At 58.9% G+C, this 57,671-nt stretch carries 49 protein-coding genes, 1 CRISPR repeat array and 1 riboswitch (1 of these 51 running past the window's edge); of the genes, 21 read left to right on the top strand and 28 right to left on the bottom strand.

The features are described from left to right. From VH599_06130 to VH599_06115, 4 genes are all read left to right on the top strand, one after another. On the top strand, positions 1–868 hold the 3' portion of the coding sequence (locus VH599_06130) for an ATP-binding protein (GenBank protein HEY7347880.1). Its footprint begins 854 nt before the window's first position; only the last 868 of its 1,722 coding nucleotides appear in the window; the start codon falls outside the window, past its left edge; its stop codon occupies positions 866–868. Beyond that, on the top strand, positions 865–1,659 hold the full coding sequence (locus tag VH599_06125) for a response regulator transcription factor (GenBank protein HEY7347879.1): 795 nt from the start codon (positions 865–867) through the stop codon (positions 1,657–1,659). The genes VH599_06130 and VH599_06125 overlap by 4 nt, the downstream gene beginning before the upstream one ends. Positions 1,660–1,831: 172 nt before the next feature. Further along, positions 1,832–3,772, top strand: coding sequence for an APC family permease (locus VH599_06120; GenBank protein HEY7347878.1), 1,941 nt, complete (start codon positions 1,832–1,834; stop codon positions 3,770–3,772). Positions 3,773–3,820: 48 nt separating this feature from the next. Beyond that, a complete protein-coding gene (locus VH599_06115) occupies positions 3,821–4,324 on the top strand; it encodes a hypothetical protein (GenBank protein HEY7347877.1) in 504 nt (167 codons plus the stop codon). An 84-nt stretch (positions 4,325–4,408) separates the two neighbouring features. Here the strand turns inward: VH599_06115 and VH599_06110 are convergent, their stop codons facing one another. The 5 genes from VH599_06110 to VH599_06090 form a co-directional block, all read right to left on the bottom strand. Then, positions 4,409–7,204 carry a GAF domain-containing sensor histidine kinase gene (locus VH599_06110; protein HEY7347876.1) on the bottom strand — a complete coding sequence of 932 codons (2,796 nt, stop codon included), beginning with the start codon at positions 7,202–7,204 and terminating at the stop codon, positions 4,409–4,411. A 35-nt stretch (positions 7,205–7,239) separates the two neighbouring features. Beyond that, a complete protein-coding gene (locus VH599_06105) occupies positions 7,240–8,298 on the bottom strand; it encodes a polyprenyl synthetase family protein (protein HEY7347875.1) in 1,059 nt (352 codons plus the stop codon). 119 nt (positions 8,299–8,417) lie between these two features. Next, positions 8,418–8,645, bottom strand: coding sequence for a hypothetical protein (locus VH599_06100; GenBank protein HEY7347874.1), 228 nt, complete (start codon positions 8,643–8,645; stop codon positions 8,418–8,420). Between the two features lie 185 nt (positions 8,646–8,830). Further along, positions 8,831–9,235: a hypothetical protein gene (locus VH599_06095; GenBank protein ID HEY7347873.1), complete on the bottom strand. Its 405-nt coding sequence runs from the start codon at positions 9,233–9,235 to the stop codon at positions 8,831–8,833. 20 nt (positions 9,236–9,255) lie between these two features. Beyond that, the gene (locus VH599_06090) at positions 9,256–10,506 is read right to left on the bottom strand and encodes a serine hydrolase (protein ID HEY7347872.1); all 1,251 of its coding nucleotides are present in this window, start codon (positions 10,504–10,506) and stop codon (positions 9,256–9,258) included. Positions 10,507–10,703: 197 nt separating this feature from the next. Here VH599_06090 and VH599_06085 point away from each other — a divergent pair, with 197 nt between their 5' ends. From VH599_06085 to VH599_06075, 3 genes are all read left to right on the top strand, one after another. Further along, complete coding sequence (locus tag VH599_06085) at positions 10,704–11,891, top strand: ISAs1 family transposase (GenBank protein ID HEY7347871.1); 1,188 nt, start codon at positions 10,704–10,706, stop codon at positions 11,889–11,891. A 428-nt stretch (positions 11,892–12,319) separates the two neighbouring features. Beyond that, entirely contained in the window at positions 12,320–13,468 is a 1,149-nt protein-coding gene (locus tag VH599_06080; GenBank protein HEY7347870.1) for an acetyl-CoA acetyltransferase, read from the top strand. A gap of 1 nt (position 13,469) precedes the next feature. Next, the gene (locus VH599_06075) at positions 13,470–13,871 is read left to right on the top strand and encodes a Zn-ribbon domain-containing OB-fold protein (GenBank protein ID HEY7347869.1); all 402 of its coding nucleotides are present in this window, start codon (positions 13,470–13,472) and stop codon (positions 13,869–13,871) included. Positions 13,872–13,874: 3 nt separating this feature from the next. Here VH599_06075 and VH599_06070 read toward each other — a convergent pair whose 3' ends face one another. From VH599_06070 to VH599_06055, 4 genes are all read right to left on the bottom strand, one after another. Next, positions 13,875–14,600 carry an MgtC/SapB family protein gene (locus VH599_06070; GenBank protein ID HEY7347868.1) on the bottom strand — a complete coding sequence of 242 codons (726 nt, stop codon included), beginning with the start codon at positions 14,598–14,600 and terminating at the stop codon, positions 13,875–13,877. An 80-nt stretch (positions 14,601–14,680) separates the two neighbouring features. Beyond that, positions 14,681–15,604 (bottom strand): nucleoside hydrolase, encoded by a 924-nt coding sequence (locus tag VH599_06065; GenBank protein HEY7347867.1) that lies wholly within the window; start codon positions 15,602–15,604, stop codon positions 14,681–14,683. Between the two features lie 38 nt (positions 15,605–15,642). After that, the gene (locus VH599_06060) at positions 15,643–16,974 is read right to left on the bottom strand and encodes an FAD-binding oxidoreductase (GenBank protein HEY7347866.1); all 1,332 of its coding nucleotides are present in this window, start codon (positions 16,972–16,974) and stop codon (positions 15,643–15,645) included. 86 nt (positions 16,975–17,060) lie between these two features. After that, positions 17,061–18,179, bottom strand: a complete 1,119-nt coding sequence (locus VH599_06055; GenBank protein ID HEY7347865.1) for a pyridoxal phosphate-dependent aminotransferase — start codon at positions 18,177–18,179, stop codon at positions 17,061–17,063. A gap of 438 nt (positions 18,180–18,617) precedes the next feature. Here VH599_06055 and VH599_06050 point away from each other — a divergent pair, with 438 nt between their 5' ends. Both VH599_06050 and VH599_06045 read left to right on the top strand, forming a co-directional pair. Further along, positions 18,618–20,114, top strand: coding sequence for a tetratricopeptide repeat protein (locus VH599_06050; GenBank protein ID HEY7347864.1), 1,497 nt, complete (start codon positions 18,618–18,620; stop codon positions 20,112–20,114). Positions 20,115–20,258: 144 nt separating this feature from the next. Further along, positions 20,259–21,854: an MFS transporter gene (locus tag VH599_06045; protein ID HEY7347863.1), complete on the top strand. Its 1,596-nt coding sequence runs from the start codon at positions 20,259–20,261 to the stop codon at positions 21,852–21,854. A gap of 105 nt (positions 21,855–21,959) precedes the next feature. Here the strand turns inward: VH599_06045 and VH599_06040 are convergent, their stop codons facing one another. Continuing rightward, complete coding sequence (locus VH599_06040; GenBank protein HEY7347862.1) at positions 21,960–23,009, bottom strand: class I SAM-dependent methyltransferase; 1,050 nt, start codon at positions 23,007–23,009, stop codon at positions 21,960–21,962. 423 nt (positions 23,010–23,432) lie between these two features. Continuing rightward, positions 23,433–23,581: riboswitch (FMN riboswitch) on the top strand. Between the two features lie 130 nt (positions 23,582–23,711). Here VH599_06040 and VH599_06035 point away from each other — a divergent pair. The 3 genes from VH599_06035 to VH599_06025 all read left to right on the top strand — a co-directional run bounded on the left by VH599_06035 (position 23,712) and on the right by VH599_06025 (position 27,072). Further along, complete coding sequence (locus tag VH599_06035; protein ID HEY7347861.1) at positions 23,712–24,626, top strand: ABC transporter permease; 915 nt, start codon at positions 23,712–23,714, stop codon at positions 24,624–24,626. A gap of 9 nt (positions 24,627–24,635) precedes the next feature. Next, positions 24,636–25,661, top strand: coding sequence for an ABC transporter substrate-binding protein (locus VH599_06030; GenBank protein ID HEY7347860.1), 1,026 nt, complete (start codon positions 24,636–24,638; stop codon positions 25,659–25,661). Positions 25,662–25,959: 298 nt separating this feature from the next. Then, positions 25,960–27,072, top strand: a complete 1,113-nt coding sequence (locus tag VH599_06025; protein HEY7347859.1) for a hypothetical protein — start codon at positions 25,960–25,962, stop codon at positions 27,070–27,072. A 57-nt stretch (positions 27,073–27,129) separates the two neighbouring features. Here the strand turns inward: VH599_06025 and VH599_06020 are convergent, their stop codons facing one another. The 16 genes from VH599_06020 to ade form a co-directional block, all read right to left on the bottom strand. After that, a complete protein-coding gene (locus VH599_06020) occupies positions 27,130–28,524 on the bottom strand; it encodes a S53 family peptidase (GenBank protein ID HEY7347858.1) in 1,395 nt (464 codons plus the stop codon). A 238-nt stretch (positions 28,525–28,762) separates the two neighbouring features. Beyond that, a complete protein-coding gene (gene thrC / locus VH599_06015) occupies positions 28,763–30,010 on the bottom strand; it encodes a threonine synthase (GenBank protein ID HEY7347857.1) in 1,248 nt (415 codons plus the stop codon). Between the two features lie 15 nt (positions 30,011–30,025). Further along, complete coding sequence (gene hydA, locus VH599_06010) at positions 30,026–31,408, bottom strand: dihydropyrimidinase (GenBank protein HEY7347856.1); 1,383 nt, start codon at positions 31,406–31,408, stop codon at positions 30,026–30,028. A gap of 42 nt (positions 31,409–31,450) precedes the next feature. Beyond that, a complete protein-coding gene (locus VH599_06005) occupies positions 31,451–32,833 on the bottom strand; it encodes an amidohydrolase (protein ID HEY7347855.1) in 1,383 nt (460 codons plus the stop codon). A 39-nt stretch (positions 32,834–32,872) separates the two neighbouring features. Continuing rightward, a complete protein-coding gene (locus VH599_06000) occupies positions 32,873–33,082 on the bottom strand; it encodes a hypothetical protein (GenBank protein HEY7347854.1) in 210 nt (69 codons plus the stop codon). 63 nt (positions 33,083–33,145) lie between these two features. Continuing rightward, a complete protein-coding gene (locus VH599_05995) occupies positions 33,146–34,132 on the bottom strand; it encodes an ornithine carbamoyltransferase (GenBank protein ID HEY7347853.1) in 987 nt (328 codons plus the stop codon). Between the two features lie 26 nt (positions 34,133–34,158). Next, positions 34,159–35,151 (bottom strand): carbamate kinase, encoded by a 993-nt coding sequence (gene arcC / locus VH599_05990; protein ID HEY7347852.1) that lies wholly within the window; start codon positions 35,149–35,151, stop codon positions 34,159–34,161. A gap of 32 nt (positions 35,152–35,183) precedes the next feature. Continuing rightward, on the bottom strand, positions 35,184–36,398 hold the full coding sequence (locus tag VH599_05985; GenBank protein HEY7347851.1) for a YgeY family selenium metabolism-linked hydrolase: 1,215 nt from the start codon (positions 36,396–36,398) through the stop codon (positions 35,184–35,186). Positions 36,399–36,438: 40 nt separating this feature from the next. Then, positions 36,439–36,921 carry a hypothetical protein gene (locus tag VH599_05980; protein ID HEY7347850.1) on the bottom strand — a complete coding sequence of 161 codons (483 nt, stop codon included), beginning with the start codon at positions 36,919–36,921 and terminating at the stop codon, positions 36,439–36,441. Positions 36,922–36,935: 14 nt separating this feature from the next. Then, the gene (gene ssnA / locus VH599_05975; protein HEY7347849.1) at positions 36,936–38,306 is read right to left on the bottom strand and encodes a putative aminohydrolase SsnA; all 1,371 of its coding nucleotides are present in this window, start codon (positions 38,304–38,306) and stop codon (positions 36,936–36,938) included. A gap of 25 nt (positions 38,307–38,331) precedes the next feature. Next, complete coding sequence (locus VH599_05970) at positions 38,332–38,835, bottom strand: GNAT family N-acetyltransferase (GenBank protein HEY7347848.1); 504 nt, start codon at positions 38,833–38,835, stop codon at positions 38,332–38,334. Beyond that, positions 38,832–41,786, bottom strand: a complete 2,955-nt coding sequence (locus VH599_05965) for a molybdopterin cofactor-binding domain-containing protein (GenBank protein ID HEY7347847.1) — start codon at positions 41,784–41,786, stop codon at positions 38,832–38,834. The genes VH599_05970 and VH599_05965 overlap by 4 nt, the downstream gene beginning before the upstream one ends. A gap of 27 nt (positions 41,787–41,813) precedes the next feature. Further along, positions 41,814–42,359: a GNAT family N-acetyltransferase gene (locus VH599_05960; protein ID HEY7347846.1), complete on the bottom strand. Its 546-nt coding sequence runs from the start codon at positions 42,357–42,359 to the stop codon at positions 41,814–41,816. Next, positions 42,356–42,739, bottom strand: coding sequence for an ester cyclase (locus tag VH599_05955; protein ID HEY7347845.1), 384 nt, complete (start codon positions 42,737–42,739; stop codon positions 42,356–42,358). Before VH599_05955 ends, VH599_05960 begins: the two co-directional genes overlap by 4 nt. A gap of 17 nt (positions 42,740–42,756) precedes the next feature. Beyond that, entirely contained in the window at positions 42,757–43,698 is a 942-nt protein-coding gene (locus tag VH599_05950) for an FAD binding domain-containing protein (GenBank protein ID HEY7347844.1), read from the bottom strand. A 13-nt stretch (positions 43,699–43,711) separates the two neighbouring features. Beyond that, positions 43,712–45,430 (bottom strand): adenine deaminase, encoded by a 1,719-nt coding sequence (gene ade / locus VH599_05945; protein HEY7347843.1) that lies wholly within the window; start codon positions 45,428–45,430, stop codon positions 43,712–43,714. Between the two features lie 112 nt (positions 45,431–45,542). On the opposite strand from ade, the gene VH599_05940 reads away from it, so the two are divergent. The 9 genes from VH599_05940 (at position 45,543) to VH599_05900 (ending at position 55,188) form a co-directional block, all read left to right on the top strand. Continuing rightward, the gene (locus VH599_05940) at positions 45,543–46,319 is read left to right on the top strand and encodes an IclR family transcriptional regulator (GenBank protein ID HEY7347842.1); all 777 of its coding nucleotides are present in this window, start codon (positions 45,543–45,545) and stop codon (positions 46,317–46,319) included. Further along, positions 46,316–47,125 (top strand): selenium-dependent molybdenum cofactor biosynthesis protein YqeB, encoded by an 810-nt coding sequence (gene yqeB, locus VH599_05935; GenBank protein ID HEY7347841.1) that lies wholly within the window; start codon positions 46,316–46,318, stop codon positions 47,123–47,125. Before VH599_05940 ends, yqeB begins: the two co-directional genes overlap by 4 nt. Before the next feature lie 22 nt (positions 47,126–47,147). Next, complete coding sequence (locus VH599_05930; protein HEY7347840.1) at positions 47,148–48,044, top strand: FAD binding domain-containing protein; 897 nt, start codon at positions 47,148–47,150, stop codon at positions 48,042–48,044. After that, positions 48,037–48,543 carry a (2Fe-2S)-binding protein gene (locus VH599_05925; GenBank protein HEY7347839.1) on the top strand — a complete coding sequence of 169 codons (507 nt, stop codon included), beginning with the start codon at positions 48,037–48,039 and terminating at the stop codon, positions 48,541–48,543. The genes VH599_05930 and VH599_05925 overlap by 8 nt, the downstream gene beginning before the upstream one ends. After that, positions 48,540–49,067, top strand: coding sequence for an 8-oxo-dGTP diphosphatase (locus VH599_05920; protein HEY7347838.1), 528 nt, complete (start codon positions 48,540–48,542; stop codon positions 49,065–49,067). The genes VH599_05925 and VH599_05920 overlap by 4 nt, the downstream gene beginning before the upstream one ends. 27 nt (positions 49,068–49,094) lie before the next feature. Next, positions 49,095–49,580 (top strand): DinB family protein, encoded by a 486-nt coding sequence (locus VH599_05915; GenBank protein HEY7347837.1) that lies wholly within the window; start codon positions 49,095–49,097, stop codon positions 49,578–49,580. A gap of 79 nt (positions 49,581–49,659) precedes the next feature. After that, positions 49,660–52,038 carry a molybdopterin cofactor-binding domain-containing protein gene (locus VH599_05910; GenBank protein HEY7347836.1) on the top strand — a complete coding sequence of 793 codons (2,379 nt, stop codon included), beginning with the start codon at positions 49,660–49,662 and terminating at the stop codon, positions 52,036–52,038. A 276-nt stretch (positions 52,039–52,314) separates the two neighbouring features. Beyond that, the gene (locus tag VH599_05905) at positions 52,315–53,505 is read left to right on the top strand and encodes an XdhC family protein (GenBank protein HEY7347835.1); all 1,191 of its coding nucleotides are present in this window, start codon (positions 52,315–52,317) and stop codon (positions 53,503–53,505) included. Positions 53,506–54,114: 609 nt separating this feature from the next. Continuing rightward, complete coding sequence (locus VH599_05900) at positions 54,115–55,188, top strand: GAF domain-containing protein (GenBank protein ID HEY7347834.1); 1,074 nt, start codon at positions 54,115–54,117, stop codon at positions 55,186–55,188. On the opposite strand, the gene yqeC is transcribed toward VH599_05900, so the two are convergent. After that, a complete protein-coding gene (yqeC, locus tag VH599_05895) occupies positions 55,169–55,921 on the bottom strand; it encodes a selenium cofactor biosynthesis protein YqeC (protein ID HEY7347833.1) in 753 nt (250 codons plus the stop codon). The genes VH599_05900 and yqeC overlap by 20 nt on opposite strands. A gap of 390 nt (positions 55,922–56,311) precedes the next feature. Continuing rightward, positions 56,312–56,714: direct repeats of the CRISPR family, unit length 28 nt; unit sequence TTCAAATCCATCTCTGGAATAGAGGCCA. A 264-nt stretch (positions 56,715–56,978) separates the two neighbouring features. Continuing rightward, positions 56,979–57,671, bottom strand: a 693-nt coding sequence (locus tag VH599_05890; GenBank protein ID HEY7347832.1) for a hypothetical protein, incomplete at its 5' end; no start/stop codon positions are given.

Below are 57,671 nucleotides of genomic sequence, written 5' to 3'. Positions count from 1 at the left end.
CGCGGCTTTTTGCGGGCAAATCGCGCTGGCTCTGGAACAGGTTGCGCTGCGCCAGGCGGCGATTCATACGGAGGCGCTGCGCGAGAGTGACCGATTGAAACAGGCGCTGCTTGATGCGGTGACGCATGACCTGCGCACGCCTCTGGCGGCTATCAAGGCCGCAACCAGCAGCTTGCTGGAGCCAGGCATGATCTGGCATGAGGAACAACGCGGCGAACTCATCTATGCGATTGATACCAGCGTTGACCGGCTGAGCCATCTGGTGAGGAATCTGCTTGATCTCTCGCGCCTGGAGGCTGGCGCTGCTGAGCCAGCGTGTGATTGGCACTTCATCGGTGATCTTATTGCTCCGGTACTTGAGCAGCTTGATCTGGCGGGGCCGCTGCGCAATCGGCGCATAGTGGTAGATATTCCTGAAACTATTCCGTTGGTTCCGCTGGATCACGGACAGATCGAGCGGGTGCTGACTAATCTCATAGAAAATGCGCTGAAATACTCGCCCCCCGACAGCGTTATTCAGGTACGAGCGAGCGTAGTAGGCAGCCCACCTGAACTGGAGGTTGCTGTCTGCGATGAGGGTATTGGTATTCCGGCGAGCGAGCTTGAGGCGATTTTTGAGAAGTTCTATCGAGCGCCGCAGGCGTCCATACCCTGGGCGACCAACTCTCCTTCACCTGGCGCCGGGCTTGGGTTAGCTATTTGCAGCAGTATTATACGAGCGCATCATGGGCGCATCTGGGCTGAAAGTTGTCCGGGGAAGGGTTCAACGTTCCATTTCACCTTGCCGATTCCCGCTGACGGCCCGGAAGGGGTATTGCCTGAACTTGATGAGCCTGCCGAGGAGGCGCTAACTGGAGCCAGCCAATGACACAGGAGCCATCATACAGAGATCATCCCGCCGAACAGGCTCCCGAAGAAAGGGCAGACCCGAAGTCAGAGGCGCCTTCGTCTGGACGTGGCTCAGGTGGTGGGCGGGTGCTGGTGATTGACGATGAGCCGGAGATTCGCCGCGCGATCCAGGCTGGGCTGGCCGGGGCGGCGCTGGTGGTGGAATGGGCGCCAACTGGCTCGCAGGGTCTGGAGCTTGTGAGCCGCTGGCATCCCGATGTGGTCATTCTCGATCTGTTCCTGCCGGATATGGATGGGCTGGAAGTGCTGCGCCAATTACGGCAGTGGTCAGCGACGCCTATCATTGTGTTGTCCGTTCGGGCCAGCGATCAAGATAAAATTACGGCGCTTGAACTGGGAGCAGATGATTATCTGACCAAGCCGTTCAGTATGGGGGAACTACTGGCGCGCATTCGCGTCGCCTTCCGGCATAGCGCCCAGGCTACGGGCCAGGCCACCGACAAGGCGCTTTTCCGCACTGGAGAACTGGTCATTGATTTTGAGCGCCGCCAACTGACGGTAGATGGCGTGGTTGTGCATTTGACCCACACCCAGTATGAAGTACTCAAATATCTGGCGCTGAACGCGGGCAAAGTGGTCACTCATCGCACCTTGCTGCGCGCGGTATGGGGGCCACAGTACGAGCAGAACGCGCATTATTTGCGCATCTTTATCGGCCAACTGCGGCGCAAGATTGAACCGGACCCCAGCCGACCCCGTTACCTCCTGACGGACCCCGGCATCGGCTACCGTCTCCAGCGCGCTGATTAGCGCGCTGGAGATACCCCCATTTGTGAGCTTGTGTGTTGCCCCTTTGCCCTTCTGCATATAAGCTCTTTATATTTTTCCGCAAAATCTTTATAATACCTTTACGCAGAGAACGCTGATTTTTATGTCAACTTCATCCTTTCTATCTGAATGGTGAGTGGCAAGGAGCATGTTGATGCAGACGTCAGAACGCGCAGTTGAACCTTCTACGAGTACTGCTGGCTCAGAGGAACATCAGCGTGGTCGGTTAGGTTTCTTCTTATGCTGGGCGGTGGTGTTTGCCGACATCGGAACCTCGGTCTATTACGTTCCTGGCATTCTGTATGGGCAGGTGGGCAATCTGGCGGGGTTCTTTGTCTTGCTCACGATGATTGTGTTCATCTTGCTGACCCTGAAGTACGCAGAAGTGACCGCGCGCTATCCCCAGGGTGGAGGTGTCGTTACCGTTGCCGCCAGCAACTTCAAGCCCTGGACAGGCGCTCTCGGTGGGATGCTGGAGTTGGGGGATTATTTTTTAACTGCTGCGATTAGCGCGTTATCCGGGTTGACCTATTTGAGCGTGGTAGTCCCGGTGCATGATCTCTCGGTTCTCGTAGTGATCACAGTGGTCGTTCTGGTTTTGCTGGGTCTGCTGAACTGGTGGGGGGTAAGTGAGAGCGCCGCCGTCAGCGCGGTTGGCGCTGTGATCGCCTTCACCAGTGATATTGCTATTCTGATTCAGGTCGTCCTCCATGTTCCTCTGTCTACCCTGCTTCATCTCGTTCCAGAGATGTTTGAGGGCCGACCTCTGACGCCGCTCGCGCTGATGACGGGCTTTGCAGGCTCTTTTCTGGCCTTTTCCGGGTTGGAGAGCATTTCTCAGATTTCGCCTGTGATGAAGACTCCGCGCAAGCGTACCAGTCGGCGCGCCTTGCTGGTGGTGGTGCTGACGGTGGGTGTGACGAGTCCGCTGCTGACGTTGTTTGCCACGACGCTGCTGGATGCGAGCCAGGCGAACCCCAATCAGTTTATTTCTTTGCTGGGCAGTACCTATGGGGGCAAGCTGCTGGGCATTGAGGTGGCTATCAGCGCCTCGGCCCTGCTGATTTTTGCGAGCAACACCGCGATTATTGGCTGTTACCATGTGTTGCTGGCTTTGTCGCGGATGCACTTTTTACCGCCAGCGGTGCAGCGACGCAACGCCTGGCGCGGCACACCACAGTATGCGATTGTGCTGGCGACCGGGATTCCTGTCGTAATTCTGCTGCTTGTTCGCGGGGATATTGCTTTACTGGGCGATATGTATGCCTTTGGCCTGTTGGGCGCTTTCAGTTTAACGTGCCTGGGCATTGACGTGGCTCGCTGGCGCGATTGGCGCCATCACCGCGAGCGGCAAGTTCTGCTCAAACAAGTGCGCTCAGGCAACGGTGCTGATGCTACGGTGGGAGAATTGGTGGAGCTTCCGCTGCCTGGTCAATCATCTATGGCCCCTGTGCCGCTCTGGCTTTTTGCGTTGGGCATTCTTACGACGATACTGGTGATGATTGCCTGGGGTACGAATCTGGTGTTCAAGCCCCCGGCAACCGCGTTCGGCGGCGCTGTTACGGTGGTTGGTCTGGTGACAGCGTATACGACAGCGCGCTATCTGGCGAAACGGGGCAAGTGGATGGTCTTTCCCATTCAGGTCTACGGGGCTGTTCCTGGCTCGACCCTGGCGGTGCTGCCCACCACCACTGAGGGGCGCGAGGCTGTAATCCGCGCCGCCTGCCGTGAAGGGCAGGAGGGTGAGGTGATCTTCCTGTATCGGGGTTCGCCGGTCAGCAAGCGACGGCCTGAGTTATTCGAGAATGCTGACCCCTATCTCAACGATGAAGAGGCCAGGCAGGCTTTTTCCGAGGCAGAACAGATCGCGCGTCAGCAGCGGGTTCGCCATTGCGCGGTCTACGCGCTGCCGACGCCCGATGCGGTCTTCCATTACTGGCAACTGCTGCGCCCGCGCGATACGATTTTTGGCCCCCAGGAACACCTTCAAGGTATGCTCCTCGCTCCTGATCTGGTGCGGCACAGCGGGGGGCCTGGGGGCCAGGTCACGCATTACATCAAGAACTGGCCGATAGCCGCTGTTGGGGTGACTTAACAGCGCGCTCCTGGCAAGAAGACATTCCGCAGATGAGGGAGGTAAGGCATGATTCACGACACAAGCAGCCGTGTATCGCGGATAAGGCGCTTTTTTGCTCTCATGAACGCCAGCCAGCTATTGGCGGTAGGAGGAGACGCCTCAGTGGTGAAGACACAGCAAAACAAGGCTTCCCTCAACGCGCTGCCCCATGCCTCGCTGCTTTTGGAAACTCAAGCGCCGAGCAAACCTCCGGCCCACCTGGATAAGCAGCCGACAGCGGAACACATCCGAGGCGTGGTGGCGCGCTGTCGGGAACTGGCACGCCAGTACGAAACCATCCCATCGGTTGTGCTGGAGCGCGAGTGGTGGCGGTCTTTCTATCGGGCAGGGATTTGCCTGCGGGATACGCTGGAAGAGTATCGTGATCGCTGGCATCTGGTGGGTATGACAAGCAAGGAAGTGGAGCAAGCCTATTTGCTGCTGCTGAGTGTCGCGTACTTTTATGAACCCGGCGGAGTTGCTGAGGCGTTTTTCAAGGAGCAGGGGTGGGTCTGGTCGGATGATGGATAGGAGCCTGGCAGCGTTTCGCCATGCCTCCAGGGAGGCATGGCGAAACGCTGGCCGCCTGGAAGTCCCACAAGTAACAACGACCATTCAGCAGGATGTGATATTACCAGGCGCATCTTCCCATCCAGCGAAGAGCTTGCTCGTAACCGGCGTTTCGGCCAGGGGAAGCTGCACAAAAAAGGCGCTTCCTGATCCGGGAATCCCGTCACTTTCAACCCAGATGGTTCCGCTCATGGCTTCAATCAATTCTTTGCAGATCGCCAGACCCAGGCCGCTGCCGCGCACAGGACTGTTGAGGTCGCGTTCGAGGCGGGTGAAGCGCTCGAAGATTTTATCCTGGTCGCTTTTGGCGATGCCAACGCCCCAATCACGCACGATCATTTCGGCTACGGGCGCTGCGCCAGCGGGATAGCGGTTGGTGTGGATTGGCCCGCTGGTTCCTGAGGGATAGGGCGCTTGAATGAGACGGGTGCGCCCATCAAAGAGGATCGGGCGACCTTCGGGGCTGTATTTCAGGGCATTGGAGAGCAGGTTCAGAAAAATGCGGTAGAGGGCTTCTTCGTCGCCAATGGCAATGAGGTCGAGTGGTATCTGGTTGCGAATCCGATGGTGGCCGCGCTGGGCCAGAGCCTCCATAGATTGAATGGTTCGCTGGGCGACAGTGTATAGTTCTACTGGCCGAGGCTTCAGTTGTTCCTGGGTGAGATTGGTTTCGGCAGCGACGAGTAAGCTGTTGAGTTGCTCATGCAGCACTTCGGTTTGTTCGCAGGCGCGTTCGATGAACAACTCGACTTCTTGGGGGCGCAAGGCGCGCCCTTCTGATCCCAGGTCGCGCAGAAGCTCCAGATACCCCTGCACGCCGGTGAGCGGGGTGCGTAGTTCGTGGTGGGCGGTGACGATGAATCGATCTTTCAGGTGATCCAGTTCTTGTCGGCGCTCATAGGCAGTATGCAGGTCGGCATAGAGCAGCGCGTAATCCAGCGCCAGCGCGCGGCGTCCGGCCAGAAAGCGCAGCAAACGCAGGTCGGTGTCGGAGTACATCTGGTCGTCCTCGCGTCGAGAGAGCGCGAGCAGGCCGACCAGCCGCCCGCGCACGCGCATGGGCGTCAGCAAATGCCAGCTATCCAGGTCCGGCGGCGCGAGTTCGGTCTGGATGGCTCCGGTGATGGAAGATGATGTGTTGCCCTGGTGCGCGTGCGCCTGGGGGGATTCGCCAGCCCGCGTGCTTGTTGGCGCAGGCTCCACCAGGAGGGGGCCGCCCTCCCTGGCGAGCCGGACGGAGAGGCTCTCATCAACGAAGAGGGCGCTGGGCGGTTGTGGCGTCTGCGGAGAGGGCGCGAGCGCGACGGCGCTTCCGGGCGATGGTGAGGCGGTGCTCGGTTCGCCGGTTCGTGCGCTCGCGTGCGGAACGGAGATTTCTAGCAGGTGCCCGGTGGTTTTGTCAGGCACAAACACAGCGACTTGCCTGACAGGCAGGGCCAGATGGACTTCGCCGATCAGTTGGCCGACGATGCGCTGCGGGTCCAGGCCGGTGCGCTCAATGGTTTCGCCCTGAGCGATGAGCCGCCGGTAGCGGCGCACTTGTGGGAAGAGCCACGCTTCGGTGATCCAGCGCGCAGCGGCCAGGATAAAGGGCGCGAGTACGGCTCCGGTGATGATGCCGATCACCAGGGCTGGCGTAGGGGGCAGCACTCTCAGTGCTTCAGCCAGCAAGATAGCAACAATGCCCATGCCGATGAAGGTGAGCAGGAATACAGCGGTATTGCGAATGAGCGAATCGAGCCGCAGCAGTTCGCGGCGCACAATGGCATAGGCAAACGAGAACGGCAGGACGATAATAGCCAGATCGCTGACTGTGCCCGGCACTAGCTGCTGGCGGGTGATAACTTGGGGAATAATAGTCAAGGCCAATGGTGGTAACAGCCCAAGCAGCATGCCGACGAGCAGGGTACGCGCCCGCTCGCGTGTTACTCCCACCCGATGGGATATGGCCGCTCGCATAATCAAATACAAAGATAAACTGAGCGCAAGTACGGTTTGGGCAGAGCCGAGCACTACTGCCCGCTCAAGCACATCTGGCTCTTTCAGAGTGATGGCAACGAGATAGGGGGTAATAGAGATCAGGCCAATCACGACCGGGATCTCTGGCAGCCAGCGGTATCTTGAGCGCCGCCCTCCTCTTCCTGAAGTGAGGGGCCGATTGCTGTTGGAGATGGGACGCGCCGCCGGACTTGGAAACAGCAAGCGCCAGAGGAAGGTTGCCAGCAGCCCGGGAGCCAGCCCAGCATAGACGATGCCAGAGATATGCACTGCCAGCAGATTTCCGAAGGATGCCGCTGGCACTAAAGAACTGGCGAGCGCCAGAGCGGTCCACAGCAGAAAGAAACGGAGCGCCAACACCCGATCTGTGGCGTGCAGGAACACGAGTAGACCCAGCAAGAGTGAAACCAGCCCCAGGACGAACCAACTGAGCGAGAGGAGGGTAGCAAGCTGGTCGGGGGCTGACCATCGGACGGTATGGGCTTTCGCGTCTCCTGGCGAGAAGATAGTTAGCTCGCTTGTCTGGTTGATCTGGTTCTCATTTTGGGGGGGCTGGCCGTCTGCCGCCAGAATCTGGTCGCCAGCCTGGATGTTGAAGTCACTCGATAATCCACGATCACTCCAGGTGATTTGCCAGGCTCCTGATGCGTTATTCATGGGCTGGGCACCGAGGCCCCACCAGTGATTGCTGCTAATTAGGGCCATGATGCTGACAGTTACTGCCGGGAGATAGAGCAGAACCGCCAGAAGGATAAACAGGGTGCGGCGCGCTCGTACATGCGCTGTTGGATGCTGGCGGCGGGGTTGGGCAAGGGTATACTGAACATCTTGGCTATCACGCATCGGCGCCTCCTGTGCTTGATGGTGGTATCGGTCAATTAAGACCCTTCCCAGGTCGGGAGCGTTAACGGCCAGAGGAGCGGATGCGGCCCAAATTGCTCCTCCAGCGCCTGGAGAGCGTTCTGGGCGCGTAAACGAAAGGTTTCGGCAACAGCGTAGGTATAGGACAATGCTGTCTGAGCATCCAGTGACCGATCCTGTTTTCCTCTGTCTGTGCCCTCTATCATACCGCGCTGTTCAAGTACCAGGGGCAGCGTTTTTTTCTGTCGCTGACGGTCACTTTTTGCAGCCTGCGTCTGTGCTTCTTCGGCATCGTGCAGATCATTAAGAAGCTGGAACCATACCCCCAAATGCCAGCCAAACAGGCTCACTGTCTCGAAATAGGAGAATGGCCTCTCTTGCCGATACGTCGCCCCCGCCATTGCCCCCAGTCGGCAGATGAGGGCCAGCAAGGTTCCCGATTTTTTCTCGGTCATCTCCATGACCTGAGTTTCATTGACGGCGCTCATCTGCTCAAAGCGCAAGTCCAGGTATTGCCCGCCCAGGCTGGTGAGGATGCTGGCATGAAGCGTCTCCAGTGCGGCATGCATCTGGGCATCGGACCACTCTGTAGACCGCGCCCGATTGAGCGCAATGGGGACAAGCTCCAGAAGCGCGATCCCTGTGTTCAAGGCCAGGGGCATGCCTAGCCGTTGAACAAAGGCGCTGTCGCCATCCTGCACATCGTCAATGATATCCAGGGCTGCGCCCAGGAACTCAGAGGCGGCTGCCGCAGCACGCGCTCGTCTCCAGAACGATGGAGGAAGGCGAGCGAGCGAGGAGCTTTGCGCGCCAGAGGCGGCAGCGGCGGTGAGTAACACGGGCAACCCCCACCCGCGCAGATCACGGGCATCCAGCGGCTCTCCCTGCATGACGGGGCGGCCAAGCAGCTTGCCAGGTTCGCGGAGAGCCTCTGTTATCCGGCGCGCGAAGCCAGGAGGAAAATGTCTGGCGCGTATCTCGGAGAGCATCAGCCGTCCAACCGCTTGTAATTGATCACTGAACAGAAGACGGGTAGGAAGTTCACTCAGCAGCCCTGTGATATGAGAAACTGCCATGCTTTTTCTTCCCTATTCCTAAACTGTTGTAGAGTGAAATTGGGCCGTCAGGGTAAGATTCCCCTGACGGCCCAGCCCTTACAACTTGCTTTATTGCCACCTCAACAGAATCGTTCTGCTTAGAACCATTGGCTAAAAGCTTCGGCTTCCGTTGTGAACAGCGAGTTGCGGCGGCGCATATTGCCGAGCAGCCCCTTGATCGCTTGACGCTCTTCTTCATCGAGGCTGTAGTTGGCAAAGGCCAGTTCTGGATTTGCCAGCGCGTCTTCCTTAAAGGTTTCGTCCCTAAACAGCCGGTCTACCACTTGCCGCACGCCATAGCTCAATCCGTGTTTCTTGTTGTCCATTCGACTCTCCTTATCAGTCTCAATGCAAGCGGAGCCAGAGGCTCACTCCTGTGCGGCGCCGCGCTCCAGCATGATGTGCAGGGGACGCGCGCCACGTTTCCCAACCAATCATACCATGATAAGTTAAACTTGTCTAGTGGTTGAGGTGGAAATTACTTGACCGGCTTGTTATTTGCCTACTGTGCCTATCTTTTTCTGAGGAGGAGAAACCCTGAAAGAATCAGGAAGATGATGAAAACGATGATATAGAAGCGTGGGTCGTCTGCCGCGAAGAGTTGGCCGCCGTTGTTAGCAGGGGTTGGAGCGGCTGTGGGGGCAGTCGTGGGGATGGGCGAAGGGCTGAGTGTGGCTGCAACTGTTGGGGCGAGCGTGGGTGTGGGTGTGGCATTGGCATTGGCGGCGCTGTTGCCTACTGGCGCCTGCGTTTGGATGGTGCTGTTGGCGCTGATAAGCGAGATGATGCCGATAGTGAACAAGAAGCCGGCGCTAAAACCAAAGGCGATGCCAATGAGCAAGGCCCGCCAGCCTGTCGGCAGTTGGCGAGGGGATGGCGGCTGGGGCGGCCATCTGGTTGAATGCTGCGCTCTCATCGTGTCATGGACCTCTATTGTTAAAAGCCGAAATGTCCGGCTGGGAGATCGGATTTGGCAGGCGCTGCCAGGGATGGTTGCGGTGTCGGGGATGGATGGGGTGTTGGCGTTGGCGCGGGTGGATAACAATAGCTGGAATAGGCCGGGACATTACACTGATTGAATGCCCAGAGCAAGGTGGGCAACATGTCACCAACCAGCGGGTTAAAATAGTCCTGGCTGGTATATAGGAAAGCCGCCACCACAGTTTGCTGCTGAAAACGCACTAATAAGACATAGGAAAGTTTGTGGCTAGTGTTATCACACCACATACAGCCTTTTTTCTGGGCCAGAACCTGGAAAGGCAGATGTAAGTTTTTGACGGCCTTTGCTGAAGGAGCGCCGGGCGCTTGCAGGCCAGTCCAGCTATCGGGCAGGCTGTGGATGGTCGAGCGATAGAGCCAGGAGTCGCCTTCGTGATATTGCGTAGCGCCAAAAATGGTGACGAGATCGGGCTGTCGAGCAAACTCTAGCATGAGGATTGCCATATCGTGCGCGGTGGAAAAATTTCCTACCGATGTGCTTTCGCCATTCTGCCAGTTTTTCGACGAGGTTTTCGCATAGCCATATGGGCTGGTGTAGTGCGTATTGAGCATGCCCAGCGCCTGAGCGCGCTGATTCATCAGCCCCAGGAAGGCTGAGCGCGACCCGGAGACAAACCGCGCCAGCGCCATCGTGGCGTCCGCTGCGCTCTTGATGGAGACCATATAGAGAAGGAGCCGAACGCTGTAGGCGTGGCCGACCTGAAGGTAGGCGACGGAGGCGTCATATTCGACTTGCTTATCAATTTGCTTCGCAACCACCTTGGTATCCAGACTCAGGTGCTGCACTTGCAGATACTCTTCGACGAGCAGAGCCGCCATGACTTTGGTGGTGGAGGCTGGCTGGGCAATGCCTTCCGCGTTGCGTTCGCAGAGCGGCTGCCGGGTTTGGGTATCAATCAGACTGACGCCAAAGGTCGGATCGGACCGCAGCGTGGGGCAGATGGGCGCAATCAATGGCGGCGTGGTGGGCTGCTGGATACTGTCGGGGAGGGCGTTGGATGCCTGGGAAGTGGTGAGCGGGCTGTTGGGGCCAAGGAGAAGCGCGGCAAGGGCTGTGACGGCCATCAGCGCGGCAATTGCCACAGTACGAATATTCAACAATCGCGCCCTGGGCAGGCGCTCGTCATCCAGGTTATACGCGGGTGTTAGCCGGGTGGTGGTCTTCTTTACTGGTTGTTCCCTTGACATGTCTGCATCATCTCTAGCCAGGCTCTGCGTATCAAAAGCCTGAGTTGTAGCGGTTCAACTCTAGCACAGTGCGCCTCTCCTGGCAAGGGGGATTGCGCGTAGGCAGGGCTTGAAAATGATTGCTGAGAGCGAGAGGCTCCAGAGGCTGCTAGGATGGAATTACCACATTTCATCTCAGCCGCAAGGAGCCTCTCGCTATGTATTCTACGGTACTGCCTGTGACCTTGCCTCCCTTGACGGACTCGCAACGCCACGACCTACTCTACGATGCCGCCCTGCTCAGTTTGCATGATGCGTTTGCCGCCGTCCCTGATCCCCGCTCTCGTCATGGACGGCGCTATGACTTGCCGTTCTTGCTCACCTGCTTTGTGGCCGCGCTGTTGTGCAATTGCACCCATAGTGAAGCAGTGGGCCAGTGGTGTCGTGCGGAGCCTCGGCTCCTGCGCCGCCTCTTTGGCTCGCGTCGGTTTGTCACCCCTACCGGAGCACTCTATCGCTGGCTGTTCCCCCAACTGAATGCCCTCGCCTTGGAGCAGGTGCTGGCAGCCTGGGTGCAAGCCACGTTGGTAGCTGATCCGAATGAGCCAGTGGCCCTGGATGGTAAGACGCTGCGCGGCGCTCGTACCAGCACCCAGGCTGCCCCGCATCTGCTCAGCTTTTGCACGTACCGCAGTCATGAAACGCTCCTCCAGGTGCGGGTGGAGGAGAAAACGAACGAGATTCCCGTCGCCCAAACCCTCCTGCCGACCTTGCCGCTGCGCGGGCGGGTATGCACGGCCGATGCGCTGCATACCCAGGTCGCCTTGATGCGGGTGCTCCATGAGGCGCAGGCAGAAACCGTGCTGACGGTCAAGGAGAATCAGCCCAGTCTGTTGGCCGACCTGATCACCTATTTCGCCGATTCCGCTGCCTGTTACCAGCAGGCCGAAACCTGGGACTGCCATCGGGGGCGTATCGAAGTGCGCCGCATCAAAGTCAGCACCGAAATGACGACCTATCTGGCTGCCACCTGGCCTTATGTGGCCCAAGTGGCCCAACTCACCCGCTGCGTGACCAAGCAAGGGCAGACCCGCCAGGAGGTGGTCTACCTTATCACCAGCCTCACCCCTGCTCAAGCTCCCCCGCAGCGCTTGCTGGACCTCATCCGAGGCCATTGGCACATTGAGAACGGCTTGCATTATGTGCGTGATGTGACCTTTGGCGAAGATCGCTCGCAACTGCGCACGGGCAATGCCCCGCAGGTGATGGCAAGCTTACGCAACCTGGCGATTACGCTAATTCATCGGACTGGCTCTACCCAGATTGCTGCGACTCGGCGCTATCTGGCCTTCCACCCGCGCCACGCGCTCTATTTGATCCTCCACCAGCGCAATCCCCCGCGATAATTTTCAGACCCTAGAGCGTGTTATGCACTTTTACGAAGGCAGTTCACGTCCGGGCTAACAGCAATGGATCGCAGTTTGACATGGTTGCTGCAAAGCTTGGTGAAAAGCGAGTCCGCGCAAAAGTGCATAACAGACTCTAGGGAACACCCGAACCTCTTTTCAAGCGTCAAGGAATGTGATAGCGTTGGATCGCAAAGCTGGGGACTGGAGATACATCTCTCGTTTGAAAACGCTGGACGTACATCACGTACTGGTTATCTCTGTAAGGTAAGGTAAATGTCCAGAAAAACAAAGTCGACTGAATACTGGTCCGTTGGTTGTGCAAGATATTTTAAATATGAGCAAGAACTATTAGGTTATGAGCAAGAACTTTTAATTCTAATACGAACCATCTTTCGCTATTGTACAAAGGGAGTGAGATTGCTGGCATGAGACCTGATCGTATCGCGGCCATTGTGGGCGTGGCAGAATCAGACCTGGGCGTAACGCCAGGGAAGACGGCCCTTCAACTTCAGGCGCAGGCGGCAAAAGCCGCGCTGGCCGATGCGGGATTAGAGAAGAACGATGTTGACGCGCTTTTTACCGCTGGCAATTGGGCGTGGTCGCCGAACCTGATGCTGGCGGAGTACCTGGGTATTCAGCCCCGCTATGCAGATGGGACCAATATCGGTGGCTCCTCATTTGAGGCGCATCTGGGACACGCGCTGGCGGGTATTGAGGCGGGTCGCTTTGAGGTAGCCCTCATTACATATGGGAGCACTCAACGCTCGGATCAATCGCGTAATCGGCCCGCAAACCACGCGACGTTAGTTGAGCAGTTCGAGCGTCCTTATGGGCTGCCTGCTCCGGTTGGCGCGTATGCGCTGGCAGCCATGCGCCATATGTATCAATATGGCACGACCAGCGAGCAGCTAGCGGAGATTGCTGTGGCGACGCGCAAATGGGCGATGATGAATGAAAAGGCGATGATGCGCACGCCAATCACTATTGAAGATGTGTTGAGTTCGCGCTGGATTGCCGAACCGCTGCATCTGCTCGATTGCTGTCTTGTGACCGATGGCGGCGGCGCGGTCGTCGTCGCTTCGGCGCGCCGCGTTGGCAGCACACGCAAAAAGCCTGTCTGGGTGCTGGGGCATGGCGAAATGCTGACCCACTATGGGATTACGAACATGCCTGATCTGACCGTGACAGGAGCCGTTCAGTCGGGGCAGGCGGCCTTTGCTATGGCCGGGGTGCGGCATGAAGATATTGATGTGGTTGAAATCTACGATTCGTTTACGATCACTGTTCTGCTGACCCTGGAGGCGCTTGGCTTTTGCCAGCCTGGCGAGGGCGGCGCGTTCGCCAGCGATCAGCGGACCGCGCCAGGCGGAGCCTTCCCCATGAATACGAACGGCGGCGGCCTGTCCTACTGCCATCCCGGTATGTATGGTATCTTTTTGCTGATCGAGGCTACGCGCCAACTGCGGGGGGAGTGTGGACCGCGCCAGGTTCCAGACGCGAAAATTGCGCTGGCGCATGGGACGGGCGGCGTGCTTTCGTCGTCGGCGACGATTATTTTGGGGAGGGACGCATAAGATGGCTGAGCATATTCCGGTCCCTGTGCCTGATGGCGATTCCAGGGTGTTTTGGGAAGGCGTGGCGCAGGGGAAATTGTTGATTCAACGCTGCGATGCCTGCCAACAGTTCATTTTTTACCCACGATTTCTTTGCCCGCACTGTTTCTCTGACTCGCTTGCCTGGGTCGAAGCGCAGGGGACCGGGACGATCTATTCCTATACGGTTGTTCATCGCGCGTTTGGCCCATTTGCCGATCAGGCGCCTTATGTGGTGGCAATCGTTGAGCTGGCGGAAGGGGTGCGCATGATGACCAGGATTACGGGAAGCGAACAGGACGCTGTGCGCATTGGCGCGCCGGTGCGGGTGGTCTTTGTGGAAGCCGATGAGGGCGTGACGCTGCCCTATTTTCAACTAAACTGATGCTCAGCCGGAGTCCTGTTCTTCCTCGCCTAACTCCGTATGCTGAACCACCTGCTTCTGCCTGCCATAGGAGACTTCCCGCACTCCAGGGAGGCCATGCAGACGCTCGGCAAGCTGCGAGAAGCTGTCGGCGCGCCCTCCGTGTAGTTCTAAAATGATGAGGCTTTCGCTTGCCTTCTTGCCTGGTCGAAGCTGAATCTGCCAGATGTCCATCCCGAAGTCGCGCACACTGGCTTCAATGGCGCCAATCGAAGCTTGCTGACGCGAGATGCGAACGGTGAAAGGCGCTATGCGTTTGTGGGCGAACAGACGCTGCTCCACAGGTCTTAGCCCTGAAAGGATGAGGAGTAGAATGCCTGTCGTGATGGCGGCAGGGATATAGAGACCTGCCCCGGCAGCCAGGCCAATAGCAGCAACGGCCCAGATGCTGGCAGCGGTAGTCAGGCCATAGACCGTGTTCTTGCGCAGAATAATAAGCCCCGCGCCCAGAAAGCCAATGCCACTGATGACCTGCGCCGCGATACGCGAAGGGTCTAGCACGATAGTGCGGTCTGCTGTGATGACATCGGTAAAGCCATAGGACGACACGATCATCACCAGCGCCGACGCCGTGGATACCAGGGCATGCGTGCGCAGGCCAGCGCCACGATCCAGGCGCTCGCGCTCGAAACCGATCACAGCGCCTAGAACGGCAGCGGCAAGCAGGCGAAAAATCTCTTGCGCGATCATGATGCGTCTCCTAACTCCTTGCTCGTCTCCTCGCATAAGGCGTTCCAATCGCCCACACGAACTTTACCGGCGAGAAGAGCTTATGCGAGTCTCTCCAGAAACCAGGCGACAAAGCGTTCGGCGTCGACTCCAACGGACGCCTGCACATTGGGCGCGGGCGCGTCAGGGCGCTGGAAGAAGGCTACTGTTTCGCCCAGCGTGAGCGTGCCGTTCAGTTCAACATCCACATAGGCTGGTTCCCACTGAATAAAGTCTGGACGGAATGCGGCTGCCAGGTAGAGGGGATCGTGCAGGCGCAGCACATTATTTCCAAACTTTGGGGCAAAGGCATCGAAGTAATATTCAAGCATCTGCTCGATGCAGCGGGTGATTGGGCTGCCATTCCGGGCAAGCTGGCGTGTCTGCTCGCGGGTAATGACGGTCAGGTTGGTGGCATCGAGCGATACCAGGCGGATCGGCCAGCCTGCCTTGAAGACGATATGGGCGGCGTGCGGGTCGGCGTAGATGTTGAATTCGGCGGCGGGTGTGATGTTGCCAGGTACACGCAAGGCGCCGCCCATGATGACGACCTCGCGGACCTGGGAGACGATGGCTGGCTCGCGCCGCAGTGCCAGCGCCAGATTGGTCAGCGGGCCAATAGGTACAAGCGTCAATTCTCCTGGCGCGGCCAGCACGCGCTCGATGATCAGGTCGGGGGCAGATGGTTTGACGACGTTAATCTGCGGCTCAGGGAGTGTGAGCGTTCCCAGGCCGGTGGGGCCATGCACGTGTTTGGCGTCTACCGGCGAGCGAACCAGGGGCTGGGCGCTGCCGCGAGCCACGGGTATATCGGCGCGTCCGGCGACTTCGAGCAGGCTCAGCGCGTTGCGGGTGGTCAACTCAACCGGGACATTGCCATGTACCGTTGTGATAGCCTCTAGCTGAACCTCTGGCGAAGCCAGCGCCAGAAAGAGCGCCAGGGCATCATCAATGCCTGGGTCGGTATCAAGGAGTATGCGCGGCATCTTTCTCTCTTCTCTCGGAATAGACAACGTTGACGGTATCACAGAACGTGCGTTTCCTTGTGCGAGCGGCTGAAGTCGCGGCCAGGGTCGAAGGTTGCCAGGTTGATAGAGTATGCCTCAAAGGGCGGCAGTAGCTGCGCCTGACCGTTTTTGATGCTGCCGCTGATTAACGCTGCAACCAGCGTTGCTGTGATCGGCGCATGCATCAAGCCATGCCCGGAGAAGCCCGCCGCATGCACCAGGTTAGCCAGGCGCGTATCGAAGCCGATCAGCGGGTTGGCGTCTGGCGTCATGCCATAAAAGCCGGAAGTGGTAGCGACTAATCCGCCTGCGTCTACCAGGCGCGGCGCAAAGGCTGCCGCCTGTTCCAGTACTGCGTAACCGAAGTTTTCAACGCCTTCGCGGTGCGAAAAGCCGGGCCGAATCGCGTCCTGGTCGGCGTCGGTGAAATCTGGCTCTGGCGGGGTTTCGCGCGCCCAGGCCAGCAGCAGCAGTTCGCCCTCCGGGCGCGAGTGCGCGCCCCGGCCCTTGCCCATGCCGTAGATGGTCATGGGTAACTGTCGCCAGCGTTCCTGTTCCATGATCGGCTGCGTCGGCTTCCAGAAATAGAGATAACGCTTTTGGGGCGAAATTGCCAGGTCCATCCCCTGGAGGCGCTTGCTGACTCGCGGCGCCCAGGCGTTGGTGGCGTTAACGATCCAGTCGGCTTCGAGTTTGCCCGCGCTTGTTTGGAGCGCGACAATGCGTTCTCCCTGGATGGCTGCGCCAAGCACCTCTGTCTGTTCGCGTATAGTGACGCCCAATTCCTGCGCCCGGCGGAACCCTTCGCCATAGATCATATCGGGAATGAGAAAGCCATCTTCCGCGCACCAGGCTGCGCCAATCAATCGCTCTGCGTCTAGATGCGGCCAGCGCTCCTGCGCCTGGGTGGGAGTCAGCAGTTCAACCGGATGGCCCAGCCGCCGCTGCATCGCGGCGTCTTTCTGCGCTCGCTGCCAGGCGCTCGCCGCTTCCAGGCGCAAGGCGTGATTTTCCGCCTGCGGCGGGTCTTCATACAGGAAGAGATAGCCATTCTGGCGCATGACGGGATGCCGCCGCTCCGGGGGCGTCTGTAAGTGGTCATGGAAGTGGGCGTACCACCACTCGGAATAGCGCATGCCAATAATGGTCTCTTCCACGCCAAATTGCGCGCGGATGCCCGCCGCCGAGCGCGAGGAGGAGCCGTTTCCTCGTCTGGCTTTTTCAAGAACTGTGACCTGAAATCCTTGCTCGGCAAGTCGGACGGCGCTCAGGGCGGCGGTGGAGCCGCCGCCGATGATGATCACCGAGCCGCTGCGGTTGCGCTGTGGTGAAGCAGAACCAGGCGCCATATTATCTGACTCCCTTTCGGAGAAACGATAGTGTTATGGAAGCCGCTTAGCAGAAGAGCGGCCATGTGGCAAGGAGGCCGTTGTTGTCAGGCGCCGCCAACTGAGGCGATGGTCGGCCATACCTCGCGCAGCACCGCTGCAAACGCGGCGCGCTCCTCTGGCCTGCCGACAGTCACGCGAATACAGCGATTCAGCGGCGATACGCCAGGCACGCGCACGAAGACATCGTGCTCAGCGAGCGCAGCCAGGAGGGCGCTCGCCCGTTCTGGCCCGCCGACATCAAGCGAGACAAAGTTTGTCGCCGATGGGATCGTGGGCAGCCCCAAACTGTGGGCCAGCTTCTCGTAGTCCTGTCGCCCTTTGCTCACCTCTGCCATCACCGCTTGCAGATAGTCGGTATCTTCCAGCGAGGCCAGCGCGCCCGCCTGAGCAACGAGATTCACGCCAAAGTGCAGGCGGATCTTCTCGAAGGCGCTGATGGTTTCGGCGCTGCCGATGGCGTAGCCGATTCTGGCTCCGGCCATGCCGTGTGCTTTCGAGAAGGTGCGCAGGCGCAGCATGCGAGGGTCGTCGGCGTCGATCTGAGCGATGGCCTCGGCTGGAGCAAAATCACTATATGCCTCGTCCAGCAGCAGCAGACAATCATCAGGCAGGCTCTCAAGGAAGGCTTGCAGGTCATGCGCGCTGTGCCAGGAGCCTGTCGGATTATCGGGATTCGCCAGATAGACGAGGCGCGCTTTTACGCGCGAAGCCGCTGCTGCCAGGGCTTGCAGGTCGTTTGTGTTGTTTCGATAGGGCACGCGCTCCAGGCTGCCACCGTAGCCAGCGACGTGGTAGTTGAAGGTAGGGTACGCGCCCAGCGATGTGACTGCCACTTCGCCGTGTTCAAGAAAGGCGCGCACGATCAAACCCAGGAGATCATCAATGCCGCTGCCAACTACGATCTGATCCATGCTGACGCGGTGATGCCTGGCAAGAGCTTCACGCAGGACATAGCTTTCCGGGTCGCCGTACCAGGCAACCTGATCGGCGGCTGCCCGCATCGCTTCTCTGGCGCGCGGCGATGGGCCGAATGTACTTTCGTTGGCCCCCAGCCTGAGCTTGATGGGACGCCCACTCTGGCGCTCCAGGGCTTCGGGCGCGACGAATGGCACAGTTGCAGGCAGTTCGGCGACCAGGCGAGTGAAAGGCGCTCGATTTCTCATGGGCTTGTTATCTCCGCTCCTACATAGTTAGTGCCTAGCTGGCGCTATAATCGGTTTGCCTCTAGTCTACCGCATCCGCTGAGGTTTTGCGAGGCGCGTGTAGGCTTGCGCCGGGCTATATACAAGTTCGCTGGCGGCTGGAGGCTGGCGGACTTGTGCATGACTCCTCGTAATTATGGGGTTGCAAGGCGGTGCAGTTTAAGGTAAGCTGTGTGAGGTCATTGATACTCCTAACCTGCTCCGTATCTCTGCGCCATTCTCGGTTTCCAGAGGGTATATGACGTTCCTCTTCAATCCTCATTCGTTTAATAAAATGATGCCGGGTTTAGTTGTTGAAGGTTGAATACACATACTCGACCCTCTAGCGCCATCACCACATGAAAGGAGCCGTCCTTGCCTGTTCTTGGGAGGGGAAGGGCAGGACAAGCACACAAACCGATGAACAAGCATTTGTATCTCACATCATCAGAAGTGGTGCAGGAGGCGCCCGCTGGCCTCAAGGTCGGCCCGACGGAGGCTCTTGTCAGCCGCGTAATCATTGGCGAACGTGTACGCCAGGCTCGTATTGCAGCCAATATGACTCAGCAAGAGCTTGCTGGAGAGACCTATTCTAAAAGCTATATTTCTGCTGTGGAGCGTGGCAAAATGACCCCATCCTTCCAGGCGCTGCGTATTCTGGCAGACCGACTGGGCCGATCCCTTTCGTTCTTTTTTGGCGAGGGCGAGGCGCCCCTGGGAACACCAGCGGAGAGCGGCGCGGCAACGGGCGTCTTACCGGATGGGGAACGACAGCGGCGCGAAGAGAGAGCCAAGCAGATGCTGAAAGAGGCGGAGGAATGGCTCGTGAAGAGTCAGCCAGACAAAGCTCTGGAGGCGCTGCATGTATCGGCGGATGCGCCACCAGCCGATCTTCCCACCTATGAGCAGCCACGCTGGTATCGGCTGGCTGGCTGGGCATCGCTTCTCGCGCGGAAGTTTCCAGAAGCGATAAACTGGCTGGAGAGCGGATTAGGTCTGGTTGAGACGTTGCGCACTCAGGCTCCATCGGCTCAGAAGGCGCAGCTTGGTGAGATGGCTGAGAGGATGCGGGAACTCCTGGGCGGGTGTTATTATGACCAGGGCCAACCAGCCAGGGCGCTGGAACACCATCTTCAGTGCCTGATCGCAATCACCGATGGGGTGGTGACTGATCCAGAACTGAAGCTGCTGATCTATAAAGCATTGGGCAATGACAACATGGTGCTGGGCCGGCATGACGAGGCCATCCTCTTTTATCAGCGAGCGTGCAAGCTGGCTGAAGATATGAATGAACCCCGCCAACGAGGACTGGCCTATTGGGGGCTGGGCTTGACCTACAAGGCGAGTGGTGATCTGTTCCGCGCCAAGAACGCTTTTGGCGAAGCACTGAGCATCTTTGGCGAATTGGAAGACACGTTGCTGACGTCGCGGCTACACGCGGTGTTGGGGGTGGTGTTGATCGAACTCAAAGAGTATAAAGCAGCCGAGCAGCATCTTCGGCTGGCTCTGGAAGCTGCCGAGCGTATCAACGATGCCTATGCTCGTCAAGTGGCGCTGGGAAACGTTGCTATCTTGCGCCTGGCGCAAAGCAATCCTGATGAGGCGATCAAAGCTGCCCAAGAGGGGCTGAGTGCGGTAAGCCAGAGCAAAGACCCCCGAATCGAGGGGCAAATCTATCAGACGTTGGCCGAGGCATACGAAGCCAGGCAAGATGTCTCAGCGGCGGGACAGGCATACAAAGATGCGATTACCACTCTGGCGCAGACCGAGGATGGCGAGTTCATTGGCCGGGTCCATGATCGCTATGGAAGCTTCCTGGCCTCGCAGGGGCGATTTGAGGAAGCCTATGAGCAGATAGGTCTTGCCCAGGCGGTTCTGGCCCGGAAAACGGCCATCGGGACGGGTGAATCTGCTTAATTCCGGCGGGCGGCCCCAGTTGTAGCGCACACCCGCCCTCTTCTTCCCACACCGGCTATCCCTGGATGCGCTCTGGAGAACTCTCTCCAGGCGCGCATCAACTTTGTTCTTCGCTCATCCGCTGCGCTGCCTGAAAGGAGGTGTATGCGCTGCTGGCCTCAGCAGCTTCGTATCCAACCGAGCGATGTAACCATCCAGAACATACCTGCTGTGCTGGCGCGTATCGTGTTTGTTGGCGCCAGCAAGAGAGGGGAAGTTATTATGTCATCGAATCTATCCAGAACAGTCAGTGCTGGCGCAGTGATCGCGCGCCAGGATCGGATTCAGGTCTGGTCGCTTCCCTACCTATTCGTCATCGTCATTGGTCTTGGTTTCCTATTCACGTTCTATGACATCTTCGACATCAACGTGTCTTTCATCCAGACCTGTGTGCAGATCGTACCCAATTGCGTGCCGGGTGGGCCGCCAGGCTCTGTTGTGGCGTCAGATAAGCTGGGCTTGCCGGTCCTGTGGAATCTTATTGGCTATGTTGTGGGGGCGCTCATTCTCAGCCCGCTGGCAGATCGCTTCGGACGACGAGATATGCTGCTTGTGACGATGCTTCTGACTGGCATTGGTTCTGTGTTTACCGCGTTCGTGAACGATTATACGATGTTCATCGTTGCGCGCACGCTGACCGGCATTGGTATCGGCGCTGACCTGGCGATTGTCAACACCTATATCAATGAGGTGGCCCCCCGCTATGGACGGGCCAGGTATACCTCGCTGATTTTCATTATGTCGTCGTTGGGGGCATTGGTTGCGGTCTGGCTTGGGCTGCTTCTGACGACTCCTCCAGAATCATTTCCGCTGGGCCTCTCTTTTGCCCTGGCAGGCGAGGCGTTCCAGGGGCCGGGGTGGCGCATCATGTACGGTATTGGCGGCGCACTGGCGTTGATTGGTGTGCTGCTGCGGTTCCAGCTTCCTGAGTCGCCGCGCTGGCTGATTTCGCAGGGACGCATTGAAGACGCCGATGCCGTCGTTCGACGAATGGAAGCCCGCGCGTCCCAACGGAACCCGCTGCCCAAGGCAATGGATGAGTTGCCAACGCCACCACAGATAAAAGGTATCCCCTATACCCAGATCTTTAGCAACGCGCTCTACCTGCGGCGCACCATCCTCTTGTTCCTGGTCTGGTTCATCGGCTACGTGACGGTCTACTCGTTTGGCGCTGGCTTTACCACGATCCTGGCGTCGTTGCACTATCCGCCGCCTGAAGCCGGCCTGATTGTGGCTGTGGGGGTCATCGGATTTGTCATCTCCGCTGTCTTTGCCTACTTCTTTAGCGAGCGCCTGGAGCGGAAACTCTGGCTGCCCATTGCCGCAGTTCTCACGGTGCTTGGTGGTGTGCTGGTTGCCGCAGCGGGCCAATTCTCGGCGTCCTCGCCAACTGCGGCCCCGGTTATGGCCTTTATCGGCGCGATGATCGTGTTTTTTGGCTTTAACATCTGGGTTCCGATGACCTATTCCTGGTCAACCGAGAATTATCCAACCCGCGCGCGGACTACCGGCTTTGGATTGGTGGACGGCATCGGACATCTTGGCGGCAGTGTGGGGTTGCTGATTATTGCGCCCCTCATTCCAGGGCTTGGTGCCATGCAATCGTTCCTGTTGATTAGCGCGTTCCTGGTTGTCGCAGCCCTGATCGCCCAATTTGGCATTGATACTCGTGGCAAGCGGTTGGATATTGTCTCTCCGTAATGGCGCATGTAGCGTTCATCGGGGCTGAGTCGTCGAGGCTGTGAAATACAGGTGAGAACCCTGGATGCCCTACAGGTATGCGGGGTTTTCGCCTGTGCAGCATAGTTAGCGTTGCCCATAGGCGAGGTAGAATGGGAGGAAGCACTGCGCCTGGCTGAGCGAGATGTAACTGCGGGCGCTGGCGAGCGCCTGATCATACTGTTTAGGAGTGGCGATGCCTTGCATGACCACCAGCGCCCGCAGGCTCTCGATCATGGCTATGGCATCAACGGAGGTCATCTGGCCGATGCGTCCGCCATAGCGGCCTACGGGAAATTTGATGTCTTGCGTTACTATGTTCCGCGCCCTGGCGTCGTAGAGGAATTTGCCGATCTGCGCGCCAAGATGCAGATCAATGCCGCGATGTTGGCTCCCTTCGTTTGCCCAGCGCGACAGGGCTTCCAGCGCCGGGCCGCCATTTTTGGGCAGATCACCTTCTACTAATTCGATCCAGCCGCCAGGACGAGTGACACGTACCAGTTCACGAACAGCAAAAGACCAGCGATTTGCCGGGATTGCCATGAACAGCAGGCGCATATGTACAACATCAAAACTGGCAGTGGCAAACGGCAAACCGTCAAGAAGGTTGCCAGGCGTGAATAGATAGTTATCTGGTAAGTATTCTGCGGCAGACCCAGTAAGCGTATCAGGAGGAACAATATCAAGGCCAATGACATTGGCTCTGGGAAATTGTCTTGCTAATTCAATAGCCCAGCGCCCGGTGCCACAGCCCACGTCCAGAATGCTGCCCGGTTGGGTAATGGGCGCCGCGTAATTAGCGCCCAGGGCATGATGGAGCAAAAAGTGTTGGAAGTCGAGGCGGTTGATCTCTTGCTCGTCTTTTGGCAGAATATCGGGAATATCCGCCATCAGGCGACGGCCCCCGACTTCGATAAAGGCATGCCCCTCTTCATCAACGGTGACGTGGTGAAACTTGCCAGTTTTCGGAGAGCCGCCCAGGATAAAAAAGCCGCGCCCTTCCGAATTCACCGACTCATCGGCGACTCCGCCAGGCAAGAAGAACTCGCGCCCTTCTGAATCTCTGGCATTGGTATGGGGGCCTTGCGCGTTGTTGTCATCCCCAGCGTCTTGATTACCCCGCCTGAACCATTTCATGACCCTTTCCTCTCCCTCCCTTGACTGCTGTAGGGTTCCACCAATTATCGGGGGCTGCCACCTGTAGCGCCGCCGTCCCGGCGGCTGGACGCTGCGCCAGGGCGAGCGTTCGCCCTCCGGGCCACGGCGCCAGCAGGCCAACGCTGGCCGCCGGGACGGCGGCGCTACAAGTGGCCCCGCTTTTTGGCAGAACCTGCTGTAGGGCTGCACTATGCAAGAATCCTGAAAAGGGGTATGATCGGTCGTTCCATCGAGAGATAACTTTCTACGCCCCTATACACCTGTTATAGCTTATCAAGCCTGTCAAGTCCCTTGCTTTGCGCGGCTACTCTTGACAAACTTTGCAGGCAAGAGGTATGGTTATAGAGCAGAGGGCCACAGCAACAGCCACAATCTGCGCTGTCTGCGGTCTCTGGCAGATAACGTGACCTTCGGGGCAGGGTGAAATCCCCGACCGGCGGTATGGCGTCCGCTCAGATGGCTGACGCCAAGCCCGCGAGCCGCGCTTCTGCGTGGCAGATCCGGTGTGAGGCCGGAGCCGACAGTTACAGTCTGGATGGGAGAAGGTCGAATCGTGAGCGCACGCCCGTATCAGGGCTGTGCGCTGGCGTGTTCTCCTGCGTGCCGCCCCAGGTCGGTAATGTCGGCTGAGGCGGTTTTCTTTATGCGCCTCCTCAGCCGGATACTCCGAGGAGGCTTGCAATGGGTATCAGGTCTATTTCACCCCCCAAACCGCCTGCTGACGCGCTTGGCCCGCCGGGACGCCAGGCGGCTCGTCCGGCGGATGTATCTCCCTCGCCTCTCACATCGCTGACCAACGAAAGGCGCTTCACCAGCCGCTCGCGCCGCTTGCGCCGCTTGCGCGACAGTCGAAGCCTGGGTATTCTCGCGCCGGTTCTGCTGGGCATTGCGCTGCTGATCGCGTGGCAGGTTGTCGTGCAGACTGGCATGGTGTCGGCGTTCTTCCTGCCTCTGCCAGCGGATGTGCTGCGTTCGTTGTGGGGTTTGCTGACCAGCGATTCCTTGCTGAGCTACGCGCAGACAACGTTGATCGAGAGCCTGGGCGGTTGCGCGCTCGGCGCTCTGGTGGCGCTGCCGCTGGGCTATGCCATTGTGCATAGCCGCCTGGCGGCGAGCGCGATCCAGCCTTATCTGGCGGCAAGCCAGGCGATGCCAGCCATCGCTATTGCGCCGCTGATTGCGCTCTGGATGGGCTATGGTCTCTCGCCTGTAATAGCGTTGTGCGCGCTGATCGTGTTCTTCCCGATGGTGATTACGACGGTGCTGGGGCTACGCCTGCTGGACCGCGATGTGCTTGACGCCGCGCGCACCGAAGGCGCTGGCTGGTGGGCGCTGCTGCGGTATATCGAGTTTCCCCTGGCCTTGCCCAGTATTCTTGCCGGGGTGCGCACCAGTCTGACGCTCTCGATTACCGGCGCGGTGGTTGGCGAATTCGTCCTTGGCACGCCGGGGCTTGGAGAGTTGTTGCTCGTTGAGCGCAGTTATGCTGATCCTGCCGGAGTTTTTGCAACGCTGCTGACGCTGGCGCTGCTGGCCGCCCTGCTCTATGGGCTGGCGCGGCTGCTGGAGCGTCGGCTTTCATATGTGGAGGCTTGATAACGTTTTATGCGTCATATTTCTGTGTTTCGACTCCGGCTGCGCGCAGCCGGAGTGCTGCTGCTGGCTTCGCTGGCGCTGACGTTTTTCGCGGCCTGTGGCCCGACGGGCGCAAGCGGACCGCCGCATCATCTGACGGTTGGCCTGACCTATATTCCCGACATCCAGTTCGCGCCTTTCTATGTGGCTGATTCGCTTGGCTACTACAAGGATGCCGGGCTAAGTGTGACGCTGCGCCATCATGCGTTTGCAGAGGATGAGTTTGGCGCCGTTTCTACCGGCAAAGAGGACGCTGTTTTTGGCGGCGGCGATGAGATGCTTCAGGCGCGCGACCATAACATACCGCTCGTTTACGTGGCAAACGTCTATGCCAAATATCCGGTGGCGCTGATTGTGCCTGCGGATTCGCCGATTCAGACGGCGGCGGATTTGCGCGGTCACACGATTGGTACGCCTGGGCCATACGGCGAGACGTATTTTGGTTTGCTGGCGCTGCTGCAAAGCGCCGGGCTGAGCAAGTCTGATGTGACCATTCAGAATATCGGCTTTACTCAGCAGGCGGCGCTGCTAGGGCATAAAGTGGATGCTGTGATGGGCTATGTCAATAATGAGCCAATCCATTTCCAGCAGGCGAACTTTGCGGTGCGCACGCTGTCGCTGGCGGATGTGGTTTCGCAGTTGCCGCTGGTGTCGAATGGGCTGGGCGCGTTACAGAGCGAGCTTGATGCGCATGGCGACGACATCAAAGCGCTGGTGGCGGCGACGCTGCGTGGGGTGGAGTATACTGTTGCGCATCCTCAGCAGGCGCTTGATATAAGCAAGAAGCAAGTGCCAGGGCTGAGCGATCCAAAGAACGCGGCTACTGCGCTGGCGGTGCTGCAAGCGACCCTGCCCCTCTGGGAAAGCAGCGGAACCAGAGCTGGCTATAATGATCCGAAGACCTGGCAGGCGATGGCGAGCTTTATGCCAGCCTATGGGCTGCTCAGCGGCTCGCCTGATGTGAGCAAAGCCTATAGCAACGCTTACCTGCCTTAGAGTCAGGCGCTTGGGACATGAGGCATCCCGCATTCTTTCTTGCCAGGCAGGTGTTCTGTAAAAGTATTCGGCTCCTTTGAGGGCAGGGTCGCTCGCGCGTCCCTTCCAGGTGGCTAGCCGCTAGCCGCCTGGAAGGCGGCGCTACAAGTTCCTTCCTCTCGCACCCCCCTTGCAAGCACATCCAATCGGTGTTACTATCGGCAACGGAAGGGTTTATCCCAGTTGTATGCCGCCTCACGCTGTAGAGTCAGGCGCCAAGCCTGGCAATGCAGCCTGGTAGAAGACGAAGGAGATTGCTATGGCAAAAGAGCCGATTGTTGTTGCCCATGAGTTGGTGGAACATCTGACGGTCACGATCAATGAATTGCCCTCCCATATGCCCAAAGAAGAGACCCCAAAGTTCCATAAGAACGCGCATCATTTGCTTGAGGATTTGAAACTGGGCTGCTGGCTTTGCCAATTCCAGCGGCGCCCGCTTGGTACGGGGCCGTTGGAAGTCCATCATATGATCGAATGGACAGAGTGGAGCGATGTTGATTCAGAGTTGGCAACAAAACTCCTGGGCTGCTTTATCCTTCACAAGTATTCCGGCCAGCCGGTGCATGATCCTGATGATCTGGCGAATCTGGTGGTGCTGCACGAGTCCTGCCATCGTGGGCTGCCGGGCCAGGCAAAGATGTCGGGAGCGCATACCACGCCGATGCCTATCTGGTTTGCGCAGGGCGCGGCTAAAGATGGCGTGGAGATTGCAGGCGATGTTGACCACCTGCTTGATCGCATGGGCGCAGGCAGTAAAGCCGCGCAGCCAGAAGTCACAGAAACAACTGTGGGGCATGAGGTGGTTGAACAATTCACTGTGGTGGTGGATGATCCGGCGCACCCTCAGCGGAAAGAGACGGAGAAGTTTCGCGCCAATCGTGAGAAGCTGCTGAAAGAGGCAGGGTTCTGCTGGCTCTGCCAGTTTCATCATCACCCGCAAGGCCGAGGGCCGCTGGAAGCGCATCACCTGGTGGAGTGGAGCGAGTGGAACGATGCCGACCCGGCGCGGGTGACAAAGATGACCAGCCTCATCAAAGCCAATCCATATTCTGGTCAGCCGGTCAATGATCCTGACGATATTGCCAATTTGATGCTGCTCCACGAGACCTGCCATATCGGCAAGCCGGGCAAGGCTGCGATGTCGGGCATTCACTTTACGCCGATGCCCATCTGGCTGGCGCAGGGCGCGGCCAAGACGGGTTTTTCTATTACGAAAGATGTCGGCCATGTGTTGAAAAAATTGGGATCACTACATCTTGTGCCTGTCTCGACGCCTGCCCCGGCTGCTTCAGCCCCACCAGCGGAGCATCGGCGCCACCGCTTAGCCGAGCATCGTCACGGCTTTACTCTTTTCGGGATTCATTTCGGGTAGCGGGAGGTATACCGCCAAATCCGCCTGACTGCTCGCGGCATTCAGGCGGATTTGGTATCAGCCAGCGGTCTGCTGCACAGCAGTAACCAGGAGCGGCGCCAGAACGGCTACATCGGGCGTTCCCCAGCCGGTTGCCAGATCCCAGCCTGGACTTGCCGGAAACCCTGAGACGCCCCGCGCGCTGTTATCGCCGTCGGTAATGTCGTGGAACCCTTTGCCAGCCAGTTGATAGAGGGCGGGATTCAAGAATCCTAAAGGCTCGCCAGCCATCTGATTGGCAATGGCAATGACTCCTGCCCATTGTGGCGAACTGGCGCTCGTTCCGGCAACGGGAATCCAGCCGCTCGAATTGCCCGCGAAGGACTGATAAACGGGAAAGTTGCCAGCCGCGCCCCAGGAGACATCAGGGATAGCTCGCTTGCCGTTCAGATCGCCCTGGTTGGGGAGGTTTTTCTGCCAGTCGGGCTGGGTATAGAACTGGCTGATGCCACCGCCGCCTGCTCCAGTATCATCGTTCCAGACACTCTCGCTCCCAAAATGGCCCGCCTTATCTTTCAAGGAAGGCTCGGTGCCGCCAATGGCTGTGACCAGAGGGTCAGAGGCGGGCCAGCCAACTGCCCGGAAATTATAGGTTTTTGACGTATCGCAAGTTGCGTCAGTCGCGCCATCGTCACCTGATGAAGCAAGCATCGTGATATGTTCGGTCACTGCTCGTTGAAATACCTTCTGGTCGTATTCCCTGAGCAAATCTTCGCCATTCCCCAGGTTTTCGTTGCAGGCGTCGCCGACAAGCGTTGCCTCTGTGGCCCCGAAGCTCATGGTGAACACCTGGCCCAGGTGGTGGTCCATTGCGTAGATGGAAAGTTGCTCGAACTCAGGAAATCCCTGAACGCCCTCAGTCTCATCTACCGGGCTGACCAGCAGGACAATATTCGCCTCCGGGGCAATTGCGTGAGACCACTCTACATCGAGGGTGGTTTCTACGGCCCAGCCAGAATTAAACGATGGTTGGCCGAGGGGGGCGATGACATCAAACTTTGGGGGATCAGGCAGCCCGAAGGTCTGGTCAAAGGTGTGTAAGTCCTGCTTAATAGTTGGGCTGCCAAACGAGTCAATAATAACGATAGTTTGCCCCTTGCCGGTGAACCCCTGGGCATAGAGCGGGTTCAGATTATAAAAGGTCTGTACCTGCTCCGGGCTAAAGCATCCACCCGCTGCTGCCACGATACTACAATCATTGAGGATACGAGCCGCCTGTGGGCCAGGCTTGAAGGGGCTGCCTGCCTGTGATGGCGAGGTAGAGCTGGTTGGCGCGGGTGTTTTTGTGCCCTCAGACACAGGGGTGTTGAGGGCGCATGAAGAGAGGGCGAGCAGCCCTGCCAGCAGCGCCATGATTTGCCAGGGAGTAGAGAAAAAAAACCGCCTGACGGGTAGAGGATTCCAAACGATCATGAACAGTCGGGCACTCTCACCTGCCGCGTTTCCAGCGGCGGCAGATCGCCCTACCCCTTTCTTCTCAACGGTGGTTCGTAGCGCGCTTGACCCCTATGCGGCTGGTAGCGCAAACTCGCTAACAGCATAGCATAAGAGGCCAAACTCTGTGTGTAGCCTACCCCACACGAATGGCCCCTCGCAAGAAGGCGCCCCTGATTTCTTTGCGCCTAGCTGTGTCTGGCATAGATATGATGGGTTATGCGCGTTTTAAGGCTGCCCGCACGTCATCAAGCGTGGGGGCGATGGAGAATGGTTGACCGACTGAGCGCCGCGCGCCCTTGATGTCTTTGAGGCCGTTGCCGGTGGCGACTACGATTACTCGCTCACGTGGCCCAATCAGGCCAGATTCGCGCGCGGCGATCACGCCTGCCAGCGAGGTCACACCGGCTGGTTCGGCAAAGACGCCGGTGGCGCGCGCCAGGCGCGGAATAGCCGACAGGATGGCCTCGTCGCTCACCTGTACATATGCGCCGCCTGATGCCTGGACAGCGCGCAACGCTTTGGCGCTGTTACGCGGCTGGCCCACAGCGATGCTATCGGCCAGCGTGTTCGCCGTCACGGGCTGCAACGGCTCGCCGGTGCGGAAGCACTCATAGATGGGCGCAGCGCCTTCAGCCTGGACGCCCAGCAGCCGGGGCAGGTGGCTGAGTACGCCGAGCTTCTGCATCTCTACCAGACCTTTCCAGATACCCGCGATGGTGCAGCCGTCGCCCACCGCTACCGCCAGCCAATCGGCCATATGGTCCTGAAGTTGTTCGCCGACCTCCAGCCCACAGGTCTTTTTGCCTTCCACCAGATAGGCATTGATGGCGCAGTTGCGATTGTACCAGCCGAACTCGGCAGCGGCGTCCATCGCCAGATAGTATGCCTGGTCGTAGGAGCCGCGAACGGTAAAGACGGTTGCGCCATAGACCAGTAGCTGCGTGACTTTGGCCTCTGGCGCGGTTTCGGGAACGAAGATAAAGGCGCGCAGCCCCATGTTTGCCGCAAAGCCTGCCAGCGATGAGGCCGCGTTGCCAGTGGAAGCGACGCTGATAGTATCGCGCCCCAATTCAGCCGCTTTAGTGACGCCAATGGCTGAGGCGCGGTCCTTGAATGAGCCGGTGGGGTTGCGGGTATCGTCTTTGATGAGCAGGCCGCTCAGGCCAAGCTCGCGGGCGAACTGCGGGACATCGTAAATGGGGGTCATGCCCAGTTGCAGCGTTGGCAGCCGGGCATTGCGTCCGATTGGCAAGACCGGCAGATAGCGCCAGATGTTTTGCCGCCTATCATTTGCCAGCGTCTCTTTATTTAACTCGCGTCGGGCCAGGTCATAGTCATACTCAACGTCAAGGATGCCTGCCATGCCGCAAGTCGGGCAGGTATAGAGATCGGGGCGTTCTTCATAGTGCGCGCCGCACTTGACACAGCGCAGCCCGGTCACGTTAGTTCTGGTCTCAATCATCGCTTGCCTCTTTTTCTAGAGGGTTGCTCTTTTCAGGAAATGGCCTTGTCCGGCATGCCCGATAAAAGCGCCCTCTTCGACAATCACTTGCCCACGCAGCAAGACGGTGCGTACCGAACCTTTGATGCGCGTGCCTTCATACGGGTTGTAATCAACGTGCATATGATGGGAAGCTGCGCTCAAAACCTCTTCGCGGTTGGGGTCGAAGAGCGCCAGGTCGGCGTCGCTGCCGACGGCAATGGTCCCTTTGCGTGGATAGAGGCCAAAGAGTTTGGCCGGTCTGGTTGCTACCAGATCAACGAAGTGTTGTAGGTCGAAGCGCTTGCCACCGACGCCGCCGCTGTAGATCAACCCCACGCGCGTCTCAATCCCTGGCAGGCCGTTGGGAATCTTCGTAAAGTCGTCGCGCCCAAGGTCTTTCTGGCCTTTGAAGAAGAACGGGCAGTGATCGGTGGAGACGGCATCGAGATCACCACGTTCTAAAGCGGCCCAGAGCGCCGCGCTGTCCGTCTGTTTGCGCAGCGGTGGTGTGCAGACGTATTTCGCCGCCTCAAAATCCGGCAGGTCGTATTTTTCTTCGGAGAGGAAGAGGTACTGCGGGCAGGTCTCCGCCCAGACAGGTTCGCCGCGCGCGCGTGCCTCGATGATCTTGTTCAGGGCTGCCGCGCAGCTCACATGAACGATATAGACCGGCGCGCCCGCCAGTTTCGCCAGCGCAATGGCTCGCTCGGTGGCTTCGCCCTCCAGCAGCGCCGGGCGAGTATGGGCATGGTGCGCCGGTCCGGTTTGTCCAGCGGCTACGGCCTCGCGGACCAGTAGATCAATCACACAGCCATTCTCTGCATGGACGCAGACCAGCGCGCCCAGGTCTGCCGAGCGGCGCAGCACCTTATAGATAGTTTCGTCATCAACCATGAAGGTGTTCGGGTAGGCCATCAGCAGCTTGAAGCTCGTGACGCCTTCGCGTATCATATCGGCCAGCGCCCTTTCCGGCGCGCTCATCAGATCGGTGATAGTGATATGAAAGCCGTAATCAATGGCGGCTTTGCCCTGCGCCTTGGCGTGCCAGGTTTCCAGCGCGTAAGCCAGCGTTTGCCCGCGATACTGGTTGGCAAAGTCAATGATCGTGGTCGTGCCGCCGCAGGCCGCCGCAATTGTGCCGGTCTCGAAATCATCTGAGGAGTTGGTGAGGGGCAGCGGCAAATCCAGATGGGTATGTACATCCACCGCGCCAGGGAAGACATATTTGCCCGCCGCGTTGATCACGTGGACACCTTCGGCAAAGGCGCTCAAGTCCTGGCCGATGGCGGCAATGCGTTCGCCATCGATCAGGATGTCTGCGGTATAGTCATCGGAGGCTGTCACTAGATGGCCTCCGCGAATCAGCGTTTGGGACATTGCCGCGCTCCTCCTCTGCTGCTCATGAAAGATGGACAGGCTTTAGATCACCGGCCATCTCGGCTTCAGTTCAATGCCTGCGCGCTGGTAAAGCGTCGGCGCATGCTCGCGTGCCTCAACTTTAACGCGCTCTTCGTCCAGCGTCAGCAACTGCTGGCCGCGCACAATCCATTTGCCATCAATCATGACCGAATCCACTTCGCCGCCTGTTGCCGCATAGACTAATGTGGAGACAGGGTTCATGTTGGGCGTGGTGTGTAGCCGGTCCAGATCAATGACGACCAGATCAGCCTTCTTGCCAACCTCCAGTGAACCGATGTCGTCGGCCATGCCAACGGCTTTCGCTCCGTTGATGGTCGCCATCTCCAGCACCGTTTCGGCTGGTACGGTCAGCGGGTCGAGCGAGATGCCTTTGTGCAGAATAGCCGCCAGTTTCATCTCGCGGATCAGATCATAGTCGTTGTTGCTTGGGCCGCCATCGCAGCCCAGCGCGACATTGACGCCGGTTGTCAGCATTTGCGGAACCTTGCAGACGCCGGAGGCCAGTTTGCTATTAGAAGAGGGATTGTGCGAGACATGCGTGCCAGTACGCGCCAGCTTTTCCAGTTCCGGCTGGGTGAGCCAGACCATATGCACCAGCACGACATCTGGCCCCAGCAGGCCCACACTTTCGGCGAAATCAACGGGCGTCAGGCCATAGGTTTCGTTGAGGTAGATTTTGTCAGCCTCCACTTCGGCAAGGTGCATGGTGATGCCCATGCCGCGCTTGCGCGCTTCTCCGACCATCTCGCGGTAGAGTTCGGGCGTCACACCTCCGGGCGTGCGCGGGCCGAACCAGACGCGAATGCGCCCATCAGCCTTGTTGTGCCACTGGTCGTACATCTTGAGCGTGCCCAGCAGGCTTTGCTCGCGGGTTTCGCGCATGCCAGGGTACATCGAGTTGTTTTGCGTGGCGTATGTTCCGATGTCCATGACGATTTTGCCCAGGCAGGCGCGGATGCCGCTGTCGCGCACAACTTCAGCAATGCCGCTGTAACCGTAGCGATCAGCCAGACCGGACTCAAGGAAGGTGGTCGTACCCGATTTGAGCATCTCAGCTATGCACAACTGGGCGCTGACTCGGCCATCATCTTCAGTAAAATTGCCCTGAAGTACCCAGACGCGATCACAGAGCCATTCGATCAGCGCCATATCATCGGCGCAGCCGCGAATGAGCGCCTGCGCCAGATGTACGTGGGTATCCACCAATCCAGGGATGATGAGCTTGCCGCCCAGGTCCGCGCGATCTTCAGCCGGGTAGCGTTCAATCAGTTCCGCCGCTTTGCCTATGGCCGCGATACGGTCTTGCTGGATGACCAGCGCGCCGTCGGTGATGATGCGGCGCTGCGGGTCCATGCTGATGATAGTCGTATGGTACAGGAGCATGGTTTCTCCTTTTTGTGCTTGCTCTTGTTCCCAAGAGGGCTAGGCCGGGCGTTTCAATGTCCAGAACAGCCAGTTGGAAACGCCCACGCAACTGACAACTTCCCATCCAGCGCCGCCAAGCTGGGTCAACGCCATGACCACTTCGGGGTAGCTGCCTGAATGAAGATTTTCGCTACCATCCGGCATATTTACACGAATGGACCGCACATCCCATAGCCATTCTACCGTACAGTATTGCCATTGTTGCATTGAAAACCCTCCAGGGCCGGTTTTGCTCGCTTGCCAGACCAATTGTTTCTGAGCAGGAACGGGTTAGCGTCCCCCCATTGTCAGCGCCATAATCGCGTTCTGGACATGCATACGGTTTTCGGCCTGATCGTAAACGACTGATTGTGGGCCATCAATCACCGCGTCGGTTACTTCCACACCGCGATCAGCCGGGAGGCAGTGCATATAGATCGCGTCTGCCTGGGCCAGGCGCATGCGGCGTTCGTCGCAAATCCAATTAGCGTAACGCTTGATGGCCTCAGCCGACGCTTGCGGGTCGGGAATGGAATAGAGCGGCCCCCAACTCTTGGGATAGACAACATCAGCGCCGACGAAGGCTTCATCCATATCGTTGACGATCTTGAAGCTGCCGCCGCTTCTGCGCGCGTTTTCCTCAGCGTCTTGCAGGATTTCCGGCATCAGCTCAAAGCCAGGGGGATGCGCCAGGGTAACATCCGCGCCAAATTGAGAGAAAAGCTGCACTACCGAGACCGGCAGCGAGAGCGGTTTGGTATAGCTCTTGGCGTAGGCCCAGGACATCACCACTTTTTTCCCACGCAGATCGTGGCCCTTCTTCTCGCGCACTGTCATCAGATCGGCCATTGCCTGGCAGGGGTGAAACCAGTCGCACTGCATGTTAATAACCGGAATAGGAGCGTGTTCGGCTACTGCCCGTAGATACTGGTTGCCTTCGCCCCAATCGCAGTGGCGAATGGCAATGCCATGCCCGTAGGAGCCGAGAATCTTGCCAATTTCTTTCGGCGTGTCGCCATGCGAGATTTGCATTTTGTCTGGCTCTAGAAAGATGGCATGGCCGCCCAGGCGAGTCATGCCCGCCTCAAAGGAATTACGAGTGCGCGTGGAGGAGAAGAAGAAGAGCATGAAAAGCGTCTTATCGCGTAGATAGGGTGTTGGCTCATCGAGCGCCCACTTCATCTTGAGATCGTCTGCCAGTTGCAGGACGGTTTCCTGTTCTTCTTTCGTCCATTCCTGGGTACTGATAAAATCTTTGCCGCGCAGGTTGGTTTTCATCGTTTACTATCCTTCTGTGCCTGATCTTATGGTGTTATATGGGATGCTTTCTTGATATAGGCCGGTAGCTCGGCGCCATCTGGCAGAATCCAGGTGCCGGTTTCGCCTGTCAGGGCGCGCTCGATACTTTCCGGCGTGGTAATCAGCGCGGCTTTGCCGCCGCGTTCCAGATATTCCAGGGCGGCCTGCACCTTTGGCCCCATGCTGCCTTTGGCGAACTGACCTTCGCCGAAGTAGTGCTTTGCCTCTGAGGCCGAAAGCCTATCCAGATCGCGCTGGTCCGGCTTGCGGTAGTTCAGGGCGATCTTTTCAACGGCAGTGGAGATTAAGAGCAGATCGGCTTTGAGGGATGAGGCGAGCAGGCTGGAAGCCAGGTCTTTATCAATGACCGCTTCGATGCCACGCAGATTGCCCGCTTCGTTGCGGACGACGGGAATGCCACCGCCACCAACGGCCACGACGATAAAGTGGTTCTCGATCATGGTCTGGATGGCAGCTTGCTCGATAATCTCTTTTGGTCGCGGGGAAGCAACGACGCGCCGCCAGCCGCGCCCGGCGTCTTCAGCCATCGCCCAGCCATCTTTGGCCTGAAGGTTCTTTGCCTGCTCTTCGGTATAGAATGGCCCAATGGGCTTGCTGGGTCGCTGGATGGCAGGGTCATTAGCCTCAACCAGCACCTGTGTCACCAGAGTAACAGCCTGGCGGTTGATGCCGCGCCTACGAAACTCGTTGTGCAACGCCAGTTGAATCATATAGCCAATAGCGCCCTGTGTATCGGCGCCGCAGGAATCCAGCGGGACCGGATGAAGCTGATGCCGCGATAGCTCGGAACGAAGCAGGATGAAGCCAACCTGTGGGCCGTTGCCATGCGTGATAACGACATTCCAGCCCTGCCCAATCATCGCAGCAATATGGGCGGCTGTTTCGCATACGGCGTTCCACTGATCCGGTACGGTCTGATGGGCGCTGTCTTTAATCAGCGAATTGCCTCCGATGGCTACCACTGCAAGCTGTGTCATAACGACAACCTCTTTAGGAGAACGTAGTATTTTTATCCCCGCCCCATTTCGCTTACTACCAGCGGTAAGGCTGCGTAAAAATCAGCGCACTGCGTCACTTCTTCGATAGGTACCTGATCGAGAACGGTGTGGGCGAAGGTTTCGATGCCAGGGCCAAAGCCAACCGAGGGTATGCCCGCTTTGCCCATCCAGTAGGTGGCGTTGGTGGAGAAGACCCACTTGCTGACGGGGGCCGCTTTGCCATAGACGGCTCTGGTCGTCTCTTTGGCCGCTTGAATGAGCAGATGCTCTTCGTGGAGCGACCAGGCAGGATAGACCTTTTCCACCGGAAACGTGAAGTCGGTATAGCTCGGCTCCTCGTACATGGGGATTTCGATGCTGGCCTCGTCGCCCCCAGGCAGCGCCCGCAATTCGGCAATGACGCTCTCTTTGCTTTCGCCAACAGTGATGCGTCGGTCCAGGTAGATATTGCATTCATCGGGTATGGCGTTCAGCGAGGGGGTCTTAGTGGTGACATTGGTGACGGCAACGGAGCCAGGGCCAAGGAACGGGTCGCCGCGTGTCTTCAGTTCTTCGTGGAGGCGCTGCACGCCTTCAATGAAGGGCAGGGCGCGGTACATGGCGTTGACGCCGCGCTCCGGTGCGCTGGCGTGGCAGGTGCGGCCCTTGAACGTCACGCTGACCTCGATGCGCCCGCGATGGCCGCGATAAATCTGCATGCTGGTGGATTCGCCGATGACCGCGAACTCTGGCCGGATGCCCTCATGCTCCACCAGGGCATTGGGGGCAATGCCGTCGCACCACTCTTCCATGTTGCCGAAGTAATAGAGCGACCAATCTTTCGCCAGCCCCAGGCGTTTGAGAACGGCCAGCGCGTAGATCATCGGCGGCGTGGAGCATTTCTCGTCGCCTGCCCCCAGGCCATAGATAATGCCATCTTCCACCTTGCCCTCAAAGGGATCCCACTGCCATTGGCTGCGGTCTGCGATGCCCACCGTATCAATATGGCTGTCGTAGACCATCACGCGCGGCCCATAGCCCACGCGGCCAAGAATATTGCCCATCGTATCGCGTCGCACTTCGTCAAAGCCCAGTTCGCGCATGCGCGCGCCAACGACATCTGTTATTGGGCCAAGCTGGCTATCATAACTGGGGATTCTGATAATTTCGCGCAGAAAGGTGATCATGTCATCCTGGTGTTTTGCCAGTTCATGCTTGATCTTGTCAATATCGCTCGCCAGAGCCATTGTATGCTCCTTTTTTCTTAGGTTTTATGGTTATTTGTTTTTAGCGATTGATCTCAACCAGCAGCACCCAGGCGTCCAAAAGCGCAGCGAGGAAGCAGAATATGAAGCCAAAAACAAGCCAGTAAAGACCGCTCGCCCCCTTGGTCAATATCACAATGCCTGAGATTATCAATGGCACTGTCGCAATTTGATTCAGAGCAACCTGCATGATGAAAGGTCGCCGGTATTGGGCCTCGAACTGCCGCCAGCTATGCTGTTGGAGTGCGATAGTTGCTCCCCAGGCAACCAGACCGACCGCCAGTACCTCGATGCCAACAAGTGTCAATGATTGGCTGGGAACTAGCAGCAGCGAAGACGTGATAAGCACCGCCAGCAGCACCACCAGAGCCTCAGAGGCGCGGCCTGGCAGCCCTGGATAGGCGATGATCTTCGCCAGGTTGATTGAGACCCCAACGAAGATCAGCCCCGTCAGGGCCGCCGACGCGCCAACCTCAGCGATGAAAAAGTTTTCCCACCCATTCATGCAGCACTCCTCCTTCATTCCATCCTTGCCCACAGCTTTGCCGATAATTCGCGGGCGCGGGCCATGATGCGCTCTTCGTCGAGCGTTAGCAAGCGCCGGTCACGCATCAGCCAGCGGCCAGCGACCATCGTATCGCGGACATGGGTTCCGTCTGCGCCAAATATCAGGTGCCAGGGCAGATTGCCAGCCGTCAGCGGTGTGGGCGCGTTATAGTCCAGAATTACCAGATCAGCCGCCGCGCCAGGGCGCAGTTCGCCGAAGAAATGCTCCGGCGTCTCTGCAAAGGGCCGGAAGACGGATTCAGCGATGCGCGCGCTGCTGGCAAAAGCCATATCCATGACAACATCGCCGCCCATCAGGCGCGGATCGCGCCCGGCCAGCTTTGGCATGAGATAGGCGGTCTTCATTTCTTGCAGCATATTCATGCTGAAGCCGTCGTTGCCCAGCCCAACATTGACGCCAGCTTCGCGCATCTGCTGTACGGGAGCCACGCCCACCGCGTTGTTCATATTCGAGCGCGCGTTATGTACGACATGGGTTCGTGTGTGCGCCAACCGCCTGATTTCGCCACTGTTGACATGCACGCAATGCGCGGCGATGCTCAGCGGCCCTAGAATATCGCTGCGTTCCAGGCGCTCTACTGTGCGCACGCCATACGTTGCCAGGCTGTCTTCTTCGTCGCAGGCGTCTTCAGCGACATGGATATGAAAGCCCACGCCCAGGGCCAGCCCCAGCGCGGCGCAGCGTTCCAGCGATTTTGGGCTGAGGGTGAACGAAGCGTGCAGGCCAAAGCTGCCAGCAAGCATGGCTCGCCTGCCGGATGGGCGTTCGTGCAGTGAGCGAATGAAGCGTTCGTTTTCGCGGATGCCTGCCTCGGTGATAACTGGCCCATCGCGGTCAGAAACCTCATAGGCCAGGCAGGCGCGGATGCCCGCCTGCTCAACCGACTCGGCAATCACATCCAGGCTGCCATCAACGGCGTTGGGGCTGGCATGGTGGTCAATGACGCAGGTTGTGCCGTGTCGGATGGCATCGGCCATGAAGATGTCGGCGCTGGCGCGAGTATCTTCGAGTGTGAGCAGCTTATCCAGCCGCCACCAGAGCCGCTCCAGAATCTCAGGGAAGTTTTTGGGCGGCTCGCCTGGAACTGCCATGCCGCGCGCAAACGCGCCATAAAAATGGGTATGGGCGCAGAGAAACCCAGGCAGCACCAGCCCGCCGCGCTCATCCACGAAGTCAGCTTCGGGGTGCTGCGCGTGCAAATCAGCCGTCTTGCCGATAGCCGCGATCAACCCATCACGCACGAGCAGCGCCCCATCCTCGATGAGTTCGCTGGGCTGGCCGAGCGTGGCGATAGTTGCGTTGACGATAAGCGTATCTGGCATGGCCCGTTCTTCCTGTACGTAGAGGTCACTGCAAGGGCAAGATCATCAGTTCTTCATCCCAATACTGCTCGCCGCGTTTCAGCGCGCGTGGTTCCAGACCATAGGGTTGAAAGCCAAGGGATAGATACAATCGGCGAGCGGCTGTATTGCTGGTGACGACAGCGAGTAGGAGTTGTTCAAGTCCGGTTACCTTGCGCGCCTGAGCGATAGCTTCAGCTACCAGAGCCTTGCCAATGCCATGCCCACGCTGCTCAGGGGTCACATACATGCTGATGATGTAGCCCTTGTGCTGGCCTTTTACTCCTGATTCACGAAAGTAGCCGACGATACCCACCAGGCTTTCCTCAAACGCGCCGATATAAAAGGTTTCTGCATGCGGCTTCAGCAGCCGTTGACGCATATTCTCTTTGCCCCGCCCAAGCGTTTCCTCATAGGTTGAGCCAAATGCTTCTGGATTATCTTGAAGGGAGCGCAAGCGGACACTCCAAAGCGCTTCTATATCTTCTTCTGTGAGTAAACGTACAATCATTTATCGCCAGCGCCCTCTCTCATTGCCTGCCACACTCGTTCCGGCGTCAGCGGGGCTTCACGCACGCGCACTCCCAAGGCATCGGCGACGGCGTTGGCGATGGCCGGGGCCATGCCGTCAATAGGGATTTCCGCGACAGCCTTGGCTCCATAGGGGCCGTAGGGGTCGCTGGTTTCCACCAGATAGGTTTCCATCGCGGGCATCTCGTCGGCGCGGAAGATGTGGTAGGTGGTGAAGTCGGTGGTCAGCAGCGCGCCCTGGTCGTCATAGCGCATCTCTTCGCAGACACCGTAGCCGAGCGCCTGCGTTGCGCCGCCTTCAATCTGGCCTTCAGCCGTCGCGGGATTGATGGCACGCCCACAGTCAACGGCTGAGATCATCTTGACGACACGCACCGCGCCAGTCTCGCTGTCAACTTCGACTTCGGCGAACTGCGCGGCAAAGGGCGGCGGCGAATCGTAGCTCATGGTGGAGGCGGTTGCCATGATCTGATGCTGATTTTCGACATGCAGCGAATGCAGCGCCACATCGGAGATACTGACGCTGCGGCCATCGGGCGCATAGATGCGCCGGTTCTCTAGTCGCAGCATGGCTGGCGGAGCGTTGAGCATGCGCCCGGCCACTTCGCAGATTTGCTCGCGTACCTGCTCTGCCGCTTTCTTAACTGCGCCGCCTGAGATGTAGGTGGTGCTGGAGGCATAGGCGCCGGTATCAAAGGGCGTGAAGTCGGTATCAGACGAGTGAATGATAATGTCGGAGATGGGGACGCCCAGCACTTCGGCGCCGATCTGCGCCAGCACCGTATCCGAGCCGGTACCCAGGTCGGTTGCGCCCACCAGGACGTTAAAGGAGCCATCGTCGTTGAGCTTGATGCTGGCCCCGCCCATATCCAGCCCGGCAATAGCTGTGCCGTGCATGGCGATGGCGACGCCAACGCCGCGCTTGATGCGCCCTTCGCCCGGATGGCCGCGCTTCTCGTCCCAGCCGATGGCCGCTTTGCCCTTTTCGATGCAGCCCGGCAGGCCGCAGCTCTGAATCACCTGCGCCAGACCCTCTTTGCCTTCGCCCAGCGCGACAGAGAGCGGGTTCTCATCGCCCTGGCGTATCCAGTTTTTCTGCCGGAAGGCAATCACGTCCATGCCCAACGCTTTGGCAACCTCATCCATGTGGCTTTCCAGGGCAAAGATGCCCTGCGGCACGCCGTAGCCCCGAAACGCCCCTGGCGGGGGCAGGTTCGTATAGACCACATCGGCCACGAAGCGGATATTCGGCGCGCGATAGAGCGGCAGCGACTTGGAGCCGGTGTTGCTCTGGACGGTCAGCGCGTGCGTGCCATATGCACCGGTGTTTGCCAGCACGACCATCTCGTTAGCGGTCATCGTGCCGTCGAGCTTGACGCCGGTACGCATCTTCAGAATCTGCGGGTGGCGCGAGCGGCTGCTGCGAAACTCTTGCGCGCGGCTATACTCGAAGCGAACGGGCCTGCCGGTAGCAATAGTCAGGTGGGCAGCCAGGTCTTCGATCAGAACCTCTTGCTTAACGCCAAAGCCGCCGCCGATGCGCGGCTTGATGACGCGAATGCGCCGGGGCGGCAGACCGATGATCGGGGCGATGATGCGCCGAACGTGAAAAGGTACCTGGGTGCTGGTGCGCACGATCAGGCGCTCGTCCTCGTCCCAATAGGTGATGACGATATGTGGCTCCAGCGGCGTCTGCTGCACCTGGGGGACAATGTATTCGCCCTCGACGACCAGATCAGCCTCAGCAAAGCCCTGCTCAACGCTGCCAACGTTTGCCTCAATGCGCGCCGCCAGGTTGCGAGAGGGGTCGTGAATCCGGTACGAGTCTGGCTCAGGATGGATGCAAGGGGCATCTGTGTCCATTGCGCGGCGCGGGTCCAGCAGGGCAGGCAAGACATCGTAGTCTACGTCAATCAGATCAAGCGCCTGCTGTGCAATTTCGGGTGTCTCGGCGGCAACGATGGCAACGCGATCACCGACGAAGCGCACGACGTTATCCAGGCTGTACTGGTCATGTGGCCCCGGCTCCGGCCAGGATTGGCCTGCGGTGGTGTATGGGATGCGCGGCAGGTCTTTGTGTGTCAGGACAGCGTGGACGCCAGGGAGCGCCCTGGCTTTCGCGGCGTTGATATGGCGAATGAGCGCGTGGGCGTGGGGACTGGTCAGCAGGGCTGCGTGCAGCATGCCACGCAGTTCTATGTCGTCTACAAAGCAGGGCTTGCCGGTTGCCAGCTTTATCGCATCAACTTTGCGTTCGGCCTTGCCCACTGTTCGCAGCGATGTTTTCGGCTGCGCCAGGGTAGAGACGCTGGCTGCTGCTTCTGTCTCCAGATCATCTGGCGCGGCGCGGCGCGGGTCATGGGTAGGGCTGCTCTCGCCGCTGCTGTGTTTGCCTTCTTCGTGTTCACCATGTTCTGCTGATCGGCCAGGCGACCATATTTCGTTATCGCCAAACGCGGGCGGCGGCGCTTCGCCGCGCAGGATAGCGGCGGCGCGCTGGATGGCCTGCACGGGCTTGAGGTAGCCAGTACAGCGGCAGAGATTGCCGGAGATGGCGTCTCGAATCTGCTCCTCAGTGGGATCGGGCGTCTCTTTCAAGAGCGCCTGGGCAGCAACAACCATCGCCGGAATACAGTAGCCACACTGCACAGAGCCGTTATCGGCCAGCGCCTGTTGCAGCGGGTGCATCTGGCGCGGCGTACCCAACCCTTCTACCGTCGTGATCGCGGCGCCATCGGCCTGTGCCGCCAGCATGACGCAGGTGTTCCGAGGGACGCCATCCACCAGCACAGCGCATACGCCACATTCGCCGGTATCACACCCATATTTGACGCTGAACAGCCCTTCGCTGCGCAAGACTTCTAGCAAGCGCGCGCCCGGCGCGACTTCTAGTGAGCGGCGCGCGCCATTTATATTCAAGCCGATGCGCATATCTGCTACCCCTTGCTATGAGATTCACTAACTTGATTGCTTATGGGCTGGCGTTGATTGCGGCCTATCGCGTAGCCAATAGTCCCGGTTCAAGCGATAAAAATACTGTTCTGCATCCCAGGCTCGCAGGGACCGCTCAAAGCGCATACCGAGCTTTTCCAAGACGCGCTGGGAGCCTGTATTTGCGCTTTGTGTCATTCCTACAATGCGCTCCAGGGCCAGTCGGCGAAAGCCTTCATCAAGGCTGGCTGTGGCTGCTTCTGTCGCATATCCCCGCCCCCAAAAGTCGGGAGCAAATTTGTAGGAAAGTTCAACCACCTCCTCCAAGGGGGAGAGGCCGCAAAGGCCAATAGCTATATTGGCGTTTCGCTCGTAGACAGCCCAGAGGCCAAAGTTCTGCTCATCCCACGATTGGAGGAGCCTGGCAACCCTCTCTTCCGCTGCCTCCTGGGTGAGTACCCTTCCAAGATATTGCTGGACCCGTTCGTCGCGCCAGAGGCCGCTCAGCACTGGTATATCGTCTTCGGTTGGCCGCCTGAGTGAGAGGCGGGCGGTTTCAAGGCGAGTCATCATAATAATGCTGTTCCTTCGTTCCACTCCTCGACAATCTTGCCATCCGCCAGCCGGAAAATCTGGATCATAGTTCGTGACACCTGCTTGCCAGTTGGCGCATTCTTCGCGTAAGTGTCTTGATGCGTCCCCTGCCAGGTCGTGCGAATGACCACTTTGTCTCCCTCGGCAATCAGATCATCAATCTTGACAGAAAGATCAGGGAAGCCGGTGCGAACCGATGAAATAAAAGCCCTGACACCCTCCGGGCCTGCTGGCTGGTCGGGAGAAGAGCGATCAACGAATGAAGCAGTAAATATCTCGTTGATGATACTCAAGTTTCCCAGGTTGACCACCTCTTCAATGACACGGCGAATGATGGCTTTGTTCTCTTCGAGAGACATGCCTGGCGTTCCTCCGACTATGCTTTGTTGTTGCCCATCAACTGCTTCCAGCGCGCAGCGTCGGCGCATTGTTCCAGCGCCCGGCGCGCCAACGTGGCGGCGACATCGCGGCGGTAGGCCGGGCTGGCGCGAAAATCAGGCGGAGGCGCAAACGCATCTATGCCAGCCACTACGGCTGCGGCAATGTGCTCCTGGGTGATGCTCTGGCCTGCTAACAGGCTCTCGGCTGCGTGAAGACGCGCAGAAGCCATGCCAGCGCCGCCAACCGCTACACGCGCTTGCTGGCAGATGCCGCTCTGGATCAGCAAGAATGCCGCTGCGTGAACCAGGGCTACGTCGTCGGGCGCGCGAGCCACGCGCACAAACGCGCCTTCGGCGGCGGGCGCTTGCGGGAACCCAGTTCCCGCAGTCTCGCTCCCGATGGTCGCTCGCGCACCCGCGCCTTCGGCATGGGCAGGGGGCCGTTCGATGATGATTTCAACCAGCAGTTCTCCAGGCTGGCGTTCCTCGAAGACGGTTTCTGCCGGAACCAGGCGCTCTGCCTGGCCTATCAGACGGGCCTGGGCATCCAGCGCGGCCAGGGCAACGGGCAGGTCGGCGTTGGCGGCTGGGCCAGAGGCGAGCGTGCCGCCAATCGTGGCGGCGTTACGAATCAGGCGTGCTGCCGATGTTCCGGCGGCTTGCACCAGGATGCCACCGACCATCGCGCGTGCCAGCGGTGAATCAACCAGAGCTTGCAGCGTCAGCATCGCGCCGAATCGCATTTGTGAGCCTTGCTCGCTGATCGTGTTTAATCCGAGGGCGCGCAAGTCTACCAGCGCCCGAAGTTCATCGTCGCGCTGCCCAACTAGCAGCGTGCCTCCGGCAAGAGCAGCCGTCTTGATGCCTGGCCGCGCCAGCAGGCGCACCGCCTCGGCAATCGTTTCTGGCCGATGATATTCAGTGACATTGAGGAGCATTTCTGGTCCCTCTTTATTGTTGCAGCGGCACGACCTGCGCGGCGGTGACATCAATCAAACCTTGATCAGTGAGCTTGAGCGATGGTATGACCGATAGGCTTAAGAAGCTGAGCGTCATGAAGGGGTGTTCCAGGGCGCAGCCTAGTTCGGCGGCAGCGGCGTCGAGGGCTTGCAATTGGCTGACAAGTTCAGCGACTGGCAGCGGCGAAACCAGCCCGCCCAGCGGCAGCGGCACACTGGCGCGCACCTCCCCCTCGACGACCAGCGCGAAGCCACCCCCAAGCTCATTGATGGCTTCGATGGCCCGCAGAATGTCAGCATCGTTTGTGCCAGCAATCACCAGATTATGGGCGTCGTGGGCGACGGTGGAAGCAATGGCTCCCTTCTTCAGTCCAAAGCCTTTGACCAGCGCCAGGCCGACCTGGCCGCTGGCATGATGGCGCTCTACTACGACGAGCTTGAGCAGATCACGCGAGACATCGCTCACAAGCTGCCCATCGGCCAGCGGCGCTGCTTCGGTAAGGCGCAGCGTGGTGATCTGCCCTGGCTCAATGCCAATCACGGCTACATCGCCTTCGTGGCCTGAGATACGCAACTGTTCCGGGCGAATGGCGCCAGTGTGGACAGTGCTGGCTGTCATGGCCTCGGTGGCGGGCGCGGTAAAGAGCGCCTTGCCAGCCTGCGCCACCAGAACGCCCTCTTTATACACTTCCTGAATGGTAAAGCTCTCCAGATCATCTATGACCAGGATGTCGGCCACGTAGCCGGGCGCCAGCGCGCCGCGATCATCCATGCGGAAATACTGCGCAGTGTTGAGCGACCCCATGCGGATAGCCTGCATCGGGCTGAGGCCGCCAGCGATTGCCATGCGTACCATCGAATCAATATGACCGCGCTTCACCAGGTCTACCGGGTCGCGGTCATCGGTGACAAAGCAGGCGCGCGGTGGGGTGAGTTCTTTGATCAGAGGGAGCAAGGCTTCCAGGTTGCGGGCGGCTGAGCCTTCACGGACCATCAGCCACATGCCCAGGCGCAGTTTCTCACGCGCCTCATCGAGCGCGGTACTTTCGTGATCGGACATGATCCCCGCAGCCGCATAGGCGTTGAGGTCGCGCCCGCGCACACCGGGCGCGTGACCATCCACGACGCGCCCGCGCGCTCTGCTCGCCTCAATTTTCGCCAGTACCTGCGGCTCAGCGTGCAGGACGCCTGGCACATCCATCATCTCAGCCAGGCCCAGCACCCGATCATCATCGAGGAGCGGCAAGAGATCGGCGGCGGAAAGCGCCTGACGTGGGCTTTCCAGCGGAGAAGCGGGCACACAGGAGGAGAGGACCGCGTAGACGGTAAGCGGGAGGTTGCGCCCGGATGCCAGAGCGTAGCGAATGCCCTCCACGCCCATCACATTGGCATATTCATGAGGATCTATGATGATTGTGGTGGTGCCGTGCGGGACAACAACTTGCGCGAACTGCGCAAGCGTCAGCATTGTGCTTTCGATGTGCATATGCCCGTCAATCAAGCCAGGCACGAGAAAACGCCCGCCGAGATCACGGGAGTCGGGAGCGTCGTACTGCCCTGGCTCTCCAATGGCCGCGATAGCACCTTCGACGATGACAACATCGGCTGGATAGATTTCACCAGAGCAGACGTTGACAAGCTGACCATTCCGAAGAATCAGATCACCAGCCTCTTCACCCCGCGCTACGCGAATCCGGCGCGCGATGCCCATGACGAAACACCTCCCAGGAACTCTTGACAGCAGCTTTGCCCGCAAGTATACTCTGTTCACACCGATAATGGAACAAAATTCCACTGGACGGAACAGAAATGCGAGGCAGGCCATGCGGCACGGTGAGAGCAATGGCACAGTTCAGACGGTGCGCCGGGTTGCCTCCGTGTTTTCTGCGTTCCAGAGCCGGGGATTGCTGCGCATTACCGAACTGGCGGAACTGACCGGCTTGCCAAAATCAACGGTTCATCGTATCGTCAGCGCGCTCGTTGCTGAGGGCTTGCTCATTCAGGACGAGGACAGCCACAAATATCAACTGAGCCTGCGGGTAGCCGAACTTGGCGCGGGCCTCCTCAGTACCAATACGGTTCGTCGTGCGGCCAGACCGATCTTGCTGGACCTGCGCGATCAGACGCACGAGTCTGTGCATCTGGCGGTGCTGGAACACCTGGATGTTGTTATCATTGATACCGAAGATTCTTATTATTTTGTGCGCGAAGTGAATGTACCCGGCCAGCACCTTCCGGCCCATGCTGTTTCAACTGGGAAAGCACTGCTGGCGTATCAGTGGGAGGGCCGTCTGCGAGACTTGCTCTCGGAGATGTCTCTGAAGCGTTATACCGGGCAGACGATTACTGATCCGCGTCGGCTTCTCGAAGAACTGCGCCAGGTGCGCGCGCGGGGCTATGCGGTCTCTTGCGGAGAGTTAGAGGTGGGAGTGGAAGCGGTAGCCGCGCCGATCTTCGATCAAACGGGCGCTGTTACTGCCGCCGTTTCGGTAGGTGGGCCGAGCGAACGCTGCCACCCACGCCAGGCTGAGTTTATTCGGGCGGTATGCGAGGCTGGGCAGCGCATTACGCAGGCCATGCGCCTGAGCGGTTGGAGATGACCGTGTTTCGGCATATGCTGGTGGGCGTCAAAGGCGCTGGCGATCTTGCCAGCGGAACCATCCATCGTTTGAGCCGCGCTGGCTTTGCGGTGGTGGCAACCGAATTGCCACAACCGTTGGCGCTGCGGCGCACGGTGGCGTTTGCTGAAGCGGTCTATACCGGCTCCATCGAGATCGAGGGGCTTACTGGCGTGCGCGTGGATAGCCTGGATGGCGCGCGCGCGGCGCTGGCGCGGGGCCAAATGCCGGTGTTGATTGACCAGGATGGGGCGCTGCTGCGGGCGCTGCACCCAACGGCGCTCATTGATGCGAGGCTTGCCAAGCGTAATATCGGCATGCAGCTTACCGATGCTCAGGTGACACTGGCGCTGGGGCCAGGATTTGAGGCCGGAGTTGACACGCATGCCGTGATTGAAACGAATCGCGGCCATAACCTGGGGCGCGTCTATCTGAGCGGCTGCGCTGAGCCAGATACCGGCGTCCCTGGCGATATTGCTGGCTTTACGTCGGAACGGCTGCTGCGCGCGCCAGCTAATGGCTCATTGATGGCCCAGCACGCTATTGCTGATGTGGTGAAGGCGGGCGAGGTCATCGCTACCGTTGGCGGGACGCCGATGTATGCTCAGATTGGCGGCGTGCTGCGTGGCCTGGCGCATGATGGGCTGGTGGTTCGCCAGGGCATGAAAGTTGGCGATATAGACCCCCGCGCGCGGCGCGAACATTGCTTTAGCATTTCAGATAAGTCGCGGGCGATTGCGGGTGGCGCGCTGGAAGCCTTGCTGTATTTATTGGGAGCATCTGCATAAGATATTCTCGGAGCGTCCTGGTATGTTAAAGATTCGGGCGTATCATCGCCCCAAACATATTGACGAGGCGATCAGCCTGCTGAGCGAACCGGACGCGGGCCGGACGGTGATTGCTGGTGGGACCGATCTGCTGGTGAATCCGCGCTATATGGTTGGCGTGCGTGAGGTGGTGGACCTGCGCGATCTGGGCCTGGCTTTTATCTCTGGCCTGGAAGATGATCCCAGTACGAGCATGATAGTGATCGGCGCGTGCGCGACGATGCGCCAGGTAGCGCGCTCCCCGCTGATCCAGGGGCTGGCGTCTGGTATTCTGGCGCGCAGCGCGGCGGTCTGTGCTTCGCCCAATATTCGCAATATGGCGACGCTTGGCGGAAACACAGCTTCGGCGCTGCCTTCGGCTGATACGCCGCCGCCGCTGCTGGCGCTGGACGCGCTGGTCGTTCTGGCGGGGCCGCAGGGCAGGCGCATTGTGCCGCTGAGCGAGTTTTTTACCGGCCCGGCCCGCAGCATCCGCCAACCTGGGGAGATCATCACGGAGTTTCAGATTCCCCAACCTGACGCTGCCATGCGCGGCGGCTTTTATAAGATTGGGCGCGTCTCTGACGATATTGCGATGGTGAACGCTACTGTTACACTGGTCGTGCGCGATGGAATCATTGTGCAGGCGCGCGTAATGCTTGGCGCGGTGGCCCCGACGCCTATACGGGCCAGCGCGGCTGAAGCGGCGTTGGAGGGCCAGCAGCCCTCTGAAGCGGTCTTTCAGCAGGCGGCGTCATTTGCAGTGGAAGCGGCGCGGCCCATCAGCGATCATCGCGCATCCGCCGATTATCGGCGCAGGATGAGCGGCGTCGCTGCGCTGCGGGCACTGCGCCAGGCAGCCGGACGCGCGCCTCAGCCAGAGGAGTGGCATCATGCCTGAGAATGATACGGCGCTCGACATGACGCTAACCGTCAACGGGCGAGCGCAAAGCTGGCGCGTTCAGCCAGGGGAAACGCTGCTGGAGGCGCTTCAGCATCACAATATCAAGGGGCCAAAGCTGGTCTGTGGGACGGGGGATTGCTCCGCCTGTGGTGTCATATTCAATGGCGCGGCGATCAACGCCTGCTGTATGCTGGCGGCTCAGGCTGACGGCGTAGAGGTGGTGACGGTGGAGGGGCTGGCGAACGGCGCGAAGCTTCATCCGATTCAGGAAGCCTTTGCCGAGGCTGGCGCGGCGCAGTGCGGCTATTGCACGCCTGGCTTTATCATTCGCGCCTACGCGCTGCTGCAAGAAAATCCTGATCCAACCGAAGAGGAGGTGCGCGCGGGCTTTGCGGGCAGTATTTGCCGCTGCACCGGCTATGTCAAGCCGATTGAAGCGGCGCTGCGAGCGGCTGCGCTGCTGAGGGAGCAGCGTTCGCTGGAGGAGCGGGTATGATGACGCTCTCGTACACGATCTGCTTCTGTTATCGGGGCGATCTCGTTCTGATGCTCTACCGGAACCGTCCACCCAACCAGGGGCTTTGGAACGGGCTGGGCGGGAAGATTCAGCCGAATGAGACGCCATTTGCCTGTGTACAGCGCGAGATGTTAGAGGAAGCGGGAATTGATCTCAGCAGGTCGTTAACTTGCCGCTTTGCAGGTATCGTCACCTGGCCGAATGGCACTGACCCCACTGGACCCAGCAAAGGTATGTATGCTTTTCTGGCGGAACTGTCGCCTGGGGCTGAGACGTGGGAAAGAGAATGGGTCACGCCGGAGGGGCGGTTATGCTGGAAGCCTCTCGCGTGGGTTTGCGATCCTCAGAATACTGCTGTGGTTGAGAATATTCCCCATTTTCTGCCGCAGATGTTCTCCCAAAGGCGTCCGCAGGAGTATTATTGTGATTATCGGGCTGGCTTATTAATAGGTGTAAGTGTGCGCCTGTTACCAGAATGTGTGATGGTCGAAATGAACGCCTGATTTCATTGTTTCTGAAGCAGGAGATATATGACAACTACCCGTACTGAACTCATCGCAGTGCTTGAACAAACCGGGCCAGCGTTAGCGCGCTTAACGGCTGGCCTGGCGGATGAGGCGCTTGATTTTCATCCGGGCCAGGGCGAATGGAGCATTCGGGAAATTCTGGCGCATCTGGTGGATGATGAGATGTACGTGATGCGGCTGCGTCTGGAGCGGATCGTGAAAGAGGATCACCCGCATCTGACACCGCATGATGAGCAGAAGTGGTATGCCAACCGCAATACCACCCGTGACCATGTAGATGAACTGCTGGCCGATTTCAACCTTCAGCGCGCTGCCAGCCTGGGCATTATCAAGATACTGCGCGAGTCGGATTGGGCGCGCCAGGGCCATCAGCCTGAATATGGCGTCTTTACCGGCGAGGAATGGCTAGGGCATTGGGCGGAGCATGACAGCGTTCACCTGCGGCAGATTGAAAGCAACCTGAAGGCGTATCAGACTACATCTGCATGAAGAGGAGCGTTTGACTTGTAGCGCCGCCTTCCAGGCGGCGCTACAAGTGGCGTCAGTATCATTAAGAGGGCAGCGTCTCATGAGTACCAGCACTTCTGAAAAAAACTCGCCAACGATCACATCGCATGACCTTGCTGTTGTGGGTCGCGCCGAGCGGCGGGTAGACGCGCGCCCGCTGGTGGCTGGCGCTCCGGTCTATGCCTCCGAGTATGAGATGCCCGATATGCTCTACGGACGCATCCTGCACTCGCCCCACGCGCATGCTAATATCCTGCATATTGACGCGAGCCGGGCGCTGGCGCTGCCAGGAGTGCATGCTGTGCTGACGTGGCGCGATGTGCCGCGTGTGCGCCATACGACGGCTGGTCAGCCCTATCCTGAACTTTCACCCTATGATATGTATCTGCTCGATAACCGGGTGCGCTATGTCGGCGATTGGGTGGCGTTTGCCGCTGCTGAGACGGTGGAGCTTGCCGAAGAGGCGCTGGGGCTGATTGATGTGAGCTATGAAGCGCTGCCCGCTGTCTTTGATCCGCTGGAGGCGATGAAGGACGGCGCGCCGCAACTGCACGAGCCGGATACCCACCACCCCAATTATGGGACGCATAATGGGGAGATATATGACGCCACCCATAATATATCTGCTCATGAACTGCTGGTGCGCGGTGATGTTGACGCGGCTATGGCCGAGGCGGAACTGGTGGTCGAGGGGGAATATCGGGTGCAGCGGATTGCGCACTGCGCGCTCGAACCGCATATCAGCATCGCATACCTGGACCCGTATGAGCGGCTGAACGTGGTCAGCAGCACCCAGGTTCCCTACCATACCCGCAGGCAGCTTGCTGAGGCGCTGGCGCTGCCGATTGCCCGAATACGTATTATCAAGCCGCGCGTGGGCGGGGGCTTTGGCAGCAAGCAGGAGATGCTTTTGGAGCCAGTAGCGGGCGCGTTAGCCCTGGCGACACGGCGTCCGGTGCGGGTGGATTATTCGCGCAGCGAGGAGTTCAGCGCCGGGCGGTTCCGGCATCCCATCATTATGCGGATGCGTACCGGTCTCAAGCGCGATGGGACCATTCTGGCGATTGATATGCACAGCATCGGTAATACCGGCGCGTATGGCACGCATGGCTTTACCGTTGTGCGCAGCAGCGGCCACAAGACGCTGTGCCTCTATCGTGCCCGCGCCTATCGTTTTCAAGCCGATGTCGCCTATACCAACAGCCCGATTGCCGGGGCGATGCGCGGCTATGGCGCGCCGCAGGGCTTCTTTGCGCTGGAAAGTCATGTTGATGAATGCGCCCGCGCCGTTGGCATGGACCCGCTCGCGTTTCGCCGCAAGAACCATGTACAGAAGGGCGATTACGATCCGATTGATACTGAGGTGATTGACGGCATTACTATTCATCATCGCCGGTTCAACTCATGCGGGCTGGCGGAATGCCTGGAGCGTGGCGCGGCGGCGATTGGCTGGGGGCAGCCCTTCGAGCGCGCCCGCGTCACTGGCCCCATCCGGCGGGGACGAGGAATGGCGACGGCGATGCAGGGCAGCGGTGTCGCTGGCTTCGAGTTGGGCGGCGCTTCGATCAAGCTGAATGAAGACGGCTCGTTCAATGTGATGACGGGCGCAACTGACATCGGCCAGGGCAGCGATACGGTGTTGGCGCAGATTGCCGCTGAGGCGCTGGGAGTGGGGCTGGAAAAGATTCTGATGCACAGCGCAGATACCGACATCAGCGTCTTCGATTACGGCTCGTATGCTTCTTCGACGACCTATATCAGCGGCAAAGGGGTGGAGTTGGCAGCCAGAGAGGTGCGCCGCCAGATTTTGGAGGTGGCCGCCGATCTCTTGACCACCCCAGCCGATCAACTCGCTATTCACGATGGCGTGATCTGGTCGGCTGATGCGCCCACCAGGCTGACGATTGCCGACATTGCCATTGAGACGCTCTATGGGAACCATCGCCAGCAGATCATGGGTAAGGGCGATTTCTCGATTCACGATTCGCCCGCGCCCTTTTACGCGCAGTTTGCTGAGGTGGAGGTGGATATTGAGACGGGGCAGGTGCGCGTGACGCGGCTGGTGAACGCGCTGGACCTGGGCCGGGCGATCAATCCAACGCTTGCCAGCGGCCAGGTGGAAGGCGCGGTGACGATGGGCCTGGGCTACGCGCTGAGTGAGGAGATCAAGCTGGATGAGCGGGGGCGGGTGCGCAATCCGGGGTTTGTGGACTACAAACTGTTCACGACGTTGGATATGCCCCAGATGACGACGCTTCTGATAGAAGACCCGGAGCCAACCGGCCCGTTTGGGGCGAAATCAGCGGGCGAAGTGCCTATCAATGGGCCAGCGCCTGCCATCGCCAACGCCATCTTCGACGCGATTGGCGTGCGTATCCGCGACTTGCCGATTACGCCCGAAAAGATTCTGGCGGCGCTGGATGAGCAGGGCGGGCTATGATGCGTAATGATGTACCTTGAGGAGCCGAAAGCTGGAGATGGAAAATGGCTCCAAAGGGGGAATACCATAAATTCTGTAAATTCCGTAAATTCTTGACGATGATTTTTTATTTAAGAAGATGGTGTATATCGAGTTCATAGAATTTACAGAATTTACGGGTGTGGGGAAAACGAGGCTGAAATCACACAGGAGCGTACCCTTGTAGCGCCGCCTTCCAGGCGGCTCGCCGTTGGCCGCCAAGATGGCGGCGCTACAAGTGACAACAGGAGAGCATCCATGCGCGCCTTCTTTCAAGAATTAGCTGAATCGCTGGAAAAAGGGGAGACGGTTGCGCTGGCGACCATCGTCAAGCGGCGTGGTTCTGTGCCACGCGAAGTGGGCGCGAAGATGATCGTACATCCTGGCGGCGCGATTACGGGTACGGTTGGCGGCGGCTGCGGCGAGGCTGAAATCTGGCGCAGCGCGCTCCTGGCGATTGAGAGCGGACGCCCACAGTCGGTCTATGTCGATCTGACGGAAGAGATTGCGCTGAGCAGCCAGGGCGTCTGTGGCGGCACATACGAGGTGTTTGTACAGCCCTGGTCAAATAGCCCGCGCCTGGCGCCGCTCGACCTGCCAATGGGCCAGTATGCTCGCGCGGCTGAGGAGGCGCTGGCGGCAAATCAGGCTGCTGTGCTGGTCACGGTGATTCATGCTACCGGAGCCTGGCATCAGCGGTTGGGCGCTCAGGTGTTGGTGCGCGAAGACAGCGCGGTTACTGGTACGCTTGACCTGGAGCCTGCTCTTGAGCCGACCATCCGCGAGGCCGCGCTTGCCGCGATACGCGCGAGCGAGCCGGGCGTTGTAGAGTATGCTGGCTCTGAGGGCAGCATAGCAGAAGTGTTCTTCGACCCCTTCTTGCCGCGCCCTGACCTGCTTATTGTTGGCGCGGGGCATATCGCCGTTCCGCTGGCGCGACTTGCCGCTTCGCTTGATTTTGAGGTGACGGTGATTGATGACCGGGCCTCGTTTGCGAACAAAGATCGTTTTCCCCAGGCCAGCCAGATTTTCGTTGGCGGCGCCGAGCCAACGCTGCGGGGGTTGCGCATCACGCCGCGCAGCCATCTGGTGCTGGTGACTCGCGCTCACAGCCACGACGTAGAGGCGCTGCGGGCAGTGATTGATTCCGAAGCGGCCTATATCGGGATGATTGGCAGCCAGCGCCGTATCTGGGCGGTCTATAAGTTGCTGCATGATGAGGGCGTGTCAGCCGAGAAGTTGGCCCGCGTGCGCGCGCCCATTGGCCTCGACCTGGGCGGCAGCACCCCGGCGGAGATTGCCCTCTGTATTATGGCGGAGATCGTGATGCTGCGCCGGGCTGGCAGCGGCGTGCCGCTCTCTGATCGGCTGCGCGAGCGTTATCTGGCGCGTCTGGCAAAGCTGGATGCCGCCGAGGCTGTTTCAGACGATACCTTCAGCCACGAGTGACAGCACAGCCACCCCTCCCGACAATATGAGCAAGAGGCCGTCGCGTGTACCGCCGCCGTCCCTGGCGGCGAGACGGCTCGCTAGCGCGGACGCCCGCTCTCAAGGACAACGTATCAACAGGCCAACGTTGCGCCAGCACGGAGGCTGGCGGTACAGGCAGCGGCAAGTTGGCATGCTTTTTGCTGCCTGGTGGGTAAGCTCCAGGCAGCAAGGGCGGTTGAATCTGGCAGGCTGCCCTGTGAGCAACGGCTGGAAGCGGATGATATGAGCGAAGATGCTCAGATTGAACGAAGGGGAGATACTGTCAAGTACCCCCGCCTTTAGGCGGGAGCTTGTAACTCACGACGCGCAAGCGTCGTGGCTACCATCGGCTGCTTGACATCAGCCGTGTAGGCAGATGCCGCCAGCGTTTTACCCGGCGACGGTGCCTACTCGCCGGAACCCCCTACGCCTGAGTGGAAAGGTGCGTGACCGTTGCTCTGGTAGCTGCCTCGCCAGAGTGCCTTGCACCGTGATCTATTCTACCAGAGGCAAGCAAAACCAGAAATCGAGAGGAGGGGGCGCTTCCTCCCACGCCGCAAGCGCGTGGGTATCCGCGCCCAAAAGATTATGAACGCTTCAGCGCCGACAATGAAGGACAGCAACCAGGAAGGCGCTCGCTTTGGGTATGATCCGGCTGGCCCCAGGCCCACCAGACCGATTTATCGCGCTGCCCATCATACCCAGTCGGTGAGCGATCTGGCTGAAACGCTCAAACAGATCATGGTAAACGCGCTGGCGTTGCTGGGAGCGCGCCATTGTTGGATTACGGGGGTAGACCTTGCCAGCAATCAGCTTATCTCGATAGCCGCTCTTTCTCAAGATGCTCCCGAATCAAGCCGCGTCCGCGCGCCTATGCAACAACGTGTCGCGGGTTGGGTGACGGCCAACCGTGCCCCCGCCCTGATTAACGATGTTTCGAGCGATCCGCGCTGCCAGGGGTCTGGCGCCCCTGTGCGCGGCTCGATGCTGTGTGTACCCCTGCTTTCGGGCGAGCAATTGCTTGGCGCGATTACCGTCTCAAGCCCGTCTCCCAGGATGTTCAACCAGCAGGCGCTCAGGATGCTTCAGGCGCTGGCCGACCAGGCTATTCTGGCAATTTCCAGAGCGCGCCAGGCAGAAGCGTCACACCGACAGGCGCAGCAACTGGCCGCGTTTCTGGATGTGGCGCGGGCTATGACGAGTATGATGGGGACGCCGCAGATTTTGCGGGCGATTGTCGCCATGCTCCGCCGCTTAGTGCCTTGTGATGAGGCGGTCATTTTTGGCTATGTAGAGGAGGCGCAGGAGCTAAGGGCGGTGGCCCGGCTGGGCGCGCACGATACTCAACTTGAGAAACTGCGCATTCCGGCCAGCGATAAGCAATCGGTTGCCGCCTGGGTCGCCCAAAAGCGCCGCCCCATCTTACACGCGCCAGGGGGGCGAGTCTTTGTTGGGCGCGTCACAGAAGAACTGCTTGGGGAAGATGACCTGGCGCTGCTCGGTGTTCCGCTGCTTTCAAGGGACCAGCTTCGTGGAGTGGTTATCCTGGCGCGTTCTACGCCCTTCGATACCAGCGAATTGCGCGCCATGCTCAACATGAGCAATATCGTGGCGGTGGCAATGGATTATCAACTCTCAGGAGCTATGCCCCGTTCTTCCTGAATTGCGCCCACTCCAATGAGCAAAGTAATACGCCAGCCAGACGCCCGGAGGCGAGGGCATGCCGGGCGGTCTTCTCTGCGCTGTCCAGGTTGCGCTCATCTACGTGTGTCAGCGCCAGGACGGCGGGTACCCCCTGTGGTACGCCTTTCAATAACCCTTCCTGGTGTGCTGCCAATCTGGCAAGCGCCTGGGGTGTCAAGATTTCGCCAGCCTTCAAGCTCGTGATAGCTTCTACACGGTCCAGCCGATGCGCGATAGCGTCGCTCAGCGGCATCCCCAGCGCCTCGGCGCTCGCCAGCAATAAGACGAGATGTACTGTGGAGGGAATCGCTGGCTCATGCTCCGCCGGAGCTTTCAGCATGCGCCCCTTTGCGCCATCGGCCTCTACCAGCACGAAGTCCACTTTTGGAAGGCTGAGCAGATCAGCTACCCACTCTGGCGGCACGCCGCGCAGTTTGCCTTCAGGGGTAGCCGCTGTGGCTGCTGTGATGTGAAGCTGCCTCGCCAGCGCAGCGGCGACTCCCGCCAGTAAGGCTGCGCGGTCTGTCTCCAGCACGAGCGTTCCCGTCTGCTCTGCGCCCGGCGGGAAGATATAGGTGGTGGTGGTGGTGATGACCCGCAGGCCGCGAGCCGCCTGCTCTGCTGCCAGCCGAAACATAGTGGTTGTTTTGCCGCCAGCCCCGATCAGCGCAACGATCATCCCAGGCTTCAGTGGAAGCAGTTCACTCAGCATGGCTCCTCAGCTAATTTGTAACCGCTGATTTTGCAGTGCATTGGGTGTGACTTTGCAGTGCAGTAGGTGCATTTTTGTAGTGCAGTAATAGCAGTTTTGCAGTGCAGTGAGCAAATTTAGCGCTGCTGAGAGCCTATTTCTCCTGTAGTCATAACAATACCGCTTGCTTTGAATCCTACTGCAAAATAGCACCTCAAAACCCCCCGCTCGCCTTGGAATGAGGAATGCACTGCCTGGACAGCCTCATCCCATTTCCGTTCACTCGATCAGAAACCGGAAAAGGCATTGAGAAGAGTTACATCTTTGCTTGCGTGTGCTGGAAGCATAGCTTGAAATTCAACAATTACTCTTCCTCATCAAACTTGCAATATTGCAGAGGCCTGTAAAACCTCCAAATCCATCTATGGAATGGCGGTCATTGTAAATCCTGAACCCGCGGATGGTCGTCGCACTGGTGGGGGCCCTTCAAATCCATCTCTGGAATAGAGGCCACTGCAACGCGCTGTAGAAGCGGGCATTGGGCATGGCAAAGCGTAGTTTCAAATCCATCTCTGGAATAGAGGCCACTGCAACTACCAGAAGCGTTCCGAGAATGGTACTGCTACACCATGTTTCAAATCCATCTCTGGAATAAAGGCCATTGCAACGATGGCCTCTGGCTGCTGATTGCGCGGCGCGCGCAGGTTTCAAATCCATCTCTGGAATAGAGGCCATTGCAACTTTCCTGGCTGGCACGCCATCCAGACTTCCCCGCGCGTTTCAAATCCATCTCTGGAATAGAGGCCATTGCAACCGCAGTCAAATATACCGTTTCTCCAACCGAACGGTTTTTATGCACATTTTTATGAAGTTTGCTTGAATTATTTTCAAACTCTCTCTGCTTCTCAGGCAGTTATAATAGGTTACTCTCCAGCAAACGAAAGCTCAACACGTTCTCCAAGGAGAACCTCTTGTGTCCATCACTCCCGTCGCCAAGCTCTGCGCTCTCACTACCCTGGAGACAGATCTTTTGGAATTGGTCATCTCAACTGCTTTCCCCGTGGGTCTCCTTCCGGGTCTATCTATCTGATACTGTTCTCTCCTTGAACGATTTGCGAACAAGCAGTTTATTTCCTGCACGATGTTCTGCGAGGAGCATAGGCCATACATAGAGTTCTCTCAAAAGGGGATCTTCCTCGACAGTCTGCTCCTCAGGTACCACTTCTTCCCAGGAGAGATTTGTGTGGCGAAACTCGGTCAAGACACAGCTAAAAAACGCTCCAATGGGCGCTCGCCAGGGAAGGGTTCGTAAAGGAAGGATGCATTCTTCCTCCAAAGGGACCGCTTCCTCGACAGCTACACAGGTTGCGAATGAATCGGTTTGGCCCCAATACCCAATCATCTTTAACGACTCTCGAAAGTCATCGGTGGTTATCACGGGAACGTGCACATACACGGTCAGCAGGCCCTGCGCCTGCGCCACTTCCCGCAAACCCACCGACTCCACCATCTGGATTGTTTGCCCACTGCTTCGTCCTTTATACAGCCGCTGCACCTGCTGCGAAAGCGCCACGCGCTCTGGTGGCCGAATCCGCACAGGAGCGGCCCGAAGGATTGGAAACAGCACATGTTGCACGTACTGTCTGCCAAATAATTCACAGCCGGCCTTGATCAATGCCAACCTGACCGTTGCTGGCCCTGGACCTGGCGATGCCTGGGCACTGCTGATACTACTCAAAGGTATCCGGCAGGAGTAGGTCGCTGGAAAGTG

Source organism: Ktedonobacterales bacterium, from assembly GCA_036557285.1.
Lineage (GTDB): Bacteria > Chloroflexota > Ktedonobacteria > Ktedonobacterales > DATBGS01 > DATBHW01.
This window is presented reverse-complemented; position numbering and strand designations above follow the sequence as displayed.

Excerpts from the sequence above, each read along its gene's own strand:
- VH599_06075 (HEY7347869.1), top strand. The coding sequence starts at position 13,470 with ATGGCTGAGCATATTCCGGTCCCTGTGCCTGATGGCGATTCCAGGGTG.
- VH599_06100 (HEY7347874.1), bottom strand. The coding sequence starts at position 8,645 with ATGGACAACAAGAAACACGGATTGAGCTATGGCGTGCGGCAAGTGGTA.
- VH599_05910 (HEY7347836.1), top strand. The coding sequence starts at position 49,660 with ATGAGTACCAGCACTTCTGAAAAAAACTCGCCAACGATCACATCGCAT.
- VH599_06125 (HEY7347879.1), top strand. The coding sequence starts at position 865 with ATGACACAGGAGCCATCATACAGAGATCATCCCGCCGAACAGGCTCCC.
- VH599_06090 (HEY7347872.1), bottom strand. The coding sequence starts at position 10,506 with ATGTCAAGGGAACAACCAGTAAAGAAGACCACCACCCGGCTAACACCC.
- VH599_06085 (HEY7347871.1), top strand. The coding sequence starts at position 10,704 with ATGTATTCTACGGTACTGCCTGTGACCTTGCCTCCCTTGACGGACTCG.
- VH599_05900 (HEY7347834.1), top strand. The coding sequence starts at position 54,115 with ATGAACGCTTCAGCGCCGACAATGAAGGACAGCAACCAGGAAGGCGCT.
- VH599_05915 (HEY7347837.1), top strand. The coding sequence starts at position 49,095 with ATGACAACTACCCGTACTGAACTCATCGCAGTGCTTGAACAAACCGGG.
- VH599_05950 (HEY7347844.1), bottom strand. The coding sequence starts at position 43,698 with ATGCTCCTCAATGTCACTGAATATCATCGGCCAGAAACGATTGCCGAG.
- VH599_06025 (HEY7347859.1), top strand. The coding sequence starts at position 25,960 with ATGGCAAAAGAGCCGATTGTTGTTGCCCATGAGTTGGTGGAACATCTG.
- VH599_06055 (HEY7347865.1), bottom strand. The coding sequence starts at position 18,179 with ATGAGAAATCGAGCGCCTTTCACTCGCCTGGTCGCCGAACTGCCTGCA.
- thrC (HEY7347857.1), bottom strand. The coding sequence starts at position 30,010 with ATGATTGAGACCAGAACTAACGTGACCGGGCTGCGCTGTGTCAAGTGC.
- VH599_05960 (HEY7347846.1), bottom strand. The coding sequence starts at position 42,359 with ATGATGACTCGCCTTGAAACCGCCCGCCTCTCACTCAGGCGGCCAACC.
- VH599_05970 (HEY7347848.1), bottom strand. The coding sequence starts at position 38,835 with ATGATTGTACGTTTACTCACAGAAGAAGATATAGAAGCGCTTTGGAGT.
- VH599_05940 (HEY7347842.1), top strand. The coding sequence starts at position 45,543 with ATGCGGCACGGTGAGAGCAATGGCACAGTTCAGACGGTGCGCCGGGTT.
- yqeC (HEY7347833.1), bottom strand. The coding sequence starts at position 55,921 with ATGCTGAGTGAACTGCTTCCACTGAAGCCTGGGATGATCGTTGCGCTG.
- VH599_06020 (HEY7347858.1), bottom strand. The coding sequence starts at position 28,524 with ATGATCGTTTGGAATCCTCTACCCGTCAGGCGGTTTTTTTTCTCTACT.
- yqeB (HEY7347841.1), top strand. The coding sequence starts at position 46,316 with ATGACCGTGTTTCGGCATATGCTGGTGGGCGTCAAAGGCGCTGGCGAT.
- VH599_06045 (HEY7347863.1), top strand. The coding sequence starts at position 20,259 with ATGCGCTGCTGGCCTCAGCAGCTTCGTATCCAACCGAGCGATGTAACC.
- VH599_06080 (HEY7347870.1), top strand. The coding sequence starts at position 12,320 with ATGAGACCTGATCGTATCGCGGCCATTGTGGGCGTGGCAGAATCAGAC.
- VH599_05985 (HEY7347851.1), bottom strand. The coding sequence starts at position 36,398 with ATGGCTCTGGCGAGCGATATTGACAAGATCAAGCATGAACTGGCAAAA.
- VH599_06000 (HEY7347854.1), bottom strand. The coding sequence starts at position 33,082 with ATGCAACAATGGCAATACTGTACGGTAGAATGGCTATGGGATGTGCGG.
- ade (HEY7347843.1), bottom strand. The coding sequence starts at position 45,430 with ATGGGCATCGCGCGCCGGATTCGCGTAGCGCGGGGTGAAGAGGCTGGT.
- VH599_05980 (HEY7347850.1), bottom strand. The coding sequence starts at position 36,921 with ATGAATGGGTGGGAAAACTTTTTCATCGCTGAGGTTGGCGCGTCGGCG.
- VH599_06005 (HEY7347855.1), bottom strand. The coding sequence starts at position 32,833 with ATGCTCCTGTACCATACGACTATCATCAGCATGGACCCGCAGCGCCGC.
- VH599_06040 (HEY7347862.1), bottom strand. The coding sequence starts at position 23,009 with ATGAAATGGTTCAGGCGGGGTAATCAAGACGCTGGGGATGACAACAAC.
- VH599_05965 (HEY7347847.1), bottom strand. The coding sequence starts at position 41,786 with ATGCGCATCGGCTTGAATATAAATGGCGCGCGCCGCTCACTAGAAGTC.
- ssnA (HEY7347849.1), bottom strand. The coding sequence starts at position 38,306 with ATGCCAGATACGCTTATCGTCAACGCAACTATCGCCACGCTCGGCCAG.
- VH599_06050 (HEY7347864.1), top strand. The coding sequence starts at position 18,618 with ATGAACAAGCATTTGTATCTCACATCATCAGAAGTGGTGCAGGAGGCG.
- VH599_06065 (HEY7347867.1), bottom strand. The coding sequence starts at position 15,604 with ATGCCGCGCATACTCCTTGATACCGACCCAGGCATTGATGATGCCCTG.
- VH599_05995 (HEY7347853.1), bottom strand. The coding sequence starts at position 34,132 with ATGAAAACCAACCTGCGCGGCAAAGATTTTATCAGTACCCAGGAATGG.
- VH599_06110 (HEY7347876.1), bottom strand. The coding sequence starts at position 7,204 with ATGCGTGATAGCCAAGATGTTCAGTATACCCTTGCCCAACCCCGCCGC.
- VH599_05955 (HEY7347845.1), bottom strand. The coding sequence starts at position 42,739 with ATGTCTCTCGAAGAGAACAAAGCCATCATTCGCCGTGTCATTGAAGAG.
- VH599_06095 (HEY7347873.1), bottom strand. The coding sequence starts at position 9,235 with ATGAGAGCGCAGCATTCAACCAGATGGCCGCCCCAGCCGCCATCCCCT.
- VH599_06070 (HEY7347868.1), bottom strand. The coding sequence starts at position 14,600 with ATGATCGCGCAAGAGATTTTTCGCCTGCTTGCCGCTGCCGTTCTAGGC.
- VH599_06030 (HEY7347860.1), top strand. The coding sequence starts at position 24,636 with ATGCGTCATATTTCTGTGTTTCGACTCCGGCTGCGCGCAGCCGGAGTG.
- VH599_06060 (HEY7347866.1), bottom strand. The coding sequence starts at position 16,974 with ATGGCGCCTGGTTCTGCTTCACCACAGCGCAACCGCAGCGGCTCGGTG.
- VH599_06115 (HEY7347877.1), top strand. The coding sequence starts at position 3,821 with ATGATTCACGACACAAGCAGCCGTGTATCGCGGATAAGGCGCTTTTTT.
- VH599_06120 (HEY7347878.1), top strand. The coding sequence starts at position 1,832 with ATGCAGACGTCAGAACGCGCAGTTGAACCTTCTACGAGTACTGCTGGC.
- VH599_06035 (HEY7347861.1), top strand. The coding sequence starts at position 23,712 with ATGGGTATCAGGTCTATTTCACCCCCCAAACCGCCTGCTGACGCGCTT.
- arcC (HEY7347852.1), bottom strand. The coding sequence starts at position 35,151 with ATGACACAGCTTGCAGTGGTAGCCATCGGAGGCAATTCGCTGATTAAA.
- VH599_05930 (HEY7347840.1), top strand. The coding sequence starts at position 47,148 with ATGTTAAAGATTCGGGCGTATCATCGCCCCAAACATATTGACGAGGCG.
- VH599_05925 (HEY7347839.1), top strand. The coding sequence starts at position 48,037 with ATGCCTGAGAATGATACGGCGCTCGACATGACGCTAACCGTCAACGGG.
- VH599_06105 (HEY7347875.1), bottom strand. The coding sequence starts at position 8,298 with ATGGCAGTTTCTCATATCACAGGGCTGCTGAGTGAACTTCCTACCCGT.
- hydA (HEY7347856.1), bottom strand. The coding sequence starts at position 31,408 with ATGTCCCAAACGCTGATTCGCGGAGGCCATCTAGTGACAGCCTCCGAT.
- VH599_05920 (HEY7347838.1), top strand. The coding sequence starts at position 48,540 with ATGATGACGCTCTCGTACACGATCTGCTTCTGTTATCGGGGCGATCTC.
- VH599_05905 (HEY7347835.1), top strand. The coding sequence starts at position 52,315 with ATGCGCGCCTTCTTTCAAGAATTAGCTGAATCGCTGGAAAAAGGGGAG.